Annotated in this window: 50 protein-coding genes, 1 pseudogene and 1 riboswitch (1 of these 52 only partly in view); of the genes and pseudogenes, 42 read left to right on the top strand and 9 right to left on the bottom strand. The window is 35.2% G+C overall.

Annotated features, from left to right (window positions below; all coding sequences use genetic code 11):
- Window positions 1–30 precede the first annotated feature (30 nt).
- From AMD00_RS19435 to drmB, 6 genes are all read left to right on the top strand, one after another.
- Window positions 31–297 (top strand): hypothetical protein, encoded by a 267-nt coding sequence (locus AMD00_RS19435; protein WP_053418682.1) that lies wholly within the window; start codon window positions 31–33, stop codon window positions 295–297.
- Window positions 298–603, top strand: a complete 306-nt coding sequence (locus tag AMD00_RS19430; RefSeq protein WP_053418681.1) for a hypothetical protein — start codon at window positions 298–300, stop codon at window positions 601–603. It begins immediately after the preceding gene.
- 982 nt (window positions 604–1,585) lie between these two features.
- On the top strand, window positions 1,586–2,542 hold the full coding sequence (locus tag AMD00_RS19425; RefSeq protein ID WP_053418680.1) for a hypothetical protein: 957 nt from the start codon (window positions 1,586–1,588) through the stop codon (window positions 2,540–2,542).
- Complete coding sequence (locus tag AMD00_RS19420; RefSeq protein ID WP_053418679.1) at window positions 2,526–4,058, top strand: DISARM anti-phage system protein DrmE domain-containing protein; 1,533 nt, start codon at window positions 2,526–2,528, stop codon at window positions 4,056–4,058. The genes AMD00_RS19425 and AMD00_RS19420 overlap by 17 nt, the downstream gene beginning before the upstream one ends.
- On the top strand, window positions 4,048–7,638 hold the full coding sequence (locus tag AMD00_RS19415; protein WP_053418678.1) for a helicase-related protein: 3,591 nt from the start codon (window positions 4,048–4,050) through the stop codon (window positions 7,636–7,638). The genes AMD00_RS19420 and AMD00_RS19415 overlap by 11 nt, the downstream gene beginning before the upstream one ends.
- A 15-nt stretch (window positions 7,639–7,653) precedes the next feature.
- Window positions 7,654–9,504, top strand: a complete 1,851-nt coding sequence (gene drmB, locus AMD00_RS19410) for a DUF1998 domain-containing protein (RefSeq protein ID WP_211258677.1) — start codon at window positions 7,654–7,656, stop codon at window positions 9,502–9,504.
- A gap of 72 nt (window positions 9,505–9,576) precedes the next feature.
- Here the strand turns inward: drmB and AMD00_RS23735 are convergent, their stop codons facing one another.
- Both AMD00_RS23735 and AMD00_RS19400 read right to left on the bottom strand, forming a co-directional pair.
- Window positions 9,577–10,338, bottom strand: a complete 762-nt coding sequence (locus tag AMD00_RS23735) for a DUF3427 domain-containing protein (RefSeq protein ID WP_083446310.1) — start codon at window positions 10,336–10,338, stop codon at window positions 9,577–9,579.
- A gap of 67 nt (window positions 10,339–10,405) precedes the next feature.
- Complete coding sequence (locus AMD00_RS19400; protein ID WP_053418676.1) at window positions 10,406–11,281, bottom strand: NgoPII family restriction endonuclease; 876 nt, start codon at window positions 11,279–11,281, stop codon at window positions 10,406–10,408.
- A gap of 522 nt (window positions 11,282–11,803) precedes the next feature.
- Between AMD00_RS19400 and AMD00_RS19395 the strand changes: the two genes are divergently transcribed.
- The 5 genes from AMD00_RS19395 to AMD00_RS19375 all read left to right on the top strand — a co-directional run bounded on the left by AMD00_RS19395 (window position 11,804) and on the right by AMD00_RS19375 (window position 16,199).
- Window positions 11,804–12,184 carry a hypothetical protein gene (locus AMD00_RS19395; RefSeq protein ID WP_053418675.1) on the top strand — a complete coding sequence of 127 codons (381 nt, stop codon included), beginning with the start codon at window positions 11,804–11,806 and terminating at the stop codon, window positions 12,182–12,184.
- Between the two features lie 84 nt (window positions 12,185–12,268).
- Window positions 12,269–13,564 carry a DNA cytosine methyltransferase gene (locus AMD00_RS19390; RefSeq protein WP_053418674.1) on the top strand — a complete coding sequence of 432 codons (1,296 nt, stop codon included), beginning with the start codon at window positions 12,269–12,271 and terminating at the stop codon, window positions 13,562–13,564.
- Between the two features lie 205 nt (window positions 13,565–13,769).
- Window positions 13,770–13,979 (top strand): hypothetical protein, encoded by a 210-nt coding sequence (locus AMD00_RS19385; RefSeq protein WP_053418673.1) that lies wholly within the window; start codon window positions 13,770–13,772, stop codon window positions 13,977–13,979.
- A gap of 609 nt (window positions 13,980–14,588) precedes the next feature.
- Entirely contained in the window at window positions 14,589–15,023 is a 435-nt protein-coding gene (locus tag AMD00_RS19380; RefSeq protein WP_053418672.1) for a hypothetical protein, read from the top strand.
- Window positions 15,024–15,704: 681 nt separating this feature from the next.
- Window positions 15,705–16,199, top strand: a complete 495-nt coding sequence (locus AMD00_RS19375; protein WP_053418671.1) for a hypothetical protein — start codon at window positions 15,705–15,707, stop codon at window positions 16,197–16,199.
- Window positions 16,200–16,734: 535 nt separating this feature from the next.
- Here AMD00_RS19375 and AMD00_RS19370 read toward each other — a convergent pair.
- From AMD00_RS19370 to AMD00_RS19360, 3 genes and pseudogenes are all read right to left on the bottom strand, one after another.
- A pseudogene (locus AMD00_RS19370) lies at window positions 16,735–17,167 on the bottom strand (carboxymuconolactone decarboxylase family protein).
- A 334-nt stretch (window positions 17,168–17,501) separates the two neighbouring features.
- On the bottom strand, window positions 17,502–18,104 hold the full coding sequence (locus AMD00_RS19365) for a nitroreductase family protein (protein WP_053418670.1): 603 nt from the start codon (window positions 18,102–18,104) through the stop codon (window positions 17,502–17,504).
- Window positions 18,105–18,204: 100 nt separating this feature from the next.
- On the bottom strand, window positions 18,205–18,855 hold the full coding sequence (locus tag AMD00_RS19360) for a DsbA family oxidoreductase (protein ID WP_053418669.1): 651 nt from the start codon (window positions 18,853–18,855) through the stop codon (window positions 18,205–18,207).
- 321 nt (window positions 18,856–19,176) lie between these two features.
- On the opposite strand from AMD00_RS19360, the gene AMD00_RS19355 reads away from it, so the two are divergent.
- From AMD00_RS19355 to AMD00_RS19325, 7 genes are all read left to right on the top strand, one after another.
- Window positions 19,177–19,392: a hypothetical protein gene (locus AMD00_RS19355; RefSeq protein ID WP_053418668.1), complete on the top strand. Its 216-nt coding sequence runs from the start codon at window positions 19,177–19,179 to the stop codon at window positions 19,390–19,392.
- 516 nt (window positions 19,393–19,908) lie between these two features.
- A complete protein-coding gene (locus AMD00_RS23335) occupies window positions 19,909–20,046 on the top strand; it encodes a hypothetical protein (RefSeq protein WP_157059304.1) in 138 nt (45 codons plus the stop codon).
- Window positions 20,047–20,118: 72 nt separating this feature from the next.
- Window positions 20,119–21,027, top strand: coding sequence for an EamA family transporter (locus AMD00_RS19350; RefSeq protein WP_053418667.1), 909 nt, complete (start codon window positions 20,119–20,121; stop codon window positions 21,025–21,027).
- A 115-nt stretch (window positions 21,028–21,142) separates the two neighbouring features.
- Complete coding sequence (locus tag AMD00_RS19345; RefSeq protein WP_053418666.1) at window positions 21,143–21,661, top strand: sigma-70 family RNA polymerase sigma factor; 519 nt, start codon at window positions 21,143–21,145, stop codon at window positions 21,659–21,661.
- Window positions 21,654–22,967 carry a DUF4179 domain-containing protein gene (locus AMD00_RS19340; RefSeq protein ID WP_053418665.1) on the top strand — a complete coding sequence of 438 codons (1,314 nt, stop codon included), beginning with the start codon at window positions 21,654–21,656 and terminating at the stop codon, window positions 22,965–22,967. Before AMD00_RS19345 ends, AMD00_RS19340 begins: the two co-directional genes overlap by 8 nt.
- A gap of 880 nt (window positions 22,968–23,847) precedes the next feature.
- A complete protein-coding gene (locus tag AMD00_RS19330) occupies window positions 23,848–24,309 on the top strand; it encodes a hypothetical protein (RefSeq protein ID WP_053418663.1) in 462 nt (153 codons plus the stop codon).
- Between the two features lie 15 nt (window positions 24,310–24,324).
- On the top strand, window positions 24,325–24,774 hold the full coding sequence (locus AMD00_RS19325) for an OsmC family protein (RefSeq protein ID WP_053418662.1): 450 nt from the start codon (window positions 24,325–24,327) through the stop codon (window positions 24,772–24,774).
- Between the two features lie 74 nt (window positions 24,775–24,848).
- Here AMD00_RS19325 and AMD00_RS19320 read toward each other — a convergent pair whose 3' ends face one another.
- Window positions 24,849–25,433, bottom strand: a complete 585-nt coding sequence (locus AMD00_RS19320) for a DJ-1/PfpI family protein (protein ID WP_053418661.1) — start codon at window positions 25,431–25,433, stop codon at window positions 24,849–24,851.
- 140 nt (window positions 25,434–25,573) lie between these two features.
- On the opposite strand from AMD00_RS19320, the gene AMD00_RS19315 reads away from it, so the two are divergent.
- The 3 genes from AMD00_RS19315 to AMD00_RS19305 all read left to right on the top strand — a co-directional run bounded on the left by AMD00_RS19315 (window position 25,574) and on the right by AMD00_RS19305 (window position 28,930).
- Complete coding sequence (locus tag AMD00_RS19315) at window positions 25,574–26,014, top strand: Lrp/AsnC family transcriptional regulator (protein WP_053418660.1); 441 nt, start codon at window positions 25,574–25,576, stop codon at window positions 26,012–26,014.
- Between the two features lie 339 nt (window positions 26,015–26,353).
- On the top strand, window positions 26,354–27,841 hold the full coding sequence (gene hutH, locus AMD00_RS19310; RefSeq protein ID WP_053418659.1) for a histidine ammonia-lyase: 1,488 nt from the start codon (window positions 26,354–26,356) through the stop codon (window positions 27,839–27,841).
- Window positions 27,842–28,042: 201 nt separating this feature from the next.
- Window positions 28,043–28,930: a 5'-3' exonuclease gene (locus tag AMD00_RS19305; protein ID WP_053418658.1), complete on the top strand. Its 888-nt coding sequence runs from the start codon at window positions 28,043–28,045 to the stop codon at window positions 28,928–28,930.
- Here the strand turns inward: AMD00_RS19305 and AMD00_RS19300 are convergent.
- Both AMD00_RS19300 and AMD00_RS19295 read right to left on the bottom strand, forming a co-directional pair.
- Window positions 28,913–29,434 (bottom strand): C39 family peptidase, encoded by a 522-nt coding sequence (locus AMD00_RS19300; RefSeq protein ID WP_053418657.1) that lies wholly within the window; start codon window positions 29,432–29,434, stop codon window positions 28,913–28,915. The genes AMD00_RS19305 and AMD00_RS19300 overlap by 18 nt on opposite strands.
- 682 nt (window positions 29,435–30,116) lie before the next feature.
- Window positions 30,117–30,443 (bottom strand): thioredoxin family protein, encoded by a 327-nt coding sequence (locus tag AMD00_RS19295; protein WP_038188714.1) that lies wholly within the window; start codon window positions 30,441–30,443, stop codon window positions 30,117–30,119.
- 258 nt (window positions 30,444–30,701) lie between these two features.
- Here AMD00_RS19295 and AMD00_RS19290 point away from each other — a divergent pair, with 258 nt between their 5' ends.
- The 12 genes from AMD00_RS19290 to AMD00_RS19235 all read left to right on the top strand — a co-directional run bounded on the left by AMD00_RS19290 (window position 30,702) and on the right by AMD00_RS19235 (window position 43,050).
- On the top strand, window positions 30,702–33,086 hold the full coding sequence (locus AMD00_RS19290; RefSeq protein ID WP_053418656.1) for a 3-hydroxyacyl-CoA dehydrogenase/enoyl-CoA hydratase family protein: 2,385 nt from the start codon (window positions 30,702–30,704) through the stop codon (window positions 33,084–33,086).
- 31 nt (window positions 33,087–33,117) lie between these two features.
- Window positions 33,118–34,290 carry an acetyl-CoA C-acetyltransferase gene (locus AMD00_RS19285; RefSeq protein ID WP_053418655.1) on the top strand — a complete coding sequence of 391 codons (1,173 nt, stop codon included), beginning with the start codon at window positions 33,118–33,120 and terminating at the stop codon, window positions 34,288–34,290.
- A 27-nt stretch (window positions 34,291–34,317) separates the two neighbouring features.
- The gene (locus AMD00_RS19280) at window positions 34,318–36,102 is read left to right on the top strand and encodes an acyl-CoA dehydrogenase family protein (RefSeq protein ID WP_053418654.1); all 1,785 of its coding nucleotides are present in this window, start codon (window positions 34,318–34,320) and stop codon (window positions 36,100–36,102) included.
- Window positions 36,103–36,210: 108 nt separating this feature from the next.
- Window positions 36,211–36,567, top strand: a complete 357-nt coding sequence (locus AMD00_RS19275; protein WP_053418653.1) for an arsenate reductase family protein — start codon at window positions 36,211–36,213, stop codon at window positions 36,565–36,567.
- Window positions 36,568–36,645: 78 nt separating this feature from the next.
- The gene (gene gcvH / locus AMD00_RS19270) at window positions 36,646–37,026 is read left to right on the top strand and encodes a glycine cleavage system protein GcvH (RefSeq protein WP_053418652.1); all 381 of its coding nucleotides are present in this window, start codon (window positions 36,646–36,648) and stop codon (window positions 37,024–37,026) included.
- Between the two features lie 79 nt (window positions 37,027–37,105).
- Window positions 37,106–37,450 carry a toprim domain-containing protein gene (locus tag AMD00_RS19265; RefSeq protein WP_053418651.1) on the top strand — a complete coding sequence of 115 codons (345 nt, stop codon included), beginning with the start codon at window positions 37,106–37,108 and terminating at the stop codon, window positions 37,448–37,450.
- 2 nt (window positions 37,451–37,452) lie between these two features.
- Window positions 37,453–37,770, top strand: a complete 318-nt coding sequence (locus AMD00_RS19260; protein ID WP_407701130.1) for a thioredoxin family protein — start codon at window positions 37,453–37,455, stop codon at window positions 37,768–37,770.
- Window positions 37,771–37,826: 56 nt separating this feature from the next.
- Window positions 37,827–37,933, top strand: a riboswitch (SAM riboswitch).
- Window positions 37,934–38,059: 126 nt separating this feature from the next.
- Window positions 38,060–39,085 carry a methionine ABC transporter ATP-binding protein gene (locus AMD00_RS19255; protein WP_053418649.1) on the top strand — a complete coding sequence of 342 codons (1,026 nt, stop codon included), beginning with the start codon at window positions 38,060–38,062 and terminating at the stop codon, window positions 39,083–39,085.
- Window positions 39,078–39,746 carry a methionine ABC transporter permease gene (locus AMD00_RS19250; RefSeq protein ID WP_053418648.1) on the top strand — a complete coding sequence of 223 codons (669 nt, stop codon included), beginning with the start codon at window positions 39,078–39,080 and terminating at the stop codon, window positions 39,744–39,746. Before AMD00_RS19255 ends, AMD00_RS19250 begins: the two co-directional genes overlap by 8 nt.
- A gap of 62 nt (window positions 39,747–39,808) precedes the next feature.
- Window positions 39,809–40,612, top strand: coding sequence for a MetQ/NlpA family ABC transporter substrate-binding protein (locus AMD00_RS19245; protein ID WP_053418647.1), 804 nt, complete (start codon window positions 39,809–39,811; stop codon window positions 40,610–40,612).
- Between the two features lie 256 nt (window positions 40,613–40,868).
- Window positions 40,869–42,035, top strand: a complete 1,167-nt coding sequence (locus AMD00_RS19240) for a dicarboxylate/amino acid:cation symporter (RefSeq protein ID WP_053418646.1) — start codon at window positions 40,869–40,871, stop codon at window positions 42,033–42,035.
- A 298-nt stretch (window positions 42,036–42,333) separates the two neighbouring features.
- Entirely contained in the window at window positions 42,334–43,050 is a 717-nt protein-coding gene (locus tag AMD00_RS19235; protein WP_053418645.1) for an SGNH/GDSL hydrolase family protein, read from the top strand.
- A gap of 479 nt (window positions 43,051–43,529) precedes the next feature.
- Here AMD00_RS19235 and AMD00_RS19230 read toward each other — a convergent pair whose 3' ends face one another.
- The gene (locus AMD00_RS19230) at window positions 43,530–44,432 is read right to left on the bottom strand and encodes a LysR family transcriptional regulator (protein ID WP_053418644.1); all 903 of its coding nucleotides are present in this window, start codon (window positions 44,430–44,432) and stop codon (window positions 43,530–43,532) included.
- 124 nt (window positions 44,433–44,556) lie between these two features.
- Here AMD00_RS19230 and gltB point away from each other — a divergent pair, with 124 nt between their 5' ends.
- From gltB to AMD00_RS19185, 9 genes are all read left to right on the top strand, one after another.
- A complete protein-coding gene (gene gltB, locus AMD00_RS19225) occupies window positions 44,557–49,080 on the top strand; it encodes a glutamate synthase large subunit (RefSeq protein ID WP_053418643.1) in 4,524 nt (1,507 codons plus the stop codon).
- A gap of 17 nt (window positions 49,081–49,097) precedes the next feature.
- Window positions 49,098–50,576, top strand: coding sequence for a glutamate synthase subunit beta (locus AMD00_RS19220; protein ID WP_053418642.1), 1,479 nt, complete (start codon window positions 49,098–49,100; stop codon window positions 50,574–50,576).
- Window positions 50,577–50,966: 390 nt separating this feature from the next.
- Window positions 50,967–51,749, top strand: coding sequence for a Fe-S cluster assembly ATPase SufC (gene sufC / locus AMD00_RS19215; RefSeq protein ID WP_053418641.1), 783 nt, complete (start codon window positions 50,967–50,969; stop codon window positions 51,747–51,749).
- A 17-nt stretch (window positions 51,750–51,766) separates the two neighbouring features.
- Window positions 51,767–53,074, top strand: coding sequence for a Fe-S cluster assembly protein SufD (sufD, locus tag AMD00_RS19210; protein WP_053418640.1), 1,308 nt, complete (start codon window positions 51,767–51,769; stop codon window positions 53,072–53,074).
- Complete coding sequence (locus tag AMD00_RS19205; protein ID WP_053418639.1) at window positions 53,074–54,306, top strand: cysteine desulfurase; 1,233 nt, start codon at window positions 53,074–53,076, stop codon at window positions 54,304–54,306. The genes sufD and AMD00_RS19205 overlap by 1 nt, the downstream gene beginning before the upstream one ends.
- Window positions 54,293–54,736: a Fe-S cluster assembly sulfur transfer protein SufU gene (sufU, locus tag AMD00_RS19200; RefSeq protein ID WP_038188609.1), complete on the top strand. Its 444-nt coding sequence runs from the start codon at window positions 54,293–54,295 to the stop codon at window positions 54,734–54,736. The genes AMD00_RS19205 and sufU overlap by 14 nt, the downstream gene beginning before the upstream one ends.
- A 36-nt stretch (window positions 54,737–54,772) precedes the next feature.
- Window positions 54,773–56,170, top strand: a complete 1,398-nt coding sequence (sufB, locus tag AMD00_RS19195) for a Fe-S cluster assembly protein SufB (RefSeq protein ID WP_038188606.1) — start codon at window positions 54,773–54,775, stop codon at window positions 56,168–56,170.
- A gap of 174 nt (window positions 56,171–56,344) precedes the next feature.
- Entirely contained in the window at window positions 56,345–57,199 is an 855-nt protein-coding gene (locus AMD00_RS19190) for a DUF72 domain-containing protein (RefSeq protein ID WP_053418638.1), read from the top strand.
- Between the two features lie 2 nt (window positions 57,200–57,201).
- Window positions 57,202–57,671, top strand: the 5' portion of a protein-coding gene (locus tag AMD00_RS19185; RefSeq protein ID WP_053418637.1) for a sulfite exporter TauE/SafE family protein. 352 nt of this gene lie beyond the right edge of the window; only the first 470 of its 822 coding nucleotides appear in the window; it begins with the start codon at window positions 57,202–57,204; its stop codon lies beyond the right edge, outside the window.

The following is a 57,671-nucleotide window of genomic DNA, read 5'->3' as shown; positions in this document are numbered from 1 at the left end:
TAGTAAATATTTGATTTGAGAGGTGATCGCATGTTTAATAAATCCGAGAATTTTGTTGATCTACAAGACATGATTGAAGAGTTAGAACACAAATTCATTAAACTTGGATTTTATACGGACTCGCTTACCAAGTATTATCAAATTGGTAAAGTGAGTCTTGAAAGATCCGATGAAGTTTTATTTAGTGGTTTTAAATATGGAGCTTTTACTATGTTAGTATTAGAAGATCTACCTACAGAATTAAATGGTGGCTATTATATTATTAATGCCTATAATCCAAATAAAGGGAGATCTTAGTTGAGAAAATTAAGGGTACGTAAAGAAATATTAGATAAAGAGATGGAAGCGAGAAGGGGATTAGAAGGACCTTATTTTGTAGGTGGTTTTGTTACGAAACCTTCCTCACAAGAGATCCCGGTATTTCAGAGCTTTGCTTTGCTTCCAATATCTGATTATGGAGCGCCTATTCAAAGTTCATATGAAAGACGTTTATATAACGAGTTAGGTAAACAAAAACGATTGGTACAAAGACCTACAACAAGTTATGATGTCAATTGGAACGGTTTTATTCCTGATGGTATATTTATTGATACAGAACCTTAAACGATTTTAGAAGTGTTTGGTATGAGCGAGAATAATATAATTTATCATCAAACGAAAATAGCTAAGAAACACCACTTCTCTAGTTTAGACAAATATAATTATTGGGATTGGGATGCTTACAAGGATGATCGGATTCCAACTTTGCCATTAAGGATGAATAAATTATAGATTAAGTATATTTAAATTAGTTACCAAGAAATAATATGTTGATTATTGGTCGCATATTATTTCTTGGACCTATAATTTTATTAACGCACATTTTAAAGAAAAAACCGCTATATTTTCATTTGGTTTTATCATTTGGATGAAATTGTGAAGAGCCGCTCCAAAGCTATTACATACTTTGACATTATTACCTTCTTTGGAGGTTTTTAGTGTGGAGTCTTAAGCCATTATCTCATCCAATAGAGAAAAAATGCAATTCGAGTTGAATTCGAATTGCATTTTTATATTTTTAGGATAGCCTCAGTAAATGTCTTCTAAAATGTTGTTTTAGCAGACTATTAAATCCATGTTACATAACGATAGTTATTTGGATTTATTAAAGGTTTCTTCTATTCTAACGGTTAAGTACTCATTTGAAAACGAAAATGAAGTTTCAATTAATGAAGGGTGTTCAAATATATTATTTTAGTTACAATGAATATACAGGGATATTTAGGGGTTTTTTTAATAAAAAAATCTATAGTAATTAGAAAATTTAACAGGTAAGTCGATTAACTAATTGTAAATATTTTCATTAAAGTGGTAAGTTGGTTTTCGTTACGGGATGCTCGCTTTCCGCGGGCAAACAAAGTGCCGCTTCCTTCGCATCGATCCATGCAGGGTCTCGGTTCGTTTGTACTTCCACTATAATCAACTAAAAGTGCGTAATATACGTTCTTGTTAAATAAACGTACAGCCAAGTGACAACTTGTTTTTTCTCTAATCAACACACATGGAAATTTAACTATTAAATAATCTAATTTGGAAGTGAATTAATTTGCAGTCGCAAAACCTTAAATATAAAAATGTTGATGGAAGTCTGAAAGCTTTGGAAAATTGGATGTGCTTTAGTATTGAATTAGGAGGTTATCTTAAACAATTATCTCAACCGATAAAAATCTATATTTCTGTCCCGTCTAATTTACTCTTTTCTTATTTTTTTGTATTTGGTGCAGTAGACTATGATTTTAAAAATCCATCTACAGAAGCACTATTAGATCAATATCTAAACTTAAAAAAAGGTCAAAGAATTCTTTATAAAACAGGGGATGATTGGGTAGCCCATTCTGTTATAGAAGTAAGTCACCAGCCTAACTCAGATACAAGAGCTATATTAGTAAAGGATCGACTAGACTCTATTAATTATATACCGGAAACAAGATGGTTTAATTATGTAAGAATCCATGATGACGATATTACTACAGTGCGAAATACTAGACTTGTAAGAAATGTATATAACATTATTGATAATGAAAAGTTGAAAAAATTTTATTCAGAGGAAAAACTTCAATTATTAATGATGCAGAATACACCGCAAACATATGTATATGCAAATAAAAAAGAGTGGAAGGATTTTTTAGATGTTATTAAATTGAATCTTGATGGAGATTCATTTCAATTAAGTGAATTACTATTTGATGGTTCAGAAAGTACCTTTAAAAATCTTGCATTTATTGAACAAAATCGTTCAGTAACAATTCCGAAAGAAGCTATAGCAATCTTTGTTGGAAGTAGTCGTGCACTTAGAAAAATGGATGATTTTGATGAACATAAATGTGTGTTTATTATAGATCAATATGATTCAAATGAAAAATTTGAAGATCTTCAGTTTAAAATTGAGCAAGATTTTCTCATGAGCCAAAGTCATTCAGTCAATAAAGAAATATTAGAATATATGGATGGAAAACATGTTGAAATTCCGAAAGGGGTAGAAATTTTTGCCTGGTTATCGTAGAGCTAATATAAGTTTAGCAAATGAACTGTTTTCTTCAGTAACGACCGTAAAATTTATAAAAGTTGAGGAAGAGCGGATAGGACAATTAATGCATGCCTTGAAAAATTTAAAAACCGCTGTAAAAACCTATTATGAGTATGACGAAATATTGATAGAGGAAACAGAGTTATTTATAAGGGTATGTAGGAAGATAGTAGGTTCAATTAGAAACTATAGTACCTATTTTAAAGCAAATAATGAGTCAATTGTAAAATATTTTTCATTTACTAAAAAAGCTATTTATGCGGATTTATTTAAAAAAAATATAGAACCAATTATAGAACTAATAAAGTATTTAAGAAAACAGGATCATAATGCATATATAGATACTTTAAAGAGAATGCAAATTAGTAATGATATTACTGGTGATAATACATATCTTTTAACCAAGCAAAAGATAGTAGATGAATATATTGAAATTAACGAATGGAAAATAAAGGTAATGATAGATAAAGATTTTGTTGAAGCTGGGATTTATGCTGATCATGTAATTTTTCTTGGGACTTCTAGTTATTTTGATCGGAAGTTCTCGGAAATTTTTTATGGTAAAAACACAATATTTCTAGGTTATTCATGCTTCGAAAATCGTTTAATAAAAAGAAAATCATTTTCCAACTTAATGAGTCAGAATGATTCGATTAATACAATATATAAGAATGTAAACCTAGAGCAAGGCTTCGAAGGCATTGATTATAGAGATGCGTTTTTAATAAAAAACGAAAAAAAATCAGAAGAAGCTATAATCAGTCAGTTCGAGAATGCTGCTAATGATGCTTTAACAGAGAAAGTGGAAGTGAAATTAGCGGCCATTTCAAACAATAACTACATTTTTCTGCCAATTAGACAAAAAGTGAACGTCATTGACCGAGAATCTTTAAAGATAACGCAAGAAAAAGTTCGAGATTTATCTATAGGTGATTTATTAGTGTTTCGGACTCAAAACGCTTCGGGTTTAGTTCGAGAAGTAGCAGATAAAATTATGGGGGCTAATGCAGGCGAATATCGAGAAAATGTAGAGAAATGGAAGAAAAAATTACGATTTAATGTAAGACGTAAAGGAATTGAAACAGTTTCCAGGATTCTAAAAAAAAGATATGGAATTGAAGTAGCTAAGGAAAATAATGTTAAAAACTGGATAGGTAGTTACTCGATTAAACCTAGCTGTTTAAATGAGCTATTAGAGGCTTTAAATTTTGATTTGAAAGATATACAGGAAATAATTAACTCAACAGATAAAATTGTTAGTGCTCATATTTCTGCAGGACACCAAATTTCACATGTTTTAATGAATGAACTGGATAAAAATCTAGAAAGTTTAATAGATGAAAACGGGTTTTATACATTTGAATCAAAGGAATTTGAAGGTGCAACCTTTAACATTGAGGAAGTTAAAAAAATCTCAAAACAGACCTATTCTATTCCGGAAAATGAGGCATTAAAGATTATTAAGAGAAGAGGTGTAGTATATGGAAATTAAGTTAGAACGGGCTTTAGAGAATCGAGAAATATTAATAAATGCAATAGAAAAAGAAATAGTAGGTCCAAGTGATATCAATAATACAACAAAGTTATTAAATACTACAGGTAATACAAAATTTGATAATTTTGAAGACTTAAATACAAATTATCATTGGTTTTCAGCTACTTTGAAAGAAGAAGTGATTCAAAGAGATAGTCCATCTCGAAGATATGCTGCAGGCATGCTTTATCCAATTCAGCTTCAGGCGGAAGAAATAGATGTTGAAAGTGATGAAATGGTAGGTGATAAGAAAATTGATGAAAAACAGGCTGGATTTTATGATGAGATTGATAAATTAGACAATCAAGATGACATAGTTGAAGATACAGGATTAGAGGATATCGCACCTAAAGTTCAGCAAAAAGATTCCATGCCGTCTAGTATGGGCGTTACGTTTTGTCTGGCAAAGGATGTTGAAAAATTCAAAATCAATTTTACCGGTGGTATCTATGATAAGCATCGAATTTATACAGACATACACGCTAAAGATAAAAAAACTGGAAAGGAAACACACTATGATTTTAAAGAGGACTGGTGGCTTCGAACTTCTATTTTTGGTGATTTAACTGTTCTAATTTCAGAATTTGATTCGAGCAAGAAAATTAGTTTAAAAGAATACGAGTTAGATGTATTTGATGCAGCAAAGGTTAAAATTGAAAAAATTAAGTTGAAATTACATATTCAATGTCGAATCAAAGATGAATATATTCTTTTTACGGTAACAGTATTAAATATTACAGAACCGCCTCTTAGATTTAACAAGGACGAATATACGGTATTTCAATCACAGTTAAAAATCTCGGCGGATCTCGGCGATTTTTTAAATTATCCCAAGATTTCGGAACGTAATTTAGGTCTAACAAAAGATGAATGGAATAATGAATTGTTATTTAAAAATAAATTTAATTATGCATTTGGACACGGTTGTTCAGTTAAATGGGATCAAAATGCTGAAAAAATTAGTGAGTTATATTCTAAATTTATTCCAGTTTATGAAACAGAAAGTATGACACCAGATATTACAATGGATGTTGATGGTGAAGAAGTAGTATTAAAAATTGAAATGCGAGAATTAATGGATGTACAAAACTATCAAGAATTACAAGGGATTTTACAACCTTTAGTATTTGGATATAAGAAATGGATTGAAGATCAAGAATTAGAAACAAGAAAATTGAACTTAAAAAAAGAGTTAAAAAAAGCTGCTGAAACAAATTTAGACTTTTGTAAGGATAGTCTTCGTCGAATGGAGAAGGGATTAGAATTACTAAAGGATTCGAAAGTATTTCAAGCGTTTAAGTTAGCAAACAAAGCGATTTTACTTCAACAACTTAACGGGAAAATGCCACGTAATGCCTACTATGATAAAAGTGATACTAGTAAGGCTATGGAGTTGATTATTGATCAATCTTATAACGATGTAATGAAAGCTATGCAGAATTTATCTGATTGTGATAATAGTTGGCGTGCTTTTCAAATTGCCTTTTTCTTATTATCTATTCAATCATTAGTCGAAAAAGATTCAATTGATCGTCAAACTGTTGATTTGATTTGGTTCCCAACAGGTGGAGGTAAAACGGAGGCATATTTAGGTGTTGCTGCCTTTCAAATGTTTTATCGCCGTTTATTAGATCCAAATGATGCAGGTGTAGATATAATGATGCGTTATACGTTACGTTTATTAACTGCTGATCAATTTCAACGTGCCTCAAGATTAATTTGCGCTATGGAATATATTCGCCGTGATTGTGAGAGGAATCTTGGTACAACACCTTATTCTATTGGTATTTGGGTAGGGTCTAAAACTTCGCCTAATACAAACCAGATAGCTTTGTCACAAGTTAAACAAATGCAAAAACCTCAAGGACCAGATAATTTAGTTATCACAAGATGCCCTTGGTGTGGTTGTGAGATTGGTAAAGTAGCAGTTAAAGGTAAAGGCTCAAAATATAATGAGACTGTTCCTCTTGGGTTTAAAAGAGTAAACGAGCAATTAATAGTCCGGTGTCCAGATGAAAGATGCGATTTTCATGGTGAAATACCTGTTTATTTTGTAGATGAAACCATTTATGAAAAAAAGCCGACTTTTTTAATTGGGACCATCGATAAATTTGTTCAGCTAACATGGAAACCGGAAGCAAGAGGCTTATTTGGAATAAATGATTTAGGAAAACGATCTATTTCTCCTCCACAAATTATTATTCAAGATGAATTACATTTAATTTCAGGACCTCTTGGAACGCTTGCAGGATTATATGAAGTGTTAATTGAAGAATTATGTATCGATGATCGTGGAGAAGTACCTATAAAACCAAAAATTATTTCAGCAACAGCAACTATTAAGGAGTTTGAAGAGCAAGCTAAATGCTTATTCGGACGAGAAAATGCACGACTTTTCCCTAGTCCCGGTATTGATATTGACGACTCTTTTTTCTCAAAAGTGGCTGCAGATAAAAATGGTAAGCCTATGCCAGGTAGAAAATATATTGGTGTTTTCACATCGCGTGTTCGTATTTTAATGGCCCAGGTTATGACTTATTCAGCGATTTTACAAAAGGTAGAGAGTTTGCCAGAAGAAGAACGAGATCCGTTCTGGACATTGCTTTCTTTCTATAATAGCTTGAGAGATTTAGGTGCAGGTTTGAACTTATTTAACAGTGACATACCAACTTACATTGATGCTTTAAATAAAAGAGAGGGAATAGCTAAAGATAAAAAAAGATTTTTATATGCTCCATTAGAATTAACCTCTCGAAAACAAAGTAACGAAATTTCAAAAACGATCGATGATTTAAATGTCTCTTATACGCAAAAAGATAATAAAGGGCGTACAAAGTCACTTACATCATGTTTAGCTTCTAATATTATTGAAGTAGGAGTAGATATTGATCGTTTATCATTAATGGGAATTGTAGGGCAACCTAAAATGACAGCTCAATATATTCAAGTAAGTGGTCGCGTAGGTAGGCGCCCTCATGAAAGACCAGGATTAATTGTAACTGTTTATTCTAATCAAAACTCCCGTGATAAATCGCATTTTGAACATTTTAATGAATATCATCAAAGGCTTTATGCACAAGTAGAAACGACAAGTTTAACACCATTTTCAACAGCTTCTTTAGAGCGTGGATTAACAGCAGTATTAATTGGCTTTTTACGTCAACGAATGGATATGCAAATGGCATTATATCCTACAAATCGAGAATTGAAACGTGTAATGAAAGATGAACGTTTCATAGCATTTCGTAAGAGATTTAAAAAGCGAGTAGAGCTAATTGATAAAGAGCAGGTTGATATTTGGAAGGAATTATTTAAGACGTTTATGGATGCCGTATTAAAGGGTCGTTATGAAACTTGGAGAGTTTCTGAAACGGAACGAGGGTTAATGTATCAAGCTGGAAATTTAAATGATGGAGAAAAATATCAGGGAAGTATCCCTGTCATAAACTCTTTGAGAAGTGTTGATGCTGAGAGTCGTGCATCTATCGTATCAATCGAGAAAGAAGAAGATGAATTTGTCTGGGAGGATGATGACTAAATGCGATATTTACCGATGAGACGTTCAAAATTAGTAGGAACTGAAGGTCCAGGCTCCTTAGTAATTAGCCCAGAAGGTGAAACGGCAGTCGTAGGTGCATTAGATTTATGGTTTAAAGATAGTTATGGGAAAAAATCAATTAACATCGAAGAATTTACAGTACATGAACCTCGTTTAAAAGCAATTTTAAAGGTAGATAAATTTTATACGCCACCTGAATTTAGAAAGGCTTCAACAAATGCAATGGAAGTTGTTCCAAATAGTAACCTTGTAATGCCATTAATGCGTTTTCCTAAATGGCATTACTGCAGTTCTTGTCGATCTTTACGAGAATTAGAGTTAGACCAAACATCTGTCTATTTAGATTGTCCTAAATGTAATCAAAAAAGATATTATAAGCAAGTTCCTTTCGTAGTAATTTGTGAACATGGGCATTTGTCGGATTTTCCATGGCGTAAATGGGTTCATGGCAATGAAGAGACTAAATGTGAAGGTAATTTAGTTATTCAAATGGGAGGGGGTACAACATTAGATTCTTGGAGAATTGTTTGTGAAAAATGTAAAGATAGTAGGGATCTTCAAAGGGTCACTTCTTTTGATAAAGAGAATAATACTAGTTATTTAGGTAATCAACTTAATAAGAATAAGGCAGGAAACTACACATGTGAAGGTGAGCGTCCATGGTGTGATGATAATAAAGAAGAATGTTCAGCAGCTCCAGTTGCAATTCTAAGAAATTCAATAAGTGTTTATATGTCCAAGAAAATTAGTGCGTTAGCAATTCCGGGAGATTATAGTGAAAATGTTGACTTGATTGTTTCTAAAATACAATCACCCGCTAAACACTTGGTCCGTACAAATCTAAGTTTATTAGATAACCTTGAAAAAAAGGTTAAATTTATTCGTGAAAATCTAAGGTTTGACCTTAAAGAGGACGCAACAGATCAGGAAATTGAAGATGCTTTAATGTATATTCAATCAGGTGATGAATATGAGTATACTGAGGAAGAGCTTGAAAAACCAGGTTTGTTAATTAAAGAAAAAGAATTTGAAAAACTCACGTCAGAGGTTAATTCTAGGGAATTAAAAGTTGAACCCGAATGGGAGTTTGACAAGGATGAAGCTGTTAATGGTAATTACTATAAACCATATTTACAGCGTTTATCAAGGGTGTTAAAGTTGAAAGAAACAACTGCTTTGTATGGGTTTGATAGAAAAGATTATAAAAATACCACCGAATATAGTAGCTATTATCCTTCTTTGTATAAGGATTTCGAAAGCGCACATGAAAAATGGTTGCCTGTAAATGAAGTATATGGAGAAGGTATTTTCCTTCAACTTAATCTAGAAAAAGTGGTAGAATGGGAATCCTCTTCAGAAGTTCAAAATTACTTTAACAGCTATCTAGAAAGAATTAGGCATGTAGAACATCGAGACGATTCAATCTTAAAGCCACGTAATATCATGATACACACACTATCACATTTTTTGATTGATGAATTAGCGAATGTATGTGGATATAATCGTGCGGCAATTAGAGAACGATTGTATATAGATGAAGCTCAGGTAGGCGTATTAATTTACATTTCAGCAGGAGATTCAGAAGGCACTTTAGGTGGACTGGTAAGATTAGGATTGGAAGAAAAGTTCTTTCATATTCTAGATAAGGCGAAAAATAATGCGGAATGGTGTAGCTCCGATCCTGTATGCACAGAATTAGGTAAGACACAGGGGCAAGGGGTTAATGGATTAAATGGTGCATCATGCTATAACTGTTCGCATATTCCAGAGACATCTTGTGAATTCTGGAATCTGTACTTAGATAGAAGTTTATTAATTGACCCTAATTTCGGTTATTTTAAATAATGAAATAGTAACTGCACACAAAACCTTATTTTTTGTGTGCAGTTCCATTTTTTAGGGTGAAATATTTTTTGTTTACTTACGAGTAAGCATTGTTTTTAATTCATTAATTGAAAATGCTGGTTTTCTTTTATGTAATATCGCATGGCAGTTGGGGCATACAGGTCTAAGATCTTTAATAGGATCTATCTCGTAAGTGTCGCCAATTGTACTTATTTCAACCAAATGATGAACATGAATGTAATCTTTTCCGATATCACCGTAGAAATTTAAAAAATTAAAATCACATACTTGACAATCATATCCGTAATGATCAAGGCATTCTTTGCGTGCTTTTGGGTTTCTTTCATACCGTGTTGTAATACTAGTTGTTTTAGTACCTTCTAAAAATTTTATACGTTGCTTTACTTTAGCGTTACTATTTGAAAAAGGAATTGGTGTTATGTCTTTATGTAATTCCCAAGCAACATATGCAGGCTTAATATCATCATAATCGACCAAAGTACCTAAACCTTGGAATATGAAATTAACATTTTTGCTATCTGTTCTTGTGAAAATATAAACCTCTATTTCACCACTCATTATTCTTTTTAGACGTGAAACATGAATTGTATCTGTTGTTTTACTATACCAATGAAGAATATTCCCAACTAATAGGTTCGCATAGTCATGTCCAGTTGTACCTGGTACACCTAAGTTTGCAAAAATAAAGGCACTATCATCATAAATGGTATAACCAGTATTCCAAGCACCTTTTTGTCTATGAATAGGAACATTTACAATTTTATAAATATCCTTTCTGCTATAAAAATCCCCTACAACAAATGGATGTTTCAAAATTATTCATCTCCTTAATTATAAAGGTTAAGTAAATAAATTTTAATCTGAAATCTGATAAAAGTTTTTAGAATGAGGCGCTGTACAAAATAGCATCTATATTTTGCGCAGGGTTATCTGGGTTTGGAATCTGAATTTCATTTATGGTTAAGATACCTTGGTTGATAAATTGTGTTAAATCTGGTTTTGTATCTAATGCAATGTAAGTACTTTTTCGCATTAATACATAAATTTTTGTATTATTTGAATCAGTGTTTAAATAATTTGAGAATACATTTCCTGGATGTTCAATTCCCCACATTCCTCGGATTCTTAAGTATGTAATACCTAAGGGATCTACGCGATTAATTCTTCCTAACTCTTTAGTTTCAGAAAATTGAACACCTGGAATCTTATTAACACCATTTTTCATTGTTTCGGTAATACGTTCGTAACTTTCTTTATCAGCACAATAACAATCTCCATATACTAACCAAAGACTGTGTAAGTTTACATCTGTTACATTCCCAATTGCATAAATCATGTCCTTTTTTTCCCAACCGCCATGTTCATTCTCACATTCACGACAGGATTGCTTAATTTTACTGTCATTAGAATATAGATAATTTTTTGGAAATGAACTATTTAGAGCAATCGAGCCTCCGGCTACCTTTTCGATTTTTTTGACTTCAACAGCGGCACCGCGTCTTATTATGAAATCGGGTGGATTATTAGAGTTTCCTAAATAACTAAATACTTGTTGATATTTAGATAGTTTTTCATTTGTTTTTTCAAGGGAAGAGCTTCCGTCACAAAAAGCATCTTTAACATAAAATTCTAACAAATCACCGACGCCATTAATCCTATTGCTACTATAGTGATCAATTACTGTGGGTAAAGTATTACTTTGATTTAACAAAATATTTTTTAGTGCGATTAAAACATTGGATGAAGGTTTTGTCATTTAAATTCTCCTTAAAATTTAATTTTAAAGTCCCGATATTGTTTGTTTTAAAATGAGACTGAATAACCTCTTAAATGTATTATATGTGGGAATATTAGTCAATTGGAAGTGTGTGTATAATATAGTACTTACGTATAATAAGGTCTAATGTTTAGATATTTTCTACTTTTGCTTGTTAAAGATTTAGTATGTTAGACTAAATTAAACGAGCATTTGTTGTATTCCATGGAGAATAGGAGTCTTTTAAAAGAGCAAAAAACTTTAAAATTCGTCCGTAAAGTGAAGTAGGGAAATAACGTGGCAGAAAATCTATTTGATATGAGTAAGTGGAGTAGTAAATAGAGCTACAACTAAGTGGTTTAAAGTTAGTATACACTTTGCAAAACAAATTACGGTCATGTATCAATGTTTCACTAATTTTAGACAAGTAGTTGGTTTAAGTGATTAAGTCGTAAGTATTAACCAAAAGACAAATGATGTAGCTAAGCATATCTAATTCATTCTTATAAAGGAGCATATTAATTGAAGATTTACGAAGTGAGTTTCAATAGTAATACATTTAAATTGGAAGCCAATGTAGTTAATATAAATTATAATACGTTAGATGAGCAATACGAAAAATTACTTTATATACTGAACTCTGAAGGATTAGATGTTCTAGATTATAATGATGAAATTGCAATTCTAGTGGATGATCGTGGTTTTGAAAAAGTTGGTAATCCGATATTTGAAGTGAAATCTGAAGATGATTTAGTATTTGTATTGGCAGGTAAATTATTGTTTGTTCGAAATATATATAATGAGGAAAGTACAGATTTTGGTAGTATTAAATCTGAGGATATATTCAACTTAAGAAATTATTTAGATATTAAATTTAAAGGCATTTTAAAACAAACACTTTAATAGCTACAAGTATTTTGAAAAAGTGAAAAGCTGGCCTTTGAAATGCTCCTCTGATATAATAAGAACATGCCAGGAGGTATTTTTATGATTGAAACAGAGTTGGATGTTAAGAACGAAATTAAAGTGGATAAAAAAGGACGAGGAAAATTTAAGCCCGCTCCTAATTATAAATTAGATGATGTGCACCGAGTTTTAGCTCAGAAAATATTGGAAGAGAATACAAAAATATTAGAATCAGATGTAGATAATGACTATTTAAAAAATATCCATTATAGAGAAGATAAAATAAATGTTATTAGTTTATTTTCAGGTTGCGGGGGATTAGATCTAGGTTTTGAACTATCTGGATTAGCAGCAGTTATAGGAGAAGAAGAAGCATTAAATGCTTTTTCAAATAAAGAATTGTTCAATAAAGTAAGAGAAAAAAGTGTTTTTAATACAATTTATACAAATGATTTATTTAAAGAAGCCAATACCTCATACAAAGAGAATTTTCCTGACAGTGTTTTTCAACATGAAATGGATATTCGTAAAGTGAGAAATTTTCCACGTGCTGATTTAGTAGTTGGTGGGTTCCCTTGTCCTGGATTCAGTGAGGCCGGACCGAGACTAATTGATGATGAACGAAACTTCTTATATATTCATTTTATTCGCTGTATAACACAAGCAAAACCCGATGTTTTTGTGGCTGAGAATGTAAAGGGGATGCTTACGTTAGGAAAAGGTGAAGTTATTAAGCAAATTACGGAAGACTTTGCTTCAGCAGGTTACCGAGTTCAATATAAATTATTAAATTCAAGAGATTACGGCGTTCCACAATTAAGGGAGCGTGTTTTTATCGTTGGTGTTCGTGAAGACCTAGATTATGATTATGAATACCCAGAGCCTACCCATGGAGAAGGGTTATTACCATATGTTACTCTAAGAGATGCTATAGGTGATTTAGAGGCTAATCCAGGTCCTTATTTCACAGGTTCGTATTCAAGTATATATATGTCGAGAAATCGAAAAAAACGTTGGGACGAGCAAAGTTTCACTATTCAGGCTTCCGGAAGACAAGCTCCTCTTCATCCAGGTGGTGTCCCTATGGAAAAAATAGGTAAAGATGAATGGTGTTTCCCTGATGGTGAAGAAAATCATCGTAGACTATCAGTTAAAGAAATTGCACGTATTCAAACATTCCCAGATTGGTACTATTTTGATGATAGTGGAAATATGAAAGTACAAGAAAACAATCGTTTAGATAAACAATATAAGCAAATAGGAAATGCGGTTCCTGTATTTTTAGCAAAAGCTGTTGCTACACCAATTGCTAATTGGGCAATTGATCGTATTCAAACTAGATTAAACGAGAATACACAGCAATTGAATTTATTTTAAAAGCCAGTTTCGTAAAGAGTGTTGCTATTCCTAATGGTGCAGAATAGTTGAAGGAAGATTAAGTTTAATACGGAACTTTTATCAATACTATTTGTCTAACTGTCTATTTAACGAATAAATGGTTACTAAAGATATTGAAAAAAATGTTAGTTTATTTTGAGTCATTAAAAATGTACAATGAGTTCAAACAAAAGATGGTGAAAAAATGAAGTTCAAGTATTTTAATGATACAAAAAGAGACGTTTCTATTCATCCGGCTACATACGAGTATGGCTGTAAATCGGATAAAGAAGTTATACGTCCTTTAGAAATATTCACTTTTCATTTACCAGAAAACACGTATCCTTGGGTTAAGATGTGGGATTACGGTGAGGAAGGGCTAAGTATCTTGGTTATACCTGAAAAAAATGATTAACAATCTAGCTCATAACGACACCAATTCAAGTCTGTTCTTCATTGTCATAGTGACTTGTAACTGTTAAGCTCCCTCATGGAGTTAACTGAATAATAGATAAAACTCTGGATTTACCTTTAATAGTGGTAGTGATTCCTTTATCACAATACAGTAATAGCAGCAATTTATGTGAAAACAACCTGTTAAAAAGAACGTAGTACATCTAAATATGTGCTACGTTTTTTATACTTTTTTGTAATGATAAGGTTTAATCATTTTCAAGTTCGTTCAATAACTGATTAAGGTGTAAATTAATCGCCTCAACAAGTAGTAATAAATTCGTATAATGTCAAACTGATTAGATACATGTTCTGGTTCTGATAGTATAGAGTAAGACTTTAATTGTGTATAAATATTTTTACCAGGGTTCCAATTTTAAAATAGCTGAAATTGTGTTTTCATCAGCGGACACTGTGAACGACACATAAAAACTATTTACTTAGTTTATTAGAGATTTTTATATCTTCGGAGTCTTCAATATTAAAATGAATTAATAACGAAATTAATTTACTGATACATTATTTGTATCGTTACATAATATTAAATGTGTTTATTAAAGGGGGATAATTTATGAAAGCCAATGAGGAAATGCTTAACAGTATTATTTTAAGTATTAAGCCAATTTATAATGAATTGATATTAAAACAAGAGAAAATTTATGAGTTTAGAAATTTTAAACCTAAAAATTTTTCATCCTATTTTTGGGTGTATGAATCCTATCCAATTAAGTATTTAAAATATATTATACGAATTTCAGAACCAATAGAGTATCCCTTAAAACTAAATGGAAATAGTTATGGTGTGGATCGATTTAACTCAAGTGAGATGAATTGCAAATATGCTTATAAAATTGAAGAATTATATGTAATTGAAGAACCAATTTCAATGGATGTTCTTAAATCTAGATTTGGATTTACTCCCCCACAAGCTTATACATACCTGCAAAGAAATGTAGAATTACAAAATTTTATTCGATCTAATGTAAATTTAAAACAAATAATATGAAACAAGTGAAAAGAAAAAAAGATCTTATTTAATAATCAGGAAGAATGCTAGCACAGAAAAGAATATAAGAGATTATATTAACTTAAATATAAATTAAATTTCAAGTTCAAGTTCTAATTATACGATTTACTTGAACGATTTTTAAAATTTGTCCCCGCAAAACAAATTTAGTTAAATGGCATTTAGTTTGGCATTTAGTAAACTTATAAAAGTGCTTAAACCCCTAATAAATGCTGGTATAAAAAGATATCTAAGAGACAGTGGTTCGGCTCCCGCCGTCTCCTTATTACGAAATCATACGATTTCAATGAGTGTCAAAATCCTTGATATAAAAAGGGTTTTGGCACTTTTTTAAATTCACAGAGTTTCCATGAATCTCATACGAACGTCCAAGTGTCCTAATCGGTCTTATACTTCTTTAATACTTATACCCGCTTTGAACAATAGAGAGCAGTGAGTGTTACGTAAACCATGTGTAGTAGTCATAGTAAGATTGTATTTAGTTTGCACTTGTACAATCTATTTACTAGTTTTAGTGGATTTCACATACAATTGATTCTCTTTACCACGAGCCAATTGGCACTATCATCTTTCAAATGGAGGACATCATTAACCATGGTTCTTAGCACCAAATGTATATAAAATTATAAAATAACGATTATTTAGGGAGTGAGGAACATAATGAATAATGAATTCTTTATTCAAGATGCATCGAATATATGGAATGGTGAAAATTTTAGAAATGATCAGCACTTTTCATTAATATCAATAGGTTTTTCTATAGGACATCAAGAAATTAGCTTAAAAAAAGTGCTTATTGAAATCATAGAATATCCATGTACTATAGTTTTTGACGAATTATTTCCCTTGGAAGAAGATATTGCAAATAAAATGAAAGTGATAAGAATAAATAACACATTAATTGCAACGATTAATTCAAAAATGCAATTCGAAGACATAATGCCAATTATTTATATAAATGCATTAAATGGAATGGAAATCGATATTATTATAGGACGTGAGAAAAAGGAAATCCCATTAAATCATTTCTTTGGAAATGATTTAATGAATAATATAGACTACCCCAAATTAAATGCAGAAGAAGTAGAGACATTCCTGAAAATAACGGAAATCGGCATAATTGTTCAGACTGTGGATGAAAAAAAATACCCCTAAAAAGTTATTGCCATTTATGCCAATTGGTTTGGTTTTAAATCGTGAAGATAGTGATGTGTAGTTTAAAATGTTCAACTGCATCAAGTCTAGGTGATGCACTATCTCAAAATGGTTATACGTATGCGAATAACAATATGTGGATCCGAATGGCAAGATTGCTGTAAGGACAACTTATTTAGAAAGAGGAAATAATGTAGTCATTGCAATATATCTTTTTGTTTAATTCTTTTGCATATCCGCTTCAAATAAAAGAGAACAATATGGGTGGTAAAGCATATGTAGTAACTGGCTTTAGATAATACTTATTTTAAAATTGATTGAGAAATAAAATAAATAATTTTAGCAACTTGCTTTTGTAGGATTACTTTTAAAAGTTTTAGATATATAAAAGTGTAATTTCAATCAGAAAAAGTCTATTTTTCATTTACTTCGAATGGAAAATAGACTTTTTTATCGCTTCAAAGGTGAACTTCCTTAAAATAACAGGCTTTCAGTGATTCCTTTTTTAATAAGCGTATATTTTTGATATTTACTTTTATATTTGATTTGCCATTGAAAGAGATATTCTATTCCACGAGTTGATTTGATTAATCAAAATTACTAAATCCGTGTATTCTTTTTCATCAAAAAATTGTCTTGTTTGTTGATAAAGGCTATCTGTAATTCTGTTACCAGAAATCAAAGTAAGCGTTTCAGCAAATTCAAGTGCTATTTTTTCTTTGTCTGAGTATAAATTAGTTTCTCTCCAAGCGTTTAATAAATACGTTGTTCGTTTCTTCATGTTTGCGAGCATCTTTTGTGTGCATATCTATACAAAAGGCACAACCATTCATTTGGGAAACTCTAATTTTAACCAATTCTACTAGTTTTTTATCTAAACTAATTTCCGAACCTAAGTATTTTTCCATTGCCATCATATTGGACATACCTTCAGATGCAATTTTATAATAATTAATTCGATTTTTCATATTTTGTCCTCCTTAAAACACAAATGTAAAAATATTTCACAAAAAACTGTGCTGAACTCAGCTAATGATAATAAAGAATGTGCTGATTGTCCTTCTAGTCATACTCCTTGTATCATTAACATAACAATGCTTGAAGCAGAGCAACAATGCGGGAGTTCTTACGTAGCAAGACATTGGCTTGGTTAAATGAAGAGCTTGACGAAATCTTATCAGAAAAAACTCGAACAGATACTCGGCAATACTTTAAAAAACAAGAAAACCGTTGAGGAATCAACGGTTTTTGTTTTGAAAAAAACTATTTGGATTGAAAAGAACTTTCAAAGATTTGTTTCCTTTAATAAAATTTCACAACATCTTCAAAAGGTAAGAATGTTCTTTCTCCTGGTTGTTCATTAGGTTCACCAAATGGCATTTGTGCTACTAAACTCCATTCACTTGGGATATTCCAAGTTTGTTTTACTTCTTCATCAACAATTGGATTGTAATGCTGCAATGATGCACCGATACCTTCAGCAGAGAAAGCCAACCATGTTGCATACTGTAACATTGCACTTCCTTGATGAGACCAATACGGGAATTGATCTTTATACAATGGTGCATTTTCTTGCATTTTTTTTACTGTTTCTTGGTTTTCAAAGAAGAGAACTGTACCTATACCATCGTGAAATCCTTGTAATCGTTCTACAGTTGCAGCAAAGTTCTCTTCTGGAACACGTGAACGTAGAGTTTCTTTTACGATATCCCAAAACTTTTCATGTTCTGTATCCATTAATACAATGACACGTCCACTTTGCATGTTAAAAGAAGTTGGTGCATGTAAAGCAGTTTTTAATACTTCATTAATTTTTTCTTTTGTAATGTTTCCATTCTTTTTCACCTTACGAATAGAACGGCGGTTGATGATTGCTTCTTTTAAATTTGTTGTAGTTACTGACATTTTAATTCCTCCAATTAAGTTTAAACTTAGGTTCTTCAAACGATTCAATCTGCTAAATAAAGTAATACTTAAAACGATTCATTACCATTTGAACCTATGTTTAGCAATACCCATCTATATCGCATTGCATGCCATCCAAATCATTTGATTTCAATTTTTTTAATTCTTTATCAATGACCATCTCTAATCTTTCTTTGCTAGCTAATCCTTGAATCACTTCATCACCAATAATAAACGTTGGTACAGCCATAATTTGTGCCTCTTCATATGCTTGTTTTAGTGCATATTGATGAACTTCTCGATATGTTCTTGCTATTAAAGCGTCTTTGAAATCAACTGTAGACAGTCCAACTTCACCTGCTAGTTTTGTTAATACTTCTACATTTTCAATGTCTTGTTCCTCTTGGAAAAACGCAGTAAATACTCTATGGTGAAATTCATTTCCTTTTCCATGTTCTTTTGCGAATTGATAGCCCTCGAATGCTAAGTAAGTATATGGGTGAGGGGAAACACGTGGTAAACGCATATCAACTCCTAATTTTTTTGCAGTAGGCAGAATAAAGGAATCCCATGAAGCTAATTTATCGGGTTCTTTCCATGGATCAATTTTGGGATGAGGGCTTGGGCGTAATTCAAATGGCATCCATTCTACTTCTACATCTTTTTCCTTAGTAATCTCATCTAAAGGACCTTTTCCTAAAAAACAAAATGGACAAACAAAGTCCGAGTATACTTTTATTTTTACAGTCATCTTATATTTCCTCGCTTTTTGATTATTAGAACATAATTGTAACTGATTAAGTTACAAGTTATCTAAAAAAATATGGTGGATAAAGAATTATACACAGCAATTGACAAAAATACTAATTTTGAAATTCAACCTCCTGCCTGTAATCATTATAGTTACAGGTTTAGTGAAAGTCAATTAATTGGTTATCTATTTGTTCTATTGAAACTTCTATTACTGTGGAGAATGTAAAAAAGTCCCCATTAGCAAGATTAAATAAAGCACAAATAGAGAAAGCTGTAACCACAATTAAAACCACGAAAAAGAAAGGTTAGGTGGCTACAGATGGAATTAGAGAAAAAATTATATTGCTACAACTGTAAGGAAGAAACAGTGTATCAAAAAAGACGTAATAATAACACGTATATGGAAAGTCATTGCAGAGAATGTGGTTGTTTTGAATGGCAAAATAGAGCGGTAGAAAGTGAAGTAAAGAAATGGGCAGAGTATAATTTAGAAAAAGGAATACCGAATTTTGAAGAAGTACAGCGAATTATTTAATGAATAGCTTAAATCCAGGACAGCATGTTTTTTATCTTTAAAATATATCGGCTAAATAAACATCCCTCTTAAATTAATACTTTTAAGAATGCTCAGAGTGTACAAAAGGCATCGAGAAGTGAATTCTCGATGCCTTTTGTCATTTTTACCATTCTTTTTTTAGGTTTAAACAATAGGATAATTCTAATTACTCGTACTCTTCAACCAACTTCCCACTAAATTTATCGTTTATAGTAGGCTATCATAGTTACACATTCAGTTGATTGGAGCGGAGAGCGGCGACTCCAGCGGGAAAAGCAGGATAGTCGAGACCCTGGACTGAGCGTAGCGAAGGAAGCGGCTCGGCCCTGCCCGCGGAAAGCGTCCGCACGTAGCGGAAATCGTCGCTCTTATTCATACTTATTTATTGTAAAAAGGGCTTAAAGTCCTTGGGTAATTGGAAGCGCTATTATAAAAATACTTATTGTCAATGGGTGAAAAAATACATACAATTAGACAGAACGGAGGTATTTCTACATGAAAAAAGCTTATTTAGCCAACGGTCTGTTCAGTTTAGGCAATCTATTTGTTAATGGACTTAATATACAGAATGGTGAAATTGCTGCTACAAAGCAAGAAGTAACCGAGGCTTTCAAAATGCATTACTCTCCATAATTTTAATGGTTATTTACCTTACTATTATTTCAATATTACTAGGTTACCATTAAAAAGGAGTTTATTTAGATTATGTGGTTTTTATTTGCAATATTAACATGGCTCTCATGGGGAGCAGCGAACTTATTTTACAAAAAGGGCTCAGATTCAAATGACAAAAATAGTCATATTAAAATAACGATTATGGTTGGTCTTGTTATGGGGATTCACGCAACGATCTATATGTTCGTGAAAGGTTTAGAATTCCATCCACAAGATATGTTAACGTATTTGCCCGTTTCAACATTGTACATTGTTTCAATGGTTTTCGGTTATATTGGTTTACGTTATTTAGAGTTATCCATTGCAGCACCAGTGCAAAATGCTTCAGGTGCCGTTACAACGATTTTATTATATATGTTCTTCCCACAAGAAGTTACTTGGATACATTTTGCAGGTATCATTGCTATTACAGCCGGCGTTATTTGGATTGCTGTTATTGAAAAACAGCAGGACGATGCATTATTACGTTCTCAAAAAGTTAAAATTGAACGTAAATATCAATTTGGATTTTTCGCATTGTTATTCCCGATTTTATACGCATTAATAGATGGGGTAGGAACTTTCGCTGACGGTATCTACTTAGATGAGTTAACAATTATGACTGAAGATGCAGCGCTACTAGCATATGAATATACATTCTTTATCGTAGCAGTTGTATGCTTTATTTATCTTCGCTTTTATAAAAAAGTGAAATTCAATGTGTTTAAAGAGCGTGATCGCACATACGCAGCAGTTTTAGAAACGATTGGTCAGTTCTTCTATGTGTACGCAATTTCAGCCTATGCGTTTATTTCCGCGCCAATTATTTCATCATACTGTATTTTCTCAATTATACTATCGCGTATTTTCTTAAAAGAAAAACTAACAAAGAAACAATACTTCGTTATTGCAATTATTATGCTAGGTATTGTCATCCTTGGTCTTGCCGACGAATTATAATTGTAAAACGTCAATCGAAAAATCGATTGGCGTTTTTTGTTATATTTAAAAATAGGATGAACTTTTTCTTTACTACTAGGTCTAATACATACAAAGCCCGAAACGAGGTGACAGGATGGAACCACAAGAGCTAGCGCAACAAGCGATTAAAGAAGATGACAATGCCTTTTTAGCTATCATGCAGTTGTATAAGAATGATTTATACCGTACTGCCTACGCCTTTCTAAAGAACGAACATGATGCAATAGAAGCTGTTCAGGAAGTAACAGTCCGCGCCTATCAAAAAATACATACGCTAAAGGAACCAGCCTATACAAAGACGTGGCTCATCCGCATAATGATGAACTATTGTCAGGATCAAATAGCAAAGAACAAACGCTTTACTTCAAATGAAAAGCTACAAGAAATTGCAACAATGGATGACACGAGTTTCTTAGAATTGAATGAAGCAATGGCATCCTTATCTAAAAAAGACCAACAACTCATTACGTTGAAATACTTGCAAGATACGAAGATAAAAGACATTGCTGTACTAGAAAATATACCTGAAGGCACAGTGAAATCGAGATTACATAAAGCATTGCAATCACTACGGACGTTTTGGTCAAAGGGAGGAGAGAATACAGATGTATGAAAAGGAAGAAGCTAAATTACATGACATGCAAAAGGATTTAGAGAAAATATCAATTCCTGAGGATGAGCTTAATCAAGCAATTCAGCAAGGGATGCAAATTGCAAAGTCTTCGAAACGCAGAAAGAAGCGCTCATTCAAGCGCATTGCTTGGTCCATTTCAATTGCAGCCCTTCTTTTTATCACACTCGTTACTTCTATTCGAGTATCGCCAGCCTTTGCCAAAACCGTTGCGAGTATTCCAGGATTGGAACGTCTAGTTGATTTAATCCAGTACGATAAAGGGCTTCAAGCAATTGTTGATAATAAATACTATGAAGCAATTGGTGTATCGCAAACAAAAGATAATATTAAGTTTACGATTGATGGGGTTATTGTAGATGAATCGGGTATGGTCATATTTTATACAACTGAATCACCTACTAAATTAAGTTCTGGAGATTATGGAATGATTGAAATTTTTCATAATGGAAAAAGTCTCGAAGGTTCAACAGAGTATGGTTATCCAGATCAAGAGGATAAAAAATATCGAACAGATGAAATAACTTTTACATTTGGTGAACAGCAAAAATATAGTTCTAAAGAGTTTGAACTGAAACTAAATTTAAGAAACGAGCAAAAAACGAGTTTTAGTATTCCGTTTACACTTAAAAAGGACATTCAAAAAGGAAAAGTGTTCACAATTAATAAGGAAATAATAATGGATGGTCAAAAAATCGTTATAGAAGACATTACTCTCTATCCATTACGTGTTGCTGTTAATATGACATTTGATCAGCGCAATACGATGAGAATATTAAATTTTGAGGATATCCGAATTGAAGATGAGCATGGGGAAATCTGGGGTAGTATTAGAAATGGAATTACAAGTTTTGGAGGAAATGACGATCATCAAAGAACTTTCTTCTTACAAAGTAATTTCTTTAAACAGCCTAAGAATCTGTATTTAAAATTTGATAAAGTTCAGGCATTACCTAAAAAAGATGCCTATATTATCGTAGACTTGAATAAAGAAAAAGTAATTAAAGGACCATATAAGGATAAGCTAGAAATCACTAATATTTCCAAGCTTTCAATCGAGGCGAAAATGGAAGGAAAGCATGAAGATTTACCATATCAATTATTCTACGGGTTAAAAGACTTTGAAGGAAGAGAACTGGATACGAATTCATGGTCTGGATGGTCAGATAATGATTCTGTTCATTGGCAGGTAGGAATTGAACCGCAAAAAATAGTCAATCCTGTAAAGGTATACTTCTCAGCTTATCCAAACTATCTTAAAGGAAGTACATCCATCCAAATCAAATAAACAAAATGCCTAGCTCACTCATACAGAGAAGCTAGGCATTTTTCTATTAGGGAGCTATAACTGAGTATTATTCTTTCAATTAAATTCATTACTTATTATTGGAGTAATAAACTGCATAACTAGATAGATAAAAAAGAGTATAGCTAAGATAATTTTATATATTTTATTGGATTTATCATTTATAAATCTAATTCCTATTTTGCATGATAGTGCTAGTAACATTGCATTCAATCCAATATTAATAATCAGGAGAGAAGGATTAACTATTATACATAGGAAGTTTAGAATACAAAGAGCTGTCATAATTTTTTCATTTTTAATTAAATTGTTTTCTTCGAAATATTTACTAGTTCTTAATTTGTACAATAAAAGTATTATCTGGAAAAGTGAATAGAAGCTTATACTTATAATAATAATTCTTTGTCCCAAAAGCATAGTTATAAATCCTTTCTATTTTCGCTTACCAAAATCAATAACGATTGCACCAATGCATCGCCATGAATTTTAAATTACGTTTACATGTTCTGACGTATCTTTGGGAACAATGATATTAAGGTAACCGTCTTTATACTTACAATCATAATCGATAGTATTCCAGCTCTTTGTCTTTTTCTCGATGGCATTATATTTTTCAGGCTAAACTGTAACGCCACCATCAAACATCTTTTTCACTAGATAAGCTATGGGCGAAAAGAGTACATAGAGTGTAAATATTAATAAGATCGTTGTGAAAAACGAAAATGTCTATCCGATGTTTCTTCAATAGAGTGACCGGTTTTCCTTCTATCAATCTGCATTCTATTATGGCATAATTTGTCGTGGGCTTCGAATGCTTTTCTATTTAAAATAGGATTTATAAATTTTTTGAGGTGAAACATAAATGTATAAGAGAAAACGACTTTTACAAGGAATACTTGTCATTTCAGCATTAGAGATGCTGTATTATCACTTTATAGGGAAACAATATCTTTTTATAAATGGTCTAGGAGATATGCCATACTACATTATTGGCGGTAATGCATTATTGTTTGTAGCTTATTTTATATTGGTTGAAAAAAGTAATATTAGAAAAAAGAATGCACTTATCATTATTGCATATGCACTTTTAACCATAGCTCCTTTCTATTTCCAAAAGCATGTACCGAGTTTTAGTGTAGATGATGCAGCGCAAATTATTTCTCGAACTGAGGGCGGGAAAGTTGTGAAGGATCGTAAATTTAGCGGGACAATTGTCGACTATGATGGGTTAGAGGTATATATTATTACGCTTGAAAAAGATAAAGTAGTTTCACGTTATGCATTTGATCCCTATACTGAAAAATATTATTCATTTGCGAATTAGAAATGAGGTTGGATCATGGCAGAACATAGTTTTCATTTGACTGCAAATTGGCCAGGTGGTCGTAATGATGTCGGCACAATCGCATCAGGTCAATTACAAACAAAAGTGTCTATTCCCCCTGAAATGGACGGGCCAGGTATTGGCACTAATCCTGATGAGATGCTGTTAGGAGCTGCTGCGACTTGTTATATTATTACATTAGCCGCAATGCTTGAACGAACAAGTATCAATGTAGAGAGCCTAACGATGCAATCTGAAGGAATTGTTGATGTAACGAATGGCGTCTTTACGTATAAGAAGATTATTCACAAACCACAAATAACCTTATCAAGCGGCACAACAGTCCGAGATGCTAGTTTAACTCAAAAGCTTGCAGAAAAAGCAGAAAAAACATGTATGATCAGTAAGGCAATACAAGGAAATGTTGCACTTGAATTGCAAGTACATTTAAAAATAGAAGAGTAAGATGAGCTGCTAAGTATTCGCTAAAGTCGATTACTTAGCAGTTTTTTTATGAATTAAAAACATATCACTTTTGTTTAGGCAAATCCCATGAGGTCTTTCACTTGATGAGTATTTTCTTTTGTCGTTAGCATTTCAAGCAATAGGAATGCGACATCAAAAGCAGTACCTGGATTTGATGATGTAATGATATGGCCATCTTGAACAATTCTCTCATTTTGTACATTTACACCAAAATTCTTTAACTGTTCTTTTCTTATACTTGTTGGGTGAGCATAAGTTGTAGCTTTTCTATTTGTTAAAATACCACTTTTACCAAGTGCTAATGATGCGACACAAATACTAGCAATAGGCTTTTGTCTTGCATCAAAATGACGGATTATGTTTGAGAAGGATTCACTAAAAGCATCGTCATAAAAGCCAGCCTCTTCAAATCCTCCTGGAATAGCTAATGCATCAAATTCATCTAATTGAATGTCATGAATCGTTTTTTCAGGGACGACGTTAAAATTCCATGTGCAAGTTAATTTATCTCGAAGACCGACTGTCACAACCTCAGTCGAGCCGTCGCCTTCCCATTTGTTCCAGCCTAGAACATCTGTAAATACACTAGCCTCTACTGCTTCAAAGCCATCTGCCAATAACAATAATATTTTTTTCATTTCTTAAATCCCTCCAATGTCTTTATTTTAATTAAATGAAAAGTTATATTACATAGGTTGAAAAAGGATATATATTTAAATGAATTTATATTATAAGGATTTTGAGTTATTCTATTTAATAAAAAAAGGTGAGTGAAAAAATGGATCAAATAGATAAAAAGATTGTAAGGGAATTGCAGTTAAATGCCAAAATTTCTATGAAAGAGTTAGCAGAAATCGTTCATTTATCGGCTCCTGCAGTTATTGAGAGAGTTCGAAAGTTAGAAGAACAGCAAATAATTGAGGGTTATCATGCAAGTGTTGCATTAAAAAAAATGCACCGACCAATGCGTGCGATTATTTTGTTCGAGTCAAAGGACTGTAAAGCATTAGCGAATTTTTGTCATAATCATCCGGACGTACTTGAGTGTTACCGAGTGGCAGGAGAGATTAGCTATATTGTCAAAATAGCAACGCATTCTGTAGAGAGTTTAGAGCAATTTATTGATGACTCCATGCAATACGGCACACCTTCAACAAATATTGTGTTATCTTCGCATGAAAAGAAGGTAATAGAACCATTTATAGTGGAAGAGAAATAATAAAAGGAGTGTCATCGAAAGTAAAGTTTTCTTGAAGTTATTAGGCGTTCAGTAAAAAAGGTACTATTTAGTCTCTATAATAATCCTGTATAAAAAATAAAGAACCTTGATAAAAGCTTATTGTTGTTCAGCAACTTTATCCTGCTAAAATACTACATTGATAGCACATGAGAAATTTTTACTTTTTTACAAAAAGTACTTAATTTCAGACTGATTTTATGTAGAATGAATGTAGTATATTAGGAAAATTTCATATTTGGTTCGTCTTCTTGAAGTTGTACATAAAAGGCGAAAAGCATACTGGAATTTTCACGATGATAAAGAGGATGTGACTGTTAAATGATTACATTAGATGGAAAGAACCTATCATTGGCGGATCTAAATATTATTCTAAATGATAACGTCAAAGTTGAATTAGATAATGATGCGATAGAACTTGTTAAGAAAAGCCGTTTAGCTGTTGAGAAAATTGTACGTGAAGATCAAACTGTCTATGGTATCAATACAGGTTTCGGGAAATTTAGTGATGTGAAAATTGCAGAAGTGGACACAAGAAAACTTCAACTCCATTTAATCCGATCACATGCTTGTGGAGTAGGTGCGCCTTTTGCTGAAGTCGTTTCTAGAGCAATGGTCGTTCTTCGCTTGAATGCACTGTTAAAAGGTTTTTCGGGCATTCGAATTGAGGTACTAGAACGTCTTGCATATATGGTAAATAATCGAATTCATCCAGTCATTCCGCAGCAAGGGTCACTTGGTGCATCAGGTGATTTGGCTCCATTGTCACATTTAGCTTTAGTATTAATTGGTGAAGGGTTTGTTTGGCAGAAGAATGAGCAAGTGCCAGCGGCTGATGTTTGGCAAACTCATAATTTGGAACCGATTACATTAGAGGCGAAAGAGGGATTAGCATTAATAAATGGTACACAAGCAATGACAGCTCAAGGCGTTGTGAATTATTTAGCAGCAAGTAAATTGGCTTATGACAGCGAATGGATTGCAGCAATGACGATGGAGTCCTTATTTGGAATTGTCGATGCTTTCCATCCATCAGTTCATGAAGCGCGTGGCTATCAGGAGCAAATGGATGTCGCGGAGCGTATGCGTAACTGGTTAGCTGGTAGTCAATTAGCGACTAAACAAGGAGAGAAGAGAGTACAAGATGCTTATTCTCTTCGTTGCATTCCGCAAATTCACGGGGCTAGCTGGCAAGTACTCAACTATGTGAAAGAGAAGCTTGAAATTGAAATAAATGCGGCTACTGATAATCCGCTTATTTTCGATGATGGTGATACAGTCATTTCAGGTGGGAATTTTCACGGTCAACCCATCGCGTTTGCTATGGATTTCTTGAAAATAGGTATGGCTGAATTAGCAAACGTTTCTGAACGTCGAATTGAACGTCTCGTAAATCCTCAGTTAAGCGAAGGGTTACCAGCATTTTTAAGCCCACAACCAGGTTTGCAATCTGGAGCAATGATATTACAGTATGCAGCAGCAAGTCTTGTATCAGAAAATAAAACATTGGCACATCCAGCATCTGTAGATTCTATTCCATCTTCAGCCAATCAAGAAGATCATGTCAGTATGGGAACAATAGGCTCAAGACATGCTTATCAAATAATTGAAAATGCTAGAAGAGTGTTAGCAATAGAAGCTATTTGTGCAGCACAAGCAGTTGAATATAGAGGCGTAGAGAAAATGTCTAAAGCGCTTTATACTAAATGGCAAGAAGTACGCGCAGTTGTACCTACAATCAATGAGGATCGAATTTTTAGCGAAGATGTAGAAAAGCTCGCTGATTGGTTATCTCCAGCTAGCCATTAAACAGCCATAAAAACGCGTCTAATTAGTAGCGATTACTTGCTATTAATAGACGCGTTTTTATATATGTATATTCATTTAATACTCCTTACAAATCTATTCATATTTACCCATAGAACGCACAACTTAATCATTCTATCTAGATATTTGTTATAATGAATGCTTACTAGATATTAAAGTGAACAGATTGAGAGGATATATATAATGAATGAGCAACCACATATTTTAGTAGTAGATGGAATGGCACTGTTATTCCGTTCGTTTTTTGCAACAGCCCCAATGAACCAGTTTTTTAGAAAAGCAGACGGTACACCGACAAATGGAGTACAAGGTTTTGCACGTCATGTTTTGACTGCACAATCGATGATGAAACCGACTCATTTGGCTATATGTTGGGATATGGGTGTACACACTTTCCGAAATGACCTATTTGATGGTTATAAAGCAAATCGTCCGAGTCCACCAGATGAATTGAAGCCACAATTTGATATGGCGAAGGAAGTATCAGAAATGATTGGCTGGAAAAACTTTGGTGAAGTAGGAATGGAAGCAGACGATACAATTGGTTCAATGGTTGAAAAGTGGAAGAATGATGCGAAGATAACAGTTGTCAGTGGCGATAAGGATTTATTACAGTTATTAAATCCTTCAACTACGATTGCCTTAACGAAAAAAGGTTATACAGAATACAATGTTTATGATGTTCAACGTTTTGAGGAAGAGTATGCAATTGCACCTGCATTGTTTGCGGATGTTAAAGCATTTATGGGCGATTCAAGTGATGGTTACCCAGGTGTTAAAGGAATTGGCCCTAAAACTGCTTTGAGCCTCATCCAAAAATATGGAACAGTGGATGGTGTTTTAGCTGCGATTGATGAGCTTAAACCAGCACAACGTTCGAAAATCACAGAATATGAAGAAATGTTAAAGCTATCACATCAACTAGCGAAAATTCATACAGAAGTACCTATTCATGCAACAATTGATGATTTATCATTGCCAACACTAACGCAAGAGAAGCTTGATCAATTAACGATGGATGGTTATTCACTAATTACACGTCATGCAAAATCATTATTCCCGAACGGATAAAGGCGTCATTTTTACAAAGCTAAGTACTTTTTGATTGGCTTTATAAGAGACTTCGCGTATTTGACTATCACGATTTTGCCCACCATTATCATGGATAATGAGAATGACATCGTTCTCAACCTCTTCATAACCAATGAGCGGTACCCAGTGATAGGCGTATTTGGGCTTTAAGCAAAAATGAAAAGAAAAATATTTATCAAACTTCATTGCAACCGGTCTTCCCGCGCGCAATTCAAACAAAGCATCATGAAAGCTACAGCTTTGAATAGACCAATCTGGCCCAACTATTTTCCGCATATTATGAATGAAGCGGTATTTAAAAAGGCCTATTGGTGTTGTTCCTAGCTGTTTATAAAGCTGATTGATGCTTTTTGTTTTTTCATGAGGTAATAGATAATCTAACATGATGGCAGCGGTTGTTGGTCCACATGCAGAATTCCGCCATTGCTCCCGCACATTATCGGCATGTTGGGATTGACCATTTACGGGTAACTGAATGCGCATATAATTCACCTCCATAAAGAATGTATGAATCTATACGGGATAGGATTCCGCTTAGAGATACTTATAAGAGAAAATACAAACCTATTTATGGTTACAATAATATATGAAGTGGTAGTTTAATCATTAATATAATGATCATGAATAGTGGTATGTAATTGTTAGAACTTTTCATGAATAGAATACATAGTATATTACAAAATGTATAAGAAAAAACGGATAGACATTAACTTGCTTTCCATTTTTGAACTTGCCAAGTACAATTGGCGAGTTTCTTTAAATTCACAACAGCAAAAGTAAGCATCTTCTGCATGGACACTTTTTAAGACCTCTTAAGGTTGGCTACCGCAACCTCAATTTTCCCCATAAGATGTTCTTGGGTACTAGTTGATACAAAGCAATCATTTCAATTTGATTTCTTTCGAGATTTTTTTATTTCCCATCATCTCTAAAGATTGGTTTATATTACATGTGTAGTTGATTGGAGCGGAGGTGGCGACTCCTGCGGGAAAAGCGGGACAGTCCAAGACCCTGCAGGAGCGTAGCGACAAAGCGACTTGGCGCCCGCCCGCGCAAAGCGTCCACCATAGCGGAAATCAACGTTCCTATCTATTTATTTAAAACAAAAAGACTGTAGACAAACTCGAAATTCTTCGAGTTGTCTACAGTCTATCCGTTAAAAATGTTACGCATTTGCCTTTTGTGCTTCTAAGAATTCAGTTACTTGAGCTGGTGATTTCGCATTTGCACTGTGAAGATGCGCCAACTTTTCGCCTTCTTTGAAGATCAGTAAGCTAGGAATACCCATAACATCATACTTTTCAGCAAGTTCTGGAAGCTCATCGCGGTTCAATTCATACCAATCATATTGATTGTATTCTTCGATAATAGGGTCGATGAACATGTCCATGCGTGTGCAATCAGGGCACCAGCCAGCGTGGAATTTTACGATAACAGGTTTTGCTGTTGAAGTAGTTTCAGTAAATTGTTCAATAGTTGTAATTGGTTTCATAAGTATATCCCTCCTATTAAAACAGTGTACACGTTTTTTGTTGACCCTGAAAGCAACTTGTTTTAAAAAAAGTGATGATAGTATTTTTAAGGGATTAAAAACAAAATTTAATCCATATTTTTGTAAATTATGTGGATTTGATTATTGCGAAAAAACAGAAAATAGTCTAAACTAAGAAGCAGATAAGGAAGTTTTATTTTTTTTATTCTTAAAATGAATGAGCATTCATTCAAAAAGGGGAAAAGGGAGGATTTGCTCATGGCTTATCAAATAAAGAAAGCAGCAGTATTAGGTTCGGGGGTAATGGGTTCGGGGATCGCAGCCCATTTAGCAAACATCGGTATTCCAACAATTTTGCTTGATATCGTACCAAAGGAATTGACTAAAGAGGAAGAAGCGAAGGGGCTTACTTTAGATAGTCCGGTCGTACGTAATCGATTTGCAGAAACTGCATTACAAAAGCTTTTAAAACAAAAACCAGCACCATTAACTGCAAAGAAAAACTTAGCATTATTATCAGTAGGGAACTTCGAGGATGATCTTGAAAAACTAAAAGAAGTAGATTGGATTATAGAAGTTGTCGTTGAAAACTTAGCTATTAAAAAGAGTCTATATGAAAAAATAGATACAGTTAGTCAACCAGGCACAATTATTAGTTCAAATACATCAGGCATTAGTATTGATGCAATGGCTGAAGGCCTTTCAGAAGACTTCCAAAAGCATTTCCTAGGCACTCATTTCTTCAATCCACCACGCTATTTGAAACTGCTTGAAGTAATTCCGGCAAAGAATACTTGTCCTGATGTTGTGGCATTTATGAAGGAATTTGGAGAAGACAAACTAGGAAAAGGTGTCGTTCTTGCAAAAGATACACCAAATTTCATCGCTAATCGGATTGGTACATATGGCTTGCTTGTTACTTTACGTGAGATGCAAGAGCGTGGTTATTCCGTTGGTGAAGTAGATTCTGTTACAGGACCTTTAATTGGTCGTCCAAAGTCAGCAACTCTTCGTACATTAGATGTTGTCGGCTTAGATACTTTCGTTCACGTCGCAAAAAACGTATATGATCAAACAACTGGCGAAGAACAACGAGTATTCGAAGTACCGGCTTATGTTCAGAAGATGGTTGATAATGGCTGGCTTGGAGCGAAGTCAGGTCAGGGGTTCTTCATTAAAAAGGGAAAAGAGATATTAGAGTTAAATACAGATACATTTGAATATGAACCAGTAAAAAAACTCCGCACTCCTTCAATTGAAATGGCAAAGCAACAAAAAGGATTAGCAACAAAAGTGAAGTTGTTAACATATGCTGATGACCGTACAGGAGAATTATTGTGGAATGTACTAGCACCAACTTTACTTTACTCAGCACAGTTACATGGTGAAATTGCCGATGATGTTGTCGCAATCGATAACGCCATGAAATGGGGCTTCGGCTGGACACAAGGACCATTTGAAATTTGGGATGCAATAGGTGTAAAGAAATCAGTTGAGAAGATGACTGCTGAAGGTAAAGAGATTCCTAGCTTCGTAGAAGGTTTACTAGCTAAAGGCTATGAAACTTTTTATAAAGAACTAGAGGATGGATTAGCTTACTTCGACGGTGAAGATTACAAGCTAGTACCGGTTAATGAAAAAGCAATCGATTTAAAGCGCTATAAGAAAAAACACGGTGTTATTAAATCGAATTCAGGAGCTAGTTTAATAGATATGGGGGATGGCATTGCGTTACTGGAATTCCATTCACAAGCAAATGCTATCGGTTTAGATGTTATACAAATGATTAATTATGCCATTGATGAGGTAGAAGCAAATTACAAAGGGCTTGTTATTGGTAACCAAGGGAAGAACTTCTGCGTTGGTGCCAACTTAGGAATGATTCTTATGGAAGCCCAAGATGACAACATTTTCGAATTAGACTTTACGATACGTGGTTTCCAAAATGCGATGACGAAAATTAAGTACAGTTCAAAACCAGTAGTAGCAGCACCATTTGCGATGACGCTTGGTGGCGGTTCAGAAGTTTGTTTACCAGCAGCTCATATTCAAGCAACAATGGAAACGTATATGGGTCTAGTGGAAGTAGGCGTAGGTCTAATTCCTGGCGGTGGCGGTAATAAAGAATTGTACTTAAAGCATTTAAAAGGATTACCAAATGGAGTACAAGTCGATTATCAAAATATCGCAAACAAAGTATTTGAATCTATCGCAATGGCGAAAGTTTCAACATCTGCTGAGGAAGCTAGAGAAAATAACTTCTTAAACTTTGCAGATGGTATTAGCGTTAACTCTGATCACCAACTATATGACGCCAAACAAGCAGCATTGGCATTATATGAAGGTGGTTATACAGCGCCAATTAGAACTAAGGTGCCGGTTGTAGGTGAAACTGGTTATGCAACGTTATTGTTAGGAGCACAAGGAATGTATCAATCAGGCTTCATTAGTGAGCATGATTTGAAAATAGCGAAAAAGCTTGCCTATGTTTTAGCGGGTGGCAAAGTTCCATACGGCACATTAGTGGATGAACAATACTTACTAGATTTAGAGCGTGAAGCATTCTTAAGTCTTGTTGCAGAGCCAAAATCACAAGCTAGAATGCAACATATGTTAGTGAAAGGAAAACCACTTCGTAACTAGTTTTAGAGAAGTGATTAAGGGGGAATCTACTATGCGTGAAGCTGTTATTGTAGCAGGTGCAAGAACACCTATTGGAAAAGCAAAAAAAGGATCTTTAGCAACTATTCGTCCTGATGATCTTGGAGCATTAGTTGTGAAAGAGACATTACAAAGAGCAGGTTATGAAGGGGACATAGATGATTTAATTCTTGGCTGCGCTATGCCAGAAGCCGAACAAGGGATGAATATTGCGCGTAATATAGGAGCTCTTGCGGGGCTACCTGATACAACACCAGCTGTAACAGTTAATCGATTCTGTTCATCAGGTTTACAATCAATCGCTTATGCTGCAGAACGTATTATGCTTGGACATTCAAAGGCTATTATTGCAGGCGGTATTGAATCTATGAGTCTAGTACCAATGATGGGCAATGTGATTAGACCTAATGCGACTTTAGCGGAAACTGCCCCACAATATTATATGAGTATGGGGCATACAGCGGAAGAAGTAGCTAAGAAATATGATGTTAGTCGTGAGGATCAAGATGCCTTTTCTGTTCGTTCACATGAATTAGCCGCTAAAGCAATTCAAGAAGGTAAATTCGTCGATGAAATCGTGCCAGTGGAAGTCGTGCAACGATACGTAGATGCGGGGAATAATTTGCAAGAGAGAAAATTCACTTTTGAGATGGATGAAGGTGTACGTGTTGGTACATCTCAAGAAACACTTGCAAAATTACGCCCAGCGTTTTCAGTAACTGGAAGTGTAACAGCAGGAAATGCTTCACAAACTTCAGATGGTGCAGCAGCAGTACTTGTTATGGACCGTGAAGAGGCTGAAGCACAAGGATTAAAGCCGATGGCGAAATTTTTATCCTTTGCAGTAGGCGGAGTGCCTCCTGAGATTATGGGGATTGGCCCAACAGTTGCTGTACCGAAGGCGCTGAAAATTGCTGGCCTATCTATCGAAGATATTGACCTATGGGAAATTAACGAAGCCTTTGCTTCACAGTCAATCCAAGTGGTGCGTGAACTGGGTATCGACCTTGAAAAAGTTAATGTTAATGGTGGTGCAATTGCATTAGGGCATCCGCTTGGTGCTACAGGTTCCATCCTAACACTGAAATTAATTCATGAATTAAAACGTCAAGGTAAAAAGTACGGTGTAGTAACAATGTGTATCGGTGGCGGTATGGGAGCTGCTGGCGTATTTGAAATTCTATAAATAACACACAAAAGGGGAGCGATTATTATGACAGAGAAATTAGCGAATATCATTAGAGGCGGTAGCTTTTTAACTGAAGATGTAGAACTTGATCGTGTATTTACGCCAGAAGATTTCACTGAAGAGCATAAAATGATTGCGAAAACGACTGAGGACTATGTGCAAAATGAAGTATTACCAGTCGTTGAAAACTTAGAAAATCATGAGTTTGATCATTCTGTACGATTATTGAAAAAAGCTGGTGAACTTGGTCTTTTGGCTGCAGATGTACCTGAAGAATATGAAGGGCTAGGCTTAGACAAAGTAACATCAGCAATAATTGCTGAGAAGATGTCAGTAGCTGGCGGATTCTCTATTACACACGGTGCACATGTTGGAATTGGTTCATTACCTATCGTATTATTTGGTAATGAAGAGCAAAAACAACAGTACTTACCTAAGCTTGCATCTGGAGAGCTAATTGCAGCTTATGCATTAACAGAGCCAGGTTCTGGGTCGGATGCATTAGGTGCTAAAACAGTAGCCAAATTAAATGTAGAAGGCACACATTATGTATTAAACGGTGAAAAACAATGGATTACAAACGCTGGTTTTGCTGATGTATTCGTCGTATATGCAAAAATTGATGGCGATAAATTCTCAGCATTCATAGTAGAACGCAACTATCCAGGTGTTTCTGTCGGAGCTGAAGAAAAGAAAATGGGGATTAAATCTTCTTCAACTCGCACACTAATTTTAGAAGATGTAAAAGTACCAGTTGAAAACCTACTTGGTGAAGTAGGGCGCGGTCACATTATTGCATTTAACATTTTGAACATTGGTCGTTACAAATTAGGTGTTGGCTCAATTGGTGGATCAAAGCGTGCTCTTGAATTAGCGATTTCGTATACAAACCAACGTCAACAATTTAATACACCTATTTCATCTTTCAATTTAACGAAAGAAAAACTATCAACAATGGCTTCAAAGTTATATGCTACTGAAAGTTTAATCTACCGTACAGTAGGATACTTTGAAGATCGTATGGGCCAATTAAGTGAAGAAGAACAAAAAGACGGTAAAGCGATTGCAGCATCAATTGCAGAATATGCTATTGAATGTTCTATCAATAAAGTTTTTGGTACTGAAACACTTGACTATATCGCAGACGAAGCAGTGCAATTACATGGTGGATATGGTTTCATGCAAGAGTATGAAGTAGAGCGCATTTACCGTGACTCACGTATTAACCGAATTTTCGAAGGAACAAACGAAATTAACCGTTTCATTATACCTGGCACATTTTTGAAAAAAGCAATGAAAGGTGAGTTACCTTTATTGCAACAAGCGCAGAGCCTACAACAAGAGCTATTAATGCTAATGCCTGAAGAAATTAGTGATGAGCCATTAGCACAAGAAAAGTATCTTGTGAAAAATTCGAAAAAAATCGCTCTATTAGCAGCTGGTCTTGCAGCACAAAAATATGGCCCAAAATTAGATGTCGAACAAGAATTACTAGTGAACATTGCGAATATCGCTAACCAATTATTTGCAATGGAATCTACTGTATTACGTACAGAAAAAGCTATTGCTCGAGATGGCTTAGATAAAGCAAGTCAAAAATTACTATATACTCAAATCTTCTGCCAAGAAGCATTTGAAGAAATCGAAAAAGAAGCAAAAGAAACAATCATCACAGCTGTAGATGGAGACAATGCTCGTATGATGTTATCTGCGCTTCGCAAACTTACTCGTAACAATCCTTATAATGTCATTGCGAAGAAACGTGAAGCATCAGTTAAACTAATTGCTGCTGAGAAATTTGTTGTCTAAAATAAGCTAGTTGAGAATCCGAACACATCTTTTGTGTTCGGATTTCTTGCTTGTATACTATACTCCCACTACAATAGAATTAAATAGTTTGGAAAAAGGAGCATGTATATGTCTATTTTATTCATTCAATATCCAAAATGTACAACTTGTCGTAAAGCAAAAGCATGGTTAGACGAAAATGAGGTAAACTATACCGATAAGCACATCGTTGAAGAAACACCTTCTAAAGAGGAATTAAAACAGTATCTAGATGCTAGTGGTTTACCATTGAAGAAGTTTTTTAATACTTCAGGGATGAAGTATAGAGAGCTACAATTGAAAGATCGACTGGCTGATATGTCGGAAGATGAGCAATTAGAATTGCTTGCTTCGGATGGTATGTTAATCAAGCGTCCAATCGTTACAGACGGTAAAAAAGTGACGTTAGGATTTAAAGAATCAGACTTTGAACAGACATGGAAATAACACAGACATATGCTTGTTTTTACAATGGAAATATGTCAAACTTAAAGTGAAGATAATTACATATTTGGAGGGGTATTCATGAGCACACCAAAAGACTTACGCTATTCTGAAGAACATGAATGGGTAAAAACTGAAGACGGAAAAGTACGTATCGGTATTACACATTTCGCACAATCTGAACTAGGCGATATCGTTTTCGTTGAACTCCCACAAGTTGGCGACGAATTAGTAGCAGACGAGCCATTCGGCAGTGTTGAATCTGTAAAAACAGTATCTGAACTTTACGCACCGATTTCTGGTAAAGTTGTTGAAATTAACGAAGAGCTTGAAGATAGCCCAGAGTTCGTTAACGAATCTCCATACGATAAAGCATGGATGGTTGTAGTTGAACCAGCAGATAACGCTCAAGTTGATGCATTATTAACTGCAGAACAATACGAAGCAATTATCGAAGAATAAGATCTAAAAACGCCGTGCATTTGCTCGGCGTTTTTTTAAACTTGGTGAACGGCAAAAAGTATTTGTTAGGAGGGTATATATGACTTTTAACAAACTGATTATCGTAGAAGGGCGCCAAGATAAGTTGCGAATTGCGCCAATATTAGCAGAGAACATTCCGATAATATGTACGAATGGAACAGTTAGTGCAAGCCGATTAGAAGAGATTTTGGCACCATATGATGACTGCGAAATGTATGCATTTTTTGATGCTGACTCATCGGGTGATAAGCTCCGTGCTCTTTTTAAAAGAGAGTTTCCAAATGCTCGTCATCTACACACCTCCTCTACTTATAAACAAGTAGAAGCTACTCCTAGAAGACATTTAGCTAGAATATTATTGGCGGCAAATTTTACAGTTCATAAAGAATATCTAATAGTATAGGAATGAAGAAGATGGAAGAATGGTCACGTGAACAATGGGAAGAAACTATGAAAACCTCCTCGCTTTCGGCTTTTTATTTGTATACACCATTATGTGGTACATGTGCAGTTGCGTCGAAAATGATGGAAGTAGTAGAGCATGTCGTTAGCGATATTCCTATTGGTAAAGCGAACTTGAATTATATACAAGATGTAGCGTTTGATTATGAAGTAGAAAGTGTTCCATGCTTGATTATTTCGAAAAATGGGAAAGTTCATGATAAAATCTATGCCTTTCAATCAGTACCTTTTTTGTTTGAAAAATTACGTCAAAACGATTGACGTTGAAGCAATAGCGTGATAAAGTAGCAAACATAACTAATTAAATATAGTCGTTACTCTTATTTAGAGAGGTGGAGGGAAGTGCCCAATGAAGCCCGGCAACCGTCATATTTATATGGCACGGTGCCAAATCACACAAAGTATTTACTTTGGAAGATGAGAGAACGGTTTTACGTATATAGCTTTGCGTTGAACCCTTCTGTTAATCTGCAGAAGGGTTTTTTTAGTTTCTAAGAGATGCCAGTATAAAGTGCATACTTTTTAGTTTTAAAATAAAGGTGGTATGACAGTGATTCAGTTAGAAAATGTAATGAAAAAATATAAAACTGCTAACGGAGAGTTAACCGCTGTCAAAAATGTGAATTTATCTGTTGAAAACGGAGAAATATTCGGCATTATTGGATACAGCGGAGCGGGTAAGAGTACGCTCATTCGTTTATTAAATGGTTTGGAGCAACCGACAACCGGTAAAGTAGTTGTGAATGGTCAGGAAGTTTCGTCGATTAAAGGAAGTGCATTACGTAATGCACGTCAAAAAATCAGTATGATCTTCCAACATTTCAATTTACTTTGGTCACGTACTGTTGAAGAAAATATTGCATTTCCATTAGAAATTGCAGGTTTATCTAAGGCGGAACGTCAGAAAAAGGTATTAGAACTTATTGAATTGGTAGGTTTAAAAGGCAGAGAAAAGGCATATCCTTCTCAATTATCAGGTGGTCAAAAGCAACGTGTAGGTATTGCTAGAGCACTGGCAAATAACCCAGAAGTACTGCTTTGTGATGAAGCTACTTCAGCACTTGATCCTGAAACTACGGATTCAATATTAGATTTACTAGTCGATATCAATGAAAAATTAGGCTTAACAATCGTACTTATCACACATGAGATGCATGTCATTCGTAAAATTTGTCATCGCGTGGCGGTAATGGAAGCTGGACAAGTTGTTGAAAATGGTGATGTCCTAGAAGTATTCCAATCACCACAAGCAGACGTTACAAAACGATTTGTTTCTCAAATTACTGATACGAATGAACGTAAAGAATCAATTGAACAAATTATTGAAAACTACCCATCAGGAACACTTGTAAAATTAATGTTTGTAGGCTCTTCAACTGGCCAGCCAGTTATTTCACATTTAAGTCGTGAACTTAATTTAGACGTGAATATTGTCCATGGTAATATTTCGCAAACGAAAAGTGGACCATATGGCACGCTGATTATTCAGTTAGATGGCAACAATGATAATGTACAAAAAGCAGTCGCATATATGAACGAACATGGAGTAAAAACGGAGGTGATCGAAAATGCTTAATGATCTCTTCCCGAATGTACAATGGGACAGAATGTGGGAAGCAACATTTGAAACACTGTATATGACAGGTGTTGCTACAGTTTTCACATTTGTCATTGGTTTAGCTTTAGGTATATTACTGTTTTTGACAAGCCCTCAGCAATTATGGGCAAATAAATTAGTAAGTTGGTTAACAGGTTCGATCGTGAATATTTTCCGTTCGATTCCATTCATTATTTTAGTGATTCTATTAATACCATTTACGAAACTATTATTAGGCTCAATTCGAGGTCCCAATGCCGCATTACCAGCATTAATTATTGGAGCAGCACCATTCTACGCCCGTATGGTTTTAATTGCGTTAAAAGAAATTGATAAAGGTGTCATCGAAGCGGCACGTTCAATGGGTGCAAAAACTTCTACGATTATCGGTAAAGTGTTAATCCCAGAATCATTACCCGCATTAGTTTCGGGTATTACTGTAACAGCTATCGCACTTGTTGGTTACACAGCAATGGCAGGTGTTATTGGGGCAGGCGGACTAGGGACATTAGCGTTTTTAGACGGTTTCCAAAGAAGTCAAAGTGATGTAACTTTTGTTGCAACAATCCTTATTTTAGTAGTAGTATTTGTTATTCAATTCGTCGGCGACCTTATTACGGCGAAGATTGATAAAAGATAATTTGAGCTTATACGGTATAACCATTCACATATAACTAAACAGTAAAAAGGAGCGTTAAGAACATGAAGAAACTTGTAGCAGGAATCCTTACGGGAGTATTAGCCCTAAGCTTAGCAGCTTGTGGTAAATCCGAAGAGAAATTAGTAATCGGTGCAGCTAATACTCCGCATGCTGAAATTTTAGAAAAAGCAGAGCCATTACTTGAAAAAGAAGGTATCAAGCTGAAAATCGAAAGGTATCAAGATTTTGTTTTACCGAACAAAGATCTGGCGAATAAGGATTTAGACGCCAACTTTTTCCAACACGTCCCTTACTTGGAACTTCAAAATAAGCAAAATGGATATGATTTTGTAAATGTTGGTGGAGTGCACGTCGAGCCAATCGGTATCTATTCTAAAAAATATAAAAAACTCGAAGATCTTCCAGAAGGCGCAACAATTCTTCTGAGTAACTCAGTTTCAGACCATGGTCGTATGTTATCTCTACTTGAAGCAAAAGGACTTATCACGTTAAAAGAAGGCGTTGATAAAACTGCAGCTGAAATTAAGGATATCACTAAGAACCCAAAAAACTTAAAATTCGATGCAAACACTGCTCCTGAAATGCTTGTACAAATGTATAAAAACGATGAAGGTGACGCAGTATTAATCAACTCTAACTTCGCTATTGATGCAGGTATAAGCCCAGGAAAAGATGCAATTGCATTAGAAGATAAAGAATCAGATTACGTTAATGTGATTGTTGTTCGTAAAGAAGATGAGAATAACGAAAAGATTAAAAAATTAGTTAAAGTGCTTCATTCAAAAGAAATCCAAGACTATATATTAAAAGAATGGAACGGGGATATTGTTCCTGTATCTGAATAAGAAACAAATGAAACACCCAAGCTTAATAAGCTTGGGTGTTTTTATATATTTATAAGTTAAGTAACAATTTTTAGGTAATTATGCTACGTAAATATTGTAAGCCTTAGAATGACTTGATTAACACAATCTAATTAAAATAATCAGAAAATACTTAATATTCCGGATTATTAATATGCTATTCACTTTAATAAGTGGGTGTGATAGAGTGTGCATATACTTTTAGAAAAGACATATGTATTTATCAGGAGGACATTTTATGAAAATCAAGTTTGGTTTACTCCCACGAATTATTGTCGCGATTATATTGGCGGCTTTACTAGGGACTATTATGCCGAAAGATGGCGTTCGTATATTCGCAACCTTCAATGGTATATTCGGGAATTTCTTAAATTTCATCGTACCGTTATTAATCGTCGCATTTATTGCGCCGGGAATTGCACAATTAGGTAAAGGGTCTGGAAAACTGTTAGGGTTAGCTACTTTCTTTGCTTATTTTTCTACATTAATTGCTGGATTCTTTGCATTCTTTGTTGCTTCAAATGTTTTACCTAATTTAATTTCAACTTCGGGTAGTGAGCAATTTGCTAACCCAGAGAAATTTTTAGCGAAATCATTCGTAGTAATCGATATGCCGCCATTGATGGACGTTATGACGGCTCTATTATTAGCCTTCATCCTAGGGATTGGAATGGCATCTATCAATAGTGAATTTATGAAAAAGTTCTTTGATGAGTTTAATTTGATTATTGATAAAGTAATTTCGAAAGTTATTATTCCTTTATTACCTATTCATATTTTCGGTATTTTCTTAAATATGACTTTTGCTGGTCAAGTGGCAAAAATTCTATCAGTTTTTGCATTAGTATTTTTATTAATTATTTTAATGCATTTATGTATCTTGATAATACAATATGTAGTGGCAGGCGCTATTAATAAGAAAAACCCGTTCTACTTATTGAAGACGATGGCACCGGCATACTTCACAGCTCTTGGTACACAATCATCAGCTGCGACGATTCCGATTACATTAAAACAAGCACGTAAGGCAGGTGCTTCTGAGAGAGTAACAGGTTTCACTGTCCCACTATTTGCAACAATTCACTTATCAGGTAGTACAATTACATTAACAACATGTTCAATTGCTGTAATGATGTTGAATAATCATGCGTATTCATTAACTGAAATGATACCTTTCATTTTCATGTTAGGTATTGTAATGGTTGCAGCACCAGGTGTACCGGGTGGTGCAGTAATGGCTGCGACAGGAATTCTTCAATCAATGTTAGGTTTTGATGAAACTATGGTGGCGTTAATGATAGCTCTTTATCTCGCGCAAGATAGTTTTGGTACAGCTACAAACGTAACAGGTGACGGTGCACTTTCAATGATCGTTGACCGCTTCAGTAAAAAAGAAATTTCATAATGTTAATTTAGCATTCTATATTGATCGGGAAAACAGTGCATTTCATATTTGAAATGCACTGTTTTTATGCGCTTGGGTGGGAAAGTGACAATGTTGTGGAAACTGCTGAAAAATGAATTGATTTTTAGGGGATATAAGTATAACTAAATTACAATGAACGTACAAATTTAGAAAAGAGATTTAATTTACTTGGTATATGGAAGATTACTGCACTCAAGAATCGAGTACACTGGAGCCACCTTTTTTTTATAAGCAATAGCAATTTGTTTTATTTCAATAAATATTAAGGAGGAATAAAATGGAAATCGGATTAATCGGAGATAGTTTAACTGAAGGGCGTCCCGGAGTATCATTCTTTAACATTTTAAAAAGTAAATATCCGGATATTACATTTGTTAATCTTGGCAAACCAGGAGAATCGACTAAAAGTTTGTTTACTCGTCTAACTAAAACTACATTAGATACTGATTATGATCTTTCCTTTCTTTGGATTGGAGTAAATGATGTTTATTCAAAATTGTTGAGCGTTCAAGCACAGCCAGTGGCAAAAGATCACGAGGAGATCGAAGAATATTATAGAAAAGTTTTAGAGTTCGTTTTAGCATCTGCTAATAAAGTAATTGTTGTTACTCCAGCATTAGTAGGTGAAAATGTTACAAGTACTTCTAATAAAGAGATTAAGGAATTATCTGTCCTAATTGAATCCATTAGTAGTGAACATGAAAATGTCAGTTGTCTTAATTTGCGATCTGTATTTGAGGGGTACCTTGATAAAGTCGATAGTTCGGATTACATCAGTACGAAAGTGATGAGAGTTATGAAGGATGTTCTACTATATAAAAAACTGTCTAGAATTGATGCATTATCAGAAAAACGAGGACTTCATTTTACTTTGGAAGGGATTCATTTAAATAGTAAAGGTGCTCAAATTGTAGCGGACGCTTATTCATTTTTGATAGATCAATTTATAATTGACGAAAAAGAGGTACGCGATGGAGAACCTTATGAGGTCTAAAGAAATTGTCCATGCAAACGATGTTTACTTTACTGCTATGAATTTAAAAAAGCTCGCCACTTGAACATGACGATCAGCTTAATAGCGTTTTCTGTGCACTTTGTGTATTTGATTCTTCATCATCTTCCATCATCTCAAAAATATTGTTTATAGTAGACTGTAATAGTTACATATTCAGTTGATTGGAGCGGAGAGCGGCGACTCCAGCGGGAAAAGCGGATAGTCGAGACCCTGGACTGAGAGTAGCGAAGGAAGCGGCTCGGCCCCGCCCGCGGAAAGCGTCCGCACGCAGCGGAAATCAACGGTCTTACGGATTCTTCGAGTTTGAATATAGTATGAACGGCAGTGATTTTACTGCCGTTTTTGTATATAAAAAATATTATTAATGAGCAATTGGTAGTTCTAACTACCAAGTTAGGAAGAAGCAAAAAAGAACGCTTTTAAAAGTGTTCTGAATATGTAAATCATAATCCTTTGTATTATTTAAATTGAGTCAACAAAGAGAAGAAATTATTTACAAAGCTTAAGAAAACTTGTTCAGAAGGAGCTAAATCACGATTAGTAGGAGAAATAATACCGACCGTTCTTGTAAACTCTGGTGAAACTAGTGGTAACTTTACAGTACGTCTAGGCGTAGAGTCATAAAAGGCACTTTCAGGTAACAAGCTTATGCCGATTCCTGCAGCAACTAAACCTTTTAAAGCATCCATATCTTCACCCTCTGAAGTTATTTTTGGTGTGAAACCAACAGATTTACAAGCTTCAACGGCTACTTTATTGAGAATATAACCTTCGGGGAAAAGAACAAAATCTTCATTCCGCAAATCAGATAAATGAATGGATTCCTTTTGGGCTAAAGAATGAGTAGCAGGTAATAAGGCTGCAATATTCTCTGTAAATAAGATGGTCGTATTGATGGCATCGTCTTTTTGTGGAAGTGGGCCAAGGAACGCTAGGTTTAGTTCTCTGTTTTTCACTGCATTTATTAGATATCGGTAAGAGCCTTGGCGCAGATGGAATGATACATTTGGGTGCTCCTTTTTAAATGCTGAAATAACAGTTGGCAACAAGAAGCTTGCTAAGCTCGTAGGAAAACCGATTTTGATCGTTCCTTTTTCTGGATCTAGGTATTCGTCGATTTGTTTTTTTGCAAAATCGATTGCTTGTAGGGCTGCAATGCTATGTTCGAGAAATATTTTACCAATTGGCGTCAGTTTGACATTTCGCCCAACCCGCTCAAACAGCTTTGTGCCGAGTTCTTCTTCTAAATTAGATATTTGGCGACTTATCGCAGATTGAGCAACGTGTAAGTTTTCAGCAGCTTCGGAAATATGTTCAAGCTCCGCAACCGCGACGAAATAGCGTAATTGGCGTAGTTCCATCGTATGTCATCTCCCATTCATCTAATTTATAGATTAATAATATATAAATTATATATTGTTTATATCAATTTGAAAAACTAAAATAAATTTAAGTCACTTTTTAAGTGAAGAGGGAGGGATTTACATGACATTTCATCAACTTCCAACAGCACAGGGATTATACTCCCCACAATTTGAGCATGATGCCTGTGGTATTGGTTTATATGCTCATCTAAAAGGTAAAGCCACTCATGACATCGTAATGAAGGGGTTAGAAATGCTGTGCCGTTTGGATCATCGTGCAGGGCGAGGTAGTGACGGCAAAACAGGTGATGGGGCCGGATTAATGGTCCAAATTCCAGATGCATTTTTCAGAGCGATTTGTACTGAGTGGACTTTACCTGAACAAGGACGCTACGGTGTCGGGATGTTATTTTTCACTCAAGATCTTACTGAACGACAAGATATAGAGAATAAGATGAATGAATTGATTGCTGAGGAAGGCCAAGAGTTAATAGGCTGGAGAACAGTACCAATCAACATAAACCCTTTAAGTGACACTGCTAAGGAAACAGCACCAGTTGTACGCCAAGTGTTTATTAAAGCGGCTAATGTCAGTGATTCCCTCGCCTTCGAGCGTAAGTTGTATCTAGTTCGTAAGCAAACTGAGCACTGGGCAACAAAAAATGACAAGAAGTTTTATTGTGCAAGTTTTTCGAGCCAAACAATGGTTTTCAAAGGATTGCTGACACCTCAAGAAGTGGACGAATTTTACATGGATTTGCAAGATGAGCGGTTTGCATCAGCATTTTCATTAGTTCACTCACGTTATAGCACGAACACATTCCCGAGCTGGGAGCGTGCACATCCGAATCGCTACATTATTCACAACGGGGAAATTAATACATTACGTGGCAATATTAACTGGATGAAAGCACGTGAACAACAATTTGTCTCAGAAGCATTTGGGGATGATTTAGAAAAGCTTCTACCGATTGTTGACCAGAGCGGTAGTGATTCGTCAATGCTCGATAACGCTTTTGAGTTTTTCGTTTTAGCAGGACGTACGCCGGCACATACAGCAATGATGATGATACCGGAACCTTGGACTGAGAATCCGCATATTTCAGAAGAGAAAAAAGCGTTTTATGCGTACCATAGCTGTTTAATGGAACCTTGGGATGGGCCAACAGCGATTTGCTTTACTGATGGTAAGCAAATAGGTGCGATTTTGGATCGTAACGGTTTACGACCAGCACGCTATTATGTCACAAAGGACGACTACATCATTTTCTCATCAGAAGTTGGTGTAGTTGATATAGAGGAAGAAAATATCGCATACAAAGAACGTTTAAGCCCGGGGAAAATGTTGCTTGTTGATTTAGAACAAGGACGGATTATTTCAGATGAAGAGTTAAAATCAGATATGGCAGGGGAAAAGCCATATACACAATGGTTAGAAGAAAACCTTGTGACTGTGAAGACGAAAGAAGATCAACCAGAGGACATGATGGATTTACTGTTCCGTCAAAAGGTCAATGGTTACACTTATGAAGATATTCACAAATATATCGTACCAATGGTAGCTGAGGGGAAAGACCCCCTTGGCTCAATGGGGAATGATACACCGCTAGCGGTATTATCAGATCGTCCACAATCATTATTTAATTATTTTAAACAGCTTTTTGCACAAGTGACAAATCCACCAATCGATTCGATTCGTGAGCATATTGTGACGTCTACAATGACGGTTTTAGGGGCAGAAGGTGACTTGCTACATCCAACAGAAAAAAATAGCCGTCGTATTTTCTTAGAAACTCCGGTTCTTACAAACAGTCAATTACAGCAATTAATAGTAAATGATAATGAAAATTTCAAAAGTGCATTATTGCATCTTGATTTTTCAGAAGAATTAGAAAACGGGTTGGCTAGACTGACAAAAGATGCTGATAAAGCGATTGCTAAAGGTGCTCAACTACTCGTGTTATCAGACCGTCTTTTACATGCAGAAACACCGACTATACCAGTGTTACTAGCTGCTAGCTGTTTACATCAGTATTTGGTGAAAACAGGAAATCGTACAAAGGTAAGCATTATTGTAGAATCTGCTGAAGTACGTGAAGTGCATCACTTTGCAACTTTAATCGGCTACGGGGTAGATGCGATTAATCCGTATTTAGCATTTGCTTCAATTTATCAAGCGATTAAAGATGGTCATCTGTCACAAACATATGATGAGGCTGTTGCCAAATATGCAAAAGCGATTTCAGATGGTGTTGTTAAAGTTATGTCTAAAATGGGCATTTCAACTGTTCAAAGTTACCGCGGTGCTCAAGTTTTTGAAGCGGTGGGTATTAGTAAAGACGTTATTGCTAAATATTTCACAGGAACAGCTTCTCAATTAAGTGGTATTGATTTAGAAACAATTGGTAAAGAAGCACTTCGAAAGCATGCTGAAGCAGTTCACTCTACTGAGCAAGTGTTGCAATCGGGCAGTGATTTCCAGTGGAGAAGCAATGGTGAGCATCATGCCTTTAATCCGAAAACAATCCATACATTGCAATGGGCAGCACGTAAAGGGGATATCGGTCTTTATAGACAATATGCTGAAATGGCAAATGAAGAGCGAATTGGTTTCTTGCGTAATTTATTTGCGTTTAAAAAAGCACAACGTCGTATTCCTATAGAAGAGGTAGAATCTGTTGCATCAATAGTAAAACGCTTTAAAACAGGTGCCATGTCATTTGGGTCATTAAGTCAGGAAGCACATGAAACATTAGCTATTGCGATGAACAGATTGGGCGGTAGAAGTAACAGTGGTGAAGGTGGGGAACACCCGAGCCGTTACGAAATAGATGCTAATGGGGATAATCGTAGAAGTGCAATTAAACAAATTGCTTCAGGTCGTTTTGGTGTGAAAAGCCATTACTTAGTGAATGCAGATGAATTGCAAATTAAAATGGCACAAGGGGCAAAGCCTGGTGAGGGCGGACAGTTACCTGGCAACAAAGTATACCCATGGGTAGCTGATGTTCGTGGTTCAACTACAGGTGTAGGGTTAATCTCACCTCCACCGCATCATGATATTTACTCTATTGAAGATATGGCTGAATTGATTCATGATTTGAAAAATGCTAATCGTCATGCACGTATTAGTGTGAAACTTGTTTCAAAAGCTGGGGTTGGTACCATTGCCGCTGGTGTTGCGAAAGGTGCGGCTGACGTAATAGTTGTTAGTGGATATGACGGTGGTACAGGTGCTTCACCAAAAACGAGCATTAAGCATACCGGATTACCATGGGAGCTTGGTCTTGCAGAGGCGCATCAAACGCTGATGTTAAATGGTCTACGTGATCGCGTCATTTTAGAAACCGATGGTAAGTTGATGACAGGTAAAGACGTCGTGATGGCGGCTTTACTCGGAGCTGAAGAATATGGTTTTGCAACAGCTCCTTTAATCGTCCTAGGTTGTGTAATGATGAGAGCGTGTCATTTAGATACATGCCCAGTTGGGGTAGCTACTCAAAATCCTGAGTTAAGAGCGAAATTCATGGGAAATGCGGATCACGTCGTAAATTTCATGCAATTTGTTGCTGAAGAAGTACGAGAACATATGTCTATGCTCGGTTTCCGTTCAATGGATGAGATGATTGGACGCACAGATGTTTTAGAAATTAGTGATAGAGCTTTGAATCATTGGAAAGCAGGCCAATTAGATCTTTCAGCTTTATTGTATCAACCTAAAGGACCTCGTACTCAGCAAGTGATGCAAGATCATAAAATCGAGGAATCTCTTGATATGCGTGAAATTCTTAGTGCAGTTGAGGAAGCTATAATAGATGGAAGTCCTATAAAGCTGCATTATCCGATTAAAAACACAGACCGAGTTGTAGGAACAATTATCGGAAGTGAAATTTCGAAACGTTATGGTGAAAGAGGATTAAGTGACGATACAATTTCACTTCAATTCACAGGTTCAGCTGGGCAAAGTTTTGGTGCGTTTATTCCTAGAGGGATGTCTATGTCTGTAAATGGCGATGCGAATGATTACTTCGGTAAAGGGTTATCAGGAGGTAAAGTTGTCGTTTCTGCACCAATAAAAGGCAATGTTGAAAAAAATGTCATTTCCGGAAACGTTTGTTTATACGGTTCTACGAGTGGTAAAGCATTTATCAATGGCCGAGCAGGAGAACGTTTTGCAGTCCGTAATAGTGGAGCGGATATCGTTGTTGAAGGAATAGGAGATCATGGTTGTGAGTACATGACTGGAGGCCATGTTGTTATTTTAGGTGATGTAGGTAAGAACTTTGGTGCTGGTATGTCTGGTGGTATTGCATATGTTTTAGTAGAAGATGAAAAATCTTTCAAAGAAAAGTGCAACATGGAAATGATAGGATTTGAAGATTTAGAGAATGAGGAAGAAATTAAATTTGTCCGTGCATTAATTGAAGAACACATCTTAAACACAGATAGTTCAAAGGCCAAAACAATCTTAACTGATTGGACGCAGTCTGTTGCTAGATTTATAAAAGTTGTTCCTGCAGACTACAAGAAAATGATTGATCGTATTAGTGATTTCAAGGCTGAAGGTTTATCTGCAGATGATGCAGCGATGAAAGCATTTTTAGCTACTTCTAAAAAAAAGGAAGTAGTGCTTTCCAATAAATAATCGAGGAGGGGTTCTAGATGGGGAAACCAACTGGGTTTATGGAATATAGTCGAGAAAAAGCAAAAGAACAACCACCACTAGAGCGCATTAAGAATTGGAAAGAATATGCTTCAAGATTAACCGATGAAGCTCTTCAAATCCAAGGTGCTAGATGTATGGATTGTGGGACACCTTTTTGTCATATGGGAATTGAGATTCGCGGTACGGCTGCAGGTTGTCCGATTAATAATGTCATCCCCGAGTGGAATGACTTAGTGTACAAAGGTAAATGGAAGGAAGCGTTAGAACGTTTATTGCTTACAAATAACTTCCCGGAATTCACAGGGCGTATTTGCCCAGCACCTTGTGAAGGTTCTTGTACATTAGCAATTACAGACCCTGCAGTTGCAATTAAAAGCATTGAACGTACTATTATAGATAAAGGATTCGAAAATGGCTGGATTCAACCACGTATGCCTAAACTGCGTACTGGTAAAAAAATTGCAATCATTGGTTCAGGACCAGCAGGACTTGCTGCAGCGGATCAATTAAACCAATCAGGGCACTCGGTTACTATTTACGAGCGAGCTGACCGAGCGGGTGGCTTGCTTATGTACGGAATTCCGAATATGAAACTCGAAAAAGACGTTGTAGAACGCCGAATTCAATTATTAATGGAAGAAGGCATAGAGTTTGTCTTAAATACAGAAGTAGGTAAGGATATTACGGCCGAACAGTTAAAGGCCGAATATGACGCAATCATCTTGTGTACTGGTGCAACTAAACAACGTGCTCTTCATATGGAAGGAAGCGATTCAGAAGGGGTTCATTTAGCAATGGACTATTTAACTTCAACATCTAAGAGTTTACTAGATTCTAATTTTGCAGATGGTAAATATATAAATACAAAAGGTAAGGATGTCATTGTTATTGGAGGTGGTGATACCGGGGCTGACTGTGTAGCTACAGCAATTCGTCAAAATTGCAATAGCGTCGTACAATTCGGTAAACATCCTCAGTTGCCGGTCAATCGTGCTGCCGATAATTTATGGCCAACGGATCCTCATATTTATAAATTAGATTATGCCTATGCTGAAACGGATGAAAAGTATGGTAAAGACCCGAGAGAATATTGCATCCAAACAAAGAAAATTGTGGCGGATAAAAAAGGTCATGTGAAAGAATTACACACAATCCAAATGAATAAAGTTATTAATGATGAAGGTTACGCTTATTTTGAAGAAGTACCTGGTACTGAGAAGGTATGGCCCGCACAACATGTGTTCGTTGCAATCGGTTTTGAAGGTGTGGAGCACGCTTTGCCAGAACAATTTGGTGTTAAAGTAACGAATAACAAAATTGCGTCAGTCGGGAAAAAATATGCTACTAATGTAGATGGTGTTTTTACCGCAGGTGATGCACGTAAAGGGCAAAGTCTAATTGTATGGGCGATTAAAGAAGGTCGTGGTGTAGCAGAAAGTGTTAATGCATTTTTAACAGAATACGCCGCTTTATAATTTGAGAATGTCCAAAAAAGCCTGTTCAGCAGGCTTTTTTTTATGCGAAAAATAGCGATGTATCGGATTAAAATTAGTCAGTAAACAATAATATGTGTCGAATGAAAATATTAAAAAAACATAAATTCACAGAAAACTAAGGTTATCACTATACTGAGAGTGAAATCGATTCTCAATTAGAGTATCTGTATTGAAAATGAATTGATTTTTTAGAAATAGCAAAGAATTGCTAGAATACTTGATATAAAGCTAGTGGACATCTACTGTTTAAAGGGGAAGTGAGAATAATTTTCAAAAGATTTGCAAGCCACTTCTTTTTAAGTTAAGATTAGAATGATATTAAATTAGAAATGGGAAACCATTCATTGAACTTTAAATGGAGGTAATGAAATGTCAACATTAGTAATCACAGATCTTCATGTCGAAATTGACGGAAAAGAGATTTTAAAGGGTGTAAATTTAACACTTAATACAAACGAAATCCATGCAATCATGGGTCCAAACGGTACGGGTAAATCTACTTTAGCTTCTGCTATTATGGGTCACCCAAAATATGAAGTAACTTCAGGTTCAATCATGCTAGATGGTGAAGACGTACTTGAAATGGAAGTAGACGAACGCGCTAAAGCAGGTCTTTTCCTTGGTATGCAATACCCATCAGAAATTTCTGGTGTAACAAACGCTGACTTCTTACGTTCTGCTATTAACGCACGTCGTGAAGAAGGTGACGAAATTTCACTGATGAAATTCATCCGTGAATTAGATAAAAAAATGGAATTCCTTGAAATGGATTTAGATATGGCTCAACGCTACTTAAACGAAGGTTTCTCTGGCGGTGAGAAAAAACGTAATGAAATTCTACAATTAATGATGATCAAACCTAAATTTGCTATTTTAGATGAAATTGACTCTGGTCTTGATATTGATGCATTAAAAGTTGTTTCTAAAGGAATCAACGAAATGCGCGGCGAAGGCTTTGGCTGCTTAATGATCACTCACTACCAACGTCTACTTAACTACATCACTCCAGATAAAGTACACGTTATGATGCAAGGTAAAGTTGTAAAATCTGGTGGAGCTGAATTAGCTCATAAACTTGAAGCTGAAGGTTATGACTGGATTAAACAAGAATTAGGCATTGAAGACGAAGAAACTGCTGAACAAGAAGCATAAGAAGGGGGACGAGCAGAATGACGGTTGAAACAAAATTGGCGGTAACCGCTCAAGACGTACGCTCCTTCTCTGAAGCGAACAATGAACCAAGCTGGTTAACTGAGCTTCGTGAAAGTGCACTAGCGAACGTAGAAACGCTACCATTGCCAAAACCAGATAAAACTAATATTACAAAATGGAATTTCACAGAATTCCCAGCACATGTTGTAGAAAGTACAACATATGCATCACTAGATGAACTTCCTGAAGAAGTGAAGTCAATTGTAGATGTTGAAAACCAACATAACATCTATATCCAACACAATAATACACCTGCATATTTGGAGCTATCAGAAGAGCTAAAAGCACAAGGTGTTATTATGACTGATATTATCACTGCAAGTCGCGAACATAGTGACCTAGTGAAAAAATATTATATGACAGAAGGCGTAAAAGCTGATGCTCACAAATTAGCTGCATTACATGCTGCATTGCTAAACGGTGGTGTCTTCGTTTATGTTCCAAAAAACGTCATCATTGAAGAACCTCTTCAAGTTGTGTTCTTACATGACAATGCAGAGGCTTCATTATTCAATCATGTATTAATTGTTGCTGAAGCAAACAGTTCAGTTACATATGTGGAAAATTATCTTTCTACTGTTGACGAAGCTGCTGGACAAGCAAACATTATTGCAGAAGTTATCGTAAATGATAATGCAAAAGTGATTTTCGGAGCGGTAGATGTACTTGCTAAAGGTTTAACAACTTATGTTAACCGTCGCGGTATTTTACACCGTGATGCAACTATTGAATGGGCTGCAGGCTTAATGAATGACTGCGATACAATCTCAGAAAATATTTCACATTTAATCGGTGACGGGTCAAATGCTGATAGTAAATCAGTAGTTGTTGGTCGCGGAAATCAAAGTCAAAACTTCACAACTGAAGTTCGTCATTGGGGTAAAGCATCTACTGGTTACATCCTTACACACGGTGTTATGAAAGATTCTTCTCGTGCTATTTTCAATGGCATTGGCAAAATCGAACACGGCGCTACTAAAGCAGATGCCGTTCAAGAATCACGTGTGTTAATGTTTAGCGAGGATGCTCGTGGTGACGCTAACCCAATTCTATTAATCGAAGAAGACGATGTAACTGCTGGACACGCAGCTTCTGTTGGACGCGTTGACCCAATTCAATTGTATTACTTAATGAGTCGCGGTATTGCGAAAAAAGAAGCTGAACGTTTAGTTATTCACGGATTCCTTGCGCCAGTTGTAAACAAATTGCCTATCGAGGGTGTTAAAAAGCAACTGACGGAGGTTATCGAAAGGAAAGTTCGCTAATGATCAAAGATGACATTCGAAGCTATTTCCCGATATTAAATCAAGAAATTAACGGGCACCCGCTTGTTTATCTTGATAGTGCTGCAACTTCTCAAAAGCCGATTCAAGTAATTGAAGCAATCAAAAATTATTACGAATTTGAAAATTCAAATGTCCACCGTGGTGTTCATACACTTGGGAACAGAGCAACAGATTCTTATGAAGGTGCTCGTGAAAAAATTCGTAAATTTATCAATGCAAACTCGACTGAAGAAATCATCTTCACAAGAGGTACTACAACTGCATTAAATATAGTTGCACAAAGTTATGGTCGTACACATGTAGGTGAAGGCGATGAAATCGTCATCACTTATATGGAACACCATTCTAACTTAATCCCTTGGCAACAACTTGCTAAGGAAAAAGGTGCGACATTAAAATATATCGATTTAGAGTCTGATGGTACTTTATCATTAGAAAAAGTGCGTGCAACAATTACTGACAAAACAAAAATTGTCTCAATGGCATACGCTTCAAATGTCTTAGGTACGATCAACCCAATCAAAGAGATTACTGCAATTGCTCATGAGCATGGTGCTGTAATGGTCGTTGATGGGGCACAAGGTGTACCGCATTTTAAAACAGATGTGCAAGATTTAGATTGTGATTTCTTAGCATTCTCTGGGCACAAAATGTGCGGGCCAACTGGTATTGGTGTATTATATGGTAAAAAAGCGCTTCTCGAAAACATGGAGCCAGTTGAATTTGGTGGCGAAATGATCGATTTTGTAGGTCTTCATGAATCTACATGGAAGGAGCTACCTTGGAAATTTGAAGGTGGTACTCCAATCATTGCTGGAGCTATTGGATTAGGTGCGGCTATTGATTTCCTTCAAGAAATCGGCATGGACACGATTGAAAAACACGAACATGATTTATCGCGTTATGCTATTGACCATATGCAAACAATTAAAGGTTTATCAATTTATGGGCCACAAGATCCTGCAAAACGTTCAGGTCTTGTAACATTTAATTTAGATGATGTACATCCACATGATGTAGCAACTGTTCTAGATATGAATGGTATTGCTGTACGTGCTGGACATCATTGTGCACAGCCTCTGATGAAATGGTTACAATGTACTGCAACTGCACGTGCTAGCTTCTATATTTATAACAATGAGGAAGATATTGACCGTCTTGTTGCAGGGTTGCGCACTGCGAAGGAGTATTTTGCTGATGTCTTTGAATAATTTAGATCAACTTTACCGTTCAGTTATTATGGATCACTATAAAAAGCCAAGAAACAAAGGGGCTCTAGAAGGTAGTAATGTCACTATCGATATGAACAACCCTACTTGTGGCGACCGTATCCGTTTAACTTTACAAGTAAATAATGGCATCGTTGAGGATGCTAAATTTGATGGAGAAGGTTGTTCCATCTCAATGTCTTCTGCTTCCATGATGACTCAAACAGTCAAAGGGAAAACAGTTGAGGAAGCTCAAAACCTTGCACATATTTTCTCTGATATGATGCTTGGAAAAGAATATGACGATTCAATCGATTTAGGTGATGTAGAAGCACTTTCAGGTGTTTCTAAATTCCCAGCTCGTATTAAATGTGCAACTTTAGCTTGGAAAGCGATGGAAAAAGGCGTACAAAACGAATCTGAAAATAAGTAAATAATTTATTAATGAACTCTGAACGGAGGAGAAACGATGGCTAAAAAAATGCCTGAAATTGGCGATTACAAGTATGGATTCCATGACAAGGACGTATCTATTTTCCGTTCAAAACGTGGATTAACTGCTGATATCGTTAAAGAAATTTCTAAAATGAAAAACGAGCCTCAATGGATGTTAGATTTCCGTCTAAAATCACTTGAGATTTTCTATGAAAAACCAATGCCTCAATGGGGTGGCGATCTTTCTGAGTTAAACTTCGATGAGATTACGTATTATGTAAAACCTTCAGAAGCAACTCAAAAATCTTGGGATGAAGTACCAGCTGAAATCAAAGAAACATTTGATAAGCTTGGTATTCCTGAAGCAGAACAAAAATACCTTGCAGGTGTTTCTGCACAATATGAATCTGAAGTTGTTTACCATAACATGAAGGAAGAACTTGAAGACATGGGCGTTGTGTTTAAAGACACAGACTCAGCACTTCGAGAAAACGAAGAACTTTTCAGAGAGTACTTCGGTAAAACAATTCCACCACAAGACAACAAATTCTCTGCATTAAACTCAGCAGTATGGTCTGGTGGTTCGTTCATCTATGTACCAAAAGGTGTGAAACTTGAAACACCTCTACAAGCGTACTTCCGTATTAACTCTGAAAACATGGGTCAATTCGAACGTACATTGATTATTGTTGATGAAGGTGCAAGTGTACACTATGTTGAAGGATGTACAGCTCCAGTTTATACAACAAGCTCTCTACACAGTGCTGTTGTAGAAATCATCATCAAAAAAGACGCATATTGCCGTTATACGACGATTCAAAACTGGGCTAACAATGTTTATAACCTAGTAACGAAACGTGCGGTATGTGATGCTAATGCTACAATGGAATGGATTGATGGTAACATCGGTTCTAAATTAACAATGAAATACCCAGCATGTATCCTTAAAGGTGAAGGTGCTCGTGGTATGACATTATCAATTGCCATTGCAGGTCGCGGACAAAACCAAGATACTGGTGCGAAAATGATTCACTTAGCACCAAACACATCTTCTACAATCGTATCTAAATCTATTTCTAAACATGGTGGTAACGTAACATATCGCGGTATTGTACGTTTTGGTAAAAAAGCAATCAACGCTCGTGCAAATATCGAATGTGATACATTAATCATGGATAACGAATCGACTTCTGATACAATTCCATACAACGAAGTAATGAATGATCAAATCTCTTTAGAGCATGAAGCAAAAGTTTCAAAAGTATCTGAAGAGCAATTATTCTACTTAATGAGTCGTGGTGTTTCTGAGCAAGAAGCTACAGAAATGATCGTAATGGGCTTCATTGAGCCGTTCACTAAGGAACTTCCAATGGAATATGCAGTAGAAATGAATAGACTTATCAAGTTCGAAATGGAAGGCTCTATCGGTTAATCAGAGCTAACTTTTAAGCTTCGGTAACTCAATTTGGATTTTCAAATTGATGCCGAAGCTTTTTTTCATACAATTAGAATGATTATTGCACAAGAAGGTAAGAGTGAATCTGTTCTAACACAGTAGAATGTTATGCTATCATAAACTAAACGTCTGTTAATGAGGGGATATGAGATGATACATATTGGTTTAACTGGATGGGGAGATCATCCAGATCTATATAGTCCGTTGTCTACAGCTCGTGATAAGTTATTTGATTACAGTGGACACTTTCCTGTTGTTGAAGTAGATACGTCATTTTATTCTATTCCGTCTGAAACTAATGTGAGAAAGTGGATTGCAGAAGTACCGGATCATTTTCAGTTTGTTGTAAAAGCTTATCAAGGCATGACAGGTCATTTGAGGCAGGATAATCCTTATGAAACTAAGGAAGATATGTTTGAGGCATTTAAAGACGCGATTATACCTTTTCAACAAGCAGGAAAGCTTGCTATGATTTTAGTACAGTTTCCGCCTTGGTTTGACTGTCAAACAAAAAATGTTACTTATATTCGCTATGTGAAGCAACAATTAAAGAATTTTCCTGTAGCGATTGAGTTTCGAAATCGCACTTGGTATAGCGAAAAATTCATGGATGGTACTTTGAATTTCTTACGTCAAGAGGGTCTAATACATACAGTTTGTGATGAGCCACAGGCAGGAGAAGGTTCAGTTCCACTAGTACCAAAAGCGACAAATGAACGTGTCCTTGTTCGGATTCATGGTCGTAATGTGCATGGTTGGCGCAATCCAGGAAATAATGAAGAATGGCGTAAAATTCGTTTCTTGTATAACTATAATGAAGAAGAATTAAAGGGATTACAAAAACATATTGTAGCGTTACAACAGCAGGCAAAAGATGTGTTTGTGTTGTTTAATAATAATTCAGGAAATGATGCGGCAAAAAATGCAAAACAACTACAAAAAATGCTGGGCGTACAATATGAAGGATTATCTCCGAAACAATTAGATTTTTTTGAAGGAGAATAGTAATGGAATATATTTTAATTGCTGTAATTGGGTTATGTTCAGGGTTAATTGGCGCTTTAGTAGGTTTAGGCGGGGGTGTGATATTAGTACCAGCAACACTTTTCGTAGGGCTCACACTCGGTTTAATCCCGGATATAACACCACAAAAAGTAGTAGGTCTATCTGTAGTTATGATGATTTTCACTGGATTAGCATCTACATTATCTTATATGAAATCGAAAACAGTTGACTATAAAAGTGGCGTAATTTTCTTTGCTGGGAGTGTACCTGGGACGATTTTTGGTGCTTGGGCGAATAAAGGATTAGATTTGCCATCATTCAATTTATATTTTGGTATTTTATTAATTATATTAGCGACAATTTTAATTGTGAAAGATAAATTGAAACCAGTTAAATGGTTTGTTGAAAATGGGCAGAAGCGAACTTTTGTCGACCAAGAAGGTAAAAGTTTTGTTTATGGCTATCCTATTTG

It is taken from the genome of Viridibacillus arvi (genome assembly GCF_001274945.1).
GTDB classification, from domain to species: Bacteria; Bacillota; Bacilli; order Bacillales_A; family Planococcaceae; genus Viridibacillus; species Viridibacillus arvi.
Note: the sequence above shows the minus strand (reverse complement) of the source record. Positions and strands in the feature narration are given on the sequence as shown.

Bases quoted from the DNA above. Each gene is read 5' to 3' on its own strand.
- AMD00_RS19435 (WP_053418682.1), top strand. From the start codon at position 31: ATGTTTAATAAATCCGAGAATTTTGTTGATCTACAAGACATGATTGAA.
- AMD00_RS19415 (WP_053418678.1), top strand. From the start codon at position 4,048: ATGGAAATTAAGTTAGAACGGGCTTTAGAGAATCGAGAAATATTAATA.
- drmB (WP_211258677.1), top strand. From the start codon at position 7,654: ATGAGACGTTCAAAATTAGTAGGAACTGAAGGTCCAGGCTCCTTAGTA.
- AMD00_RS19400 (WP_053418676.1), bottom strand. From the start codon at position 11,281: ATGACAAAACCTTCATCCAATGTTTTAATCGCACTAAAAAATATTTTG.
- AMD00_RS19390 (WP_053418674.1), top strand. From the start codon at position 12,269: ATGATTGAAACAGAGTTGGATGTTAAGAACGAAATTAAAGTGGATAAA.
- AMD00_RS19385 (WP_053418673.1), top strand. From the start codon at position 13,770: ATGAAGTTCAAGTATTTTAATGATACAAAAAGAGACGTTTCTATTCAT.
- AMD00_RS19380 (WP_053418672.1), top strand. From the start codon at position 14,589: ATGAAAGCCAATGAGGAAATGCTTAACAGTATTATTTTAAGTATTAAG.
- AMD00_RS19375 (WP_053418671.1), top strand. From the start codon at position 15,705: ATGAATAATGAATTCTTTATTCAAGATGCATCGAATATATGGAATGGT.
- AMD00_RS19365 (WP_053418670.1), bottom strand. From the start codon at position 18,104: ATGTCAGTAACTACAACAAATTTAAAAGAAGCAATCATCAACCGCCGT.
- AMD00_RS19360 (WP_053418669.1), bottom strand. From the start codon at position 18,855: ATGACTGTAAAAATAAAAGTATACTCGGACTTTGTTTGTCCATTTTGT.
- AMD00_RS19355 (WP_053418668.1), top strand. From the start codon at position 19,177: ATGGAATTAGAGAAAAAATTATATTGCTACAACTGTAAGGAAGAAACA.
- AMD00_RS23335 (WP_157059304.1), top strand. From the start codon at position 19,909: ATGAAAAAAGCTTATTTAGCCAACGGTCTGTTCAGTTTAGGCAATCTA.
- AMD00_RS19350 (WP_053418667.1), top strand. From the start codon at position 20,119: ATGTGGTTTTTATTTGCAATATTAACATGGCTCTCATGGGGAGCAGCG.
- AMD00_RS19345 (WP_053418666.1), top strand. From the start codon at position 21,143: ATGGAACCACAAGAGCTAGCGCAACAAGCGATTAAAGAAGATGACAAT.
- AMD00_RS19340 (WP_053418665.1), top strand. From the start codon at position 21,654: ATGTATGAAAAGGAAGAAGCTAAATTACATGACATGCAAAAGGATTTA.
- AMD00_RS19330 (WP_053418663.1), top strand. From the start codon at position 23,848: ATGTATAAGAGAAAACGACTTTTACAAGGAATACTTGTCATTTCAGCA.
- AMD00_RS19325 (WP_053418662.1), top strand. From the start codon at position 24,325: ATGGCAGAACATAGTTTTCATTTGACTGCAAATTGGCCAGGTGGTCGT.
- AMD00_RS19320 (WP_053418661.1), bottom strand. From the start codon at position 25,433: ATGAAAAAAATATTATTGTTATTGGCAGATGGCTTTGAAGCAGTAGAG.
- AMD00_RS19315 (WP_053418660.1), top strand. From the start codon at position 25,574: ATGGATCAAATAGATAAAAAGATTGTAAGGGAATTGCAGTTAAATGCC.
- hutH (WP_053418659.1), top strand. From the start codon at position 26,354: ATGATTACATTAGATGGAAAGAACCTATCATTGGCGGATCTAAATATT.
- AMD00_RS19305 (WP_053418658.1), top strand. From the start codon at position 28,043: ATGAATGAGCAACCACATATTTTAGTAGTAGATGGAATGGCACTGTTA.
- AMD00_RS19300 (WP_053418657.1), bottom strand. From the start codon at position 29,434: ATGCGCATTCAGTTACCCGTAAATGGTCAATCCCAACATGCCGATAAT.
- AMD00_RS19295 (WP_038188714.1), bottom strand. From the start codon at position 30,443: ATGAAACCAATTACAACTATTGAACAATTTACTGAAACTACTTCAACA.
- AMD00_RS19290 (WP_053418656.1), top strand. From the start codon at position 30,702: ATGGCTTATCAAATAAAGAAAGCAGCAGTATTAGGTTCGGGGGTAATG.
- AMD00_RS19285 (WP_053418655.1), top strand. From the start codon at position 33,118: ATGCGTGAAGCTGTTATTGTAGCAGGTGCAAGAACACCTATTGGAAAA.
- AMD00_RS19280 (WP_053418654.1), top strand. From the start codon at position 34,318: ATGACAGAGAAATTAGCGAATATCATTAGAGGCGGTAGCTTTTTAACT.
- AMD00_RS19275 (WP_053418653.1), top strand. From the start codon at position 36,211: ATGTCTATTTTATTCATTCAATATCCAAAATGTACAACTTGTCGTAAA.
- gcvH (WP_053418652.1), top strand. From the start codon at position 36,646: ATGAGCACACCAAAAGACTTACGCTATTCTGAAGAACATGAATGGGTA.
- AMD00_RS19265 (WP_053418651.1), top strand. From the start codon at position 37,106: ATGACTTTTAACAAACTGATTATCGTAGAAGGGCGCCAAGATAAGTTG.
- AMD00_RS19260 (WP_407701130.1), top strand. From the start codon at position 37,453: ATGAAGAAGATGGAAGAATGGTCACGTGAACAATGGGAAGAAACTATG.
- AMD00_RS19250 (WP_053418648.1), top strand. From the start codon at position 39,078: ATGCTTAATGATCTCTTCCCGAATGTACAATGGGACAGAATGTGGGAA.
- AMD00_RS19245 (WP_053418647.1), top strand. From the start codon at position 39,809: ATGAAGAAACTTGTAGCAGGAATCCTTACGGGAGTATTAGCCCTAAGC.
- AMD00_RS19240 (WP_053418646.1), top strand. From the start codon at position 40,869: ATGAAAATCAAGTTTGGTTTACTCCCACGAATTATTGTCGCGATTATA.
- AMD00_RS19235 (WP_053418645.1), top strand. From the start codon at position 42,334: ATGGAAATCGGATTAATCGGAGATAGTTTAACTGAAGGGCGTCCCGGA.
- AMD00_RS19230 (WP_053418644.1), bottom strand. From the start codon at position 44,432: ATGGAACTACGCCAATTACGCTATTTCGTCGCGGTTGCGGAGCTTGAA.
- gltB (WP_053418643.1), top strand. From the start codon at position 44,557: ATGACATTTCATCAACTTCCAACAGCACAGGGATTATACTCCCCACAA.
- AMD00_RS19220 (WP_053418642.1), top strand. From the start codon at position 49,098: ATGGGGAAACCAACTGGGTTTATGGAATATAGTCGAGAAAAAGCAAAA.
- sufC (WP_053418641.1), top strand. From the start codon at position 50,967: ATGTCAACATTAGTAATCACAGATCTTCATGTCGAAATTGACGGAAAA.
- sufD (WP_053418640.1), top strand. From the start codon at position 51,767: ATGACGGTTGAAACAAAATTGGCGGTAACCGCTCAAGACGTACGCTCC.
- AMD00_RS19205 (WP_053418639.1), top strand. From the start codon at position 53,074: ATGATCAAAGATGACATTCGAAGCTATTTCCCGATATTAAATCAAGAA.
- sufU (WP_038188609.1), top strand. From the start codon at position 54,293: ATGTCTTTGAATAATTTAGATCAACTTTACCGTTCAGTTATTATGGAT.
- sufB (WP_038188606.1), top strand. From the start codon at position 54,773: ATGGCTAAAAAAATGCCTGAAATTGGCGATTACAAGTATGGATTCCAT.
- AMD00_RS19190 (WP_053418638.1), top strand. From the start codon at position 56,345: ATGATACATATTGGTTTAACTGGATGGGGAGATCATCCAGATCTATAT.